Here is a 55946-nt window from a genome sequence, read left to right as displayed (position 1 = left end):
ATCCGCGCGGTACCGTGGCGCTGAATCAGAAACAGCGCGACCAGCACCACCAGCGACAACGGCACCACCCAGTGATCGATGCCATCAAACGCCAGACCCAGGCCTTCGATCGCCGACAGCACCGAAATCGCCGGGGTGATCATGCTGTCGCCGTAGAACAGCGCCGCGCCGATCAGCCCGCACACCACCAGCAGCGTGCGTAGGCGCTTGCGCCCTGCCGCTGCCCGCCTTGCCAGTGCCGTAAGGGCCATGATGCCGCCCTCGCCCTGGTTGTCGGCGCGCAGGACGAACATCATGTATTTGATCGAGACCACCCAGATCAGCGACCAGAAGATCAACGACAGAATGCCCAGCACGCCGTCGTGATTGACCGGCACACCGTATCCGCCGGAAAACACTTCCTTGAGGGTGTACAACGGGCTCGTGCCGATGTCGCCATAAACCACCCCGACTGCCGCGACCAGCATGCTCAGCGGTCTGCTTGCCGAACCCTCGGCGCCCGCCGCATGACTACTTGCCTGACCCATCCAACACTCCTGATCTCGATACCGGCTTCTTTGAAGGAAGCACTATGCTTTGGATTGCAGCATGCGCTGTTTTACCTGTTGTTACAGACCAATGATTGACTGCACGAAATCGGTAAAGCTCAACGGCGCGAAGCATAGCGCAGCACTCGTCGTATTTCCCCGTATAAAGCTGGTCAAGTGCGTTGCCCGCCGCTAGAATTGCGCACTTTTTGATCAGAGGCGCGCCCCAAGCGCCCATCCGTCGGCTTGCGCACCAAGCAAGCGACGTCACAAAACACCGAGGTTAGACATGTCCACCACTCCTGCGCCGGCCAATCCAAAGGTTGGCTTTGTATCTCTGGGTTGCCCGAAAGCACTGGTCGACTCCGAGCGCATCCTGACCCAGCTGCGCATGGAAGGCTATGACGTGGTGTCCACCTATCAGGACGCCGACGTCGTGGTGGTCAACACCTGCGGCTTCATCGATTCGGCCAAGGCTGAGTCGCTGGAAGTGATCGGCGAAGCGATCAAGGAAAACGGCAAGGTCATCGTCACCGGTTGCATGGGCGTGGAAGAAGGCAACATCCGCGACGTACACCCGAGCGTGCTCGCCGTGACCGGTCCGCAGCAGTACGAGCAAGTGGTCAACGCCGTGCACGAAGTGGTGCCGCCGCGTCAGGATCACAACCCGCTGATCGACCTGGTGCCGCCGCAAGGCATCAAGTTGACCCCGCGCCACTACGCGTACCTGAAGATTTCCGAAGGCTGCAACCACAGCTGCTCGTTCTGCATCATCCCGTCGATGCGCGGCAAACTGGTCAGCCGTCCGGTCGGTGATGTGCTCGACGAAGCCCAGCGCCTGGTCAAGTCCGGCGTCAAAGAGCTGTTGGTGATCTCGCAAGACACCAGCGCCTACGGCGTCGACGTGAAATATCGCACCGGTTTCTGGAACGGCGCGCCGGTGAAAACCCGCATGACCGAACTTTGCGAAGCCTTGAGCACCTTGGGCGTCTGGGTCCGCTTGCACTACGTTTATCCGTACCCGCACGTCGACGAGCTGATTCCACTGATGGCCGCCGGCAAGATCCTGCCGTACCTGGATATCCCGTTCCAGCACGCCAGCCCGAAAGTGCTGAAGTCGATGAAACGCCCGGCGTTCGAAGACAAGACCCTGGCGCGGATCAAGAACTGGCGCGAAATCTGCCCGGACCTGATCATCCGTTCGACTTTCATCGTCGGCTTCCCGGGCGAAACCGAAGAAGACTTCCAGTACCTGCTCAACTGGCTGACCGAAGCACAGCTCGACCGCGTCGGCTGCTTCCAGTACTCGCCGGTGGACGGCGCGCCAGCGAATGATCTGGATCTGGAAGTGGTACCGGACGACGTCAAGCAGGATCGTTGGGAGCGCTTCATGGCGCACCAGCAGGCGATCAGCTCGGCACGCCTGCAAATGCGCATCGGTCGTGAGATCGAAGTGCTGGTGGACGAGGTTGACGAACAAGGTGCGGTCGGCCGTTGCTTCTTCGACGCCCCGGAAATCGATGGCAACGTGTTTATCGATAACGGCAGCAACCTGAAGCCGGGCGACAAGGTCTGGTGCAAGGTGACTGATGCTGACGAATATGATCTGTGGGCTGAGCAGATCTAAGCACCGCAAAATACCTGTGGGAGCGAGCCTGCTCGCGAATGCCCTGGGTCAGTCGCTGTAAATATTGCCTGACACAATGCTTTCGCGAGCAGGCTCGCTCCCACAAGGTGCAGTGCACGATTCAAAAAGCCTCGCTCGATGCGGGGCTTTTTTGCGGCTATCGTTTAGCGGGGGACGGACTCCCTTGAACCGCACAAGAGGCACACGCACATGCGTCAGCATTCGGTCATCCACACACCGAAAATCAGCGATTACGAAGAACTGACCCGGGTCTGGGAGGCCTCGGTTCGCGCTACTCATCAGTTCCTGCCGGACAGCTACATCGAGCTGCTGCGCAATCTGGTGCTCACCCGCTATCTCGACGCGGTCATGCTGATCTGCACCAAGGACCGCCAGCAGCGCATTACCGGGTTTGCCGGTGTGGCGGCGGGCAAGATTGAAATGCTGTTCATCGATCCTGATCATCGTGGTCAAGGCTTGGGCAGGCAGTTGCTCCGCTATGCGATCGAACGGCTCAATGCCGACGAGCTCGACGTCAATGAGCAGAACCCGCAAGCCTTGGGTTTTTATGAAAAGCAGGGATTTGAAGTGATCGGCCGCTCCGAGGTCGATGGCATGGGCCAGCCGTATCCGCTGCTGCATATGCGACTGCGGCAGTCCCAGCAGCGCTCAAGCAACGGCTGACACACCATGAAACCCCTGTGGGAGCGAGCCTGCTCGCGAATGCGGTGTACCAGTCACTGCACACATCGACTGGCAGGACGCCTTCGCGAGCAGGCTCGCTCCCACATTGAATACAGCGCCTGCAAATGGAACCGGGCTTAACCGCTTCCACACAGGTACAATGCCCACCCCTTTTTTGTTACGGCCCTGTCATGACTGACCCGATTCGCCTCTCCAAACGCCTCATCGAACTGGTCGGTTGCTCCCGCCGGGAGGCCGAGCTGTTCATCGAGGGCGGCTGGGTCACCGTGGACGGCGAAGTCATCGATGAGCCGCAATTCAAGGTTGGCGAGCAAAAGGTCGAGCTCGACAAGGACGCCAAGGCTACCGCGCCGGAGCCGGTGACCATCCTGCTCAACGCGCCCGCCGGCATGGATGTCGACAGCGCCATGCAATCTCTCAGCGCCGAAACCCTCAGCGAAGAGCATCGCTACGGCAAACGTCCGTTGCGCGGGCATTTCGTGCGCCTGACCGCCAGCGCCGACCTGCAGCCCAAGGCCAGCGGCCTGTTGGTATTCACCCAGGACTGGAAAATCCTGCGCAAGCTCACCGCCGACGCGGCGAAGATCGAGCAGGAATACATCGTCGAAGTCGAAGGTGAGATGGCTGCCCACGGCCTCAACCGTCTGCAGCATGGCCTGACCCACAAGGGCAAGGAGCTGCCGCCGGTCAAGGCCAGTTGGCAGAACGAAAACCGTCTGCGCTTCGCCATGAAAAACCCGCAGCCGGGAATCATCGCGCAGTTCTGCGAAGCGGTTGGCCTGAAGGTCATCGGCATCCGTCGCATCCGCATCGGCGGCGTGTCGATCGGCAAGGTCCCGCTCGGCCAGTGGCGTTACCTGTCCGGCAAAGAGAAGTTCTAGAACTTCCACTGCCGCCACACATTTCGGCAGCGCCCGCGAGCGCTGCCCACAACGCATCAGGATTACCGACATGGTTCATAACGACGTACTGCGCAGCGTGCGCTACATGCTCGACATCAGCGACAAGAAAGTTGTCGAGATCATCAAACTCGGCGGCATGGACGTCACGCTCGCCGATGTCATCACCTGGCTCGACAAGAAAGAAGAAGACGAAGAAGGCTTCGTACGCTGCCCGGACGAAGTCATCGCGCACTTCCTCGACGGCCTGGTGATCTTCAAGCGTGGCAAGGACGAAAGCCGTCCGCCACAGCCGATCGAAGTGCCGGTGACCAACAACATCATCCTGAAAAAACTGCGTGTGGCCTTCGAACTGAAAGAAGACGACATGCACGCGATCCTCAAGGCTGCCGAGTTCCCGGTGTCCAAGCCTGAGCTGAGCGCGCTGTTCCGCAAGGTCGGCCACACCAACTATCGCCCGTGTGGCGATCAGTTGCTGCGTAACTTTCTCAAAGGGCTCACGCTGCGCGTTAGAGCGTAAAGCAGCTGCAAGCTGCAAGCTGCAAGTTAGCCCCTGCTTTAACTTGCCGCTTGTGGCTTGCAACTCGAAGCTGGCCGCATGGCCCCTCATTCCCTGCAAAAATAGTGGCTCCGCTTTTCGCGGCTGACGGCTAGGGTGTAATGATCCCTAATCTTCAGGACTCGCCATGCATCCCTACTTTTCCCTGCAAGGCCGCACCGCTCTGGTGACTGGCGGCACTCGTGGTATCGGCAAAATGATCGCCAAAGCCTTTGTCGAGGCTGGTGCCCGTGTCTATGTCTGCTCGCGCGATGCCGAAGCCTGCCATCAAACGGCTGAAGAACTCAGCGCTTTGGGCAAATGCCACGGCGTGGCGGCAAATCTGGCGACTGAAGAAGGCGTGCAGGAACTGGCCGCGCGCCTGGGCGAGCAGATCACTCATCTGGACATTCTGGTGAACAACGCCGGCACCACGTGGGGCGCGCCGCTGGAGAGCTATCCGGTCAAGGGCTGGGAAAAGGTCATGCAGCTCAACGTGACCTCAGTGTTCAGTTGCATCCAGCAGTTCTTGCCGCTGCTGCGAGAGGCCGGTTCAGCGGCGAATCCGGCACGGATCATCAATATTGGTTCGGTAGCGGGGATTTCTTCGTTTGGCGAGCAGGCGTATGCCTATGGGCCGAGCAAGGCCGCCCTGCATCAGTTGTCGCGCATTCTCGCGCGGGAACTGGTGAGCCAGCACATCAACGTCAACGTGATTGCGCCAGGGCGATTTCCGAGCAAGATGACCCAGCATATCGGTAATGATGAACAGGCATTGGCTGAGGATACCGCGCTGATTCCGATGAAGCGCTGGGGGCGTGAGGAAGAGATGGCGGCGCTGGCGATCAGCCTGGCGAGTACGGCGGGGGCTTATATGACCGGGAATATCATTCCTCTTGATGGTGGCTTCAGCCTGTAGGTCGGCGGTGCAGCCTTCGCGAGCAGGCTCGCTCCCACAGGGATTTCGTACACGACGCAGCTTCATTGTGGGAGCGAGCCTGCTCGCGAAGAGGCCAGCCCTGTCACCACCAGACTTGAAGCGAGCCGGGTTATCATGCCCGCCCTACCCCGCTTCGATCCAAGACCATGACTTACAGCGTCTCCCCCATCGGCTTCGTGCGCTCCTGCTTCAAGGAGAAGTTCGCCATCCCGCGCCAGCCGCAACTGGCCCCGGCCGCCCGTGGCGTACTGGAACTGGTCGCGCCGTTCGACCAAGGTGACGCCGTGCAGGGGCTAGAGCAGGTCAGTCATGTCTGGCTGTTGTTTCTGTTCCATCAGGCCCTCGAAGACAAGCCACGCCTGAAGGTGCGCCCGCCCCGGCTGGGCGGGAACAAGTCGATGGGCGTGTTCGCCACCCGCGCCACGCACCGGCCGAACGGCATCGGGCAATCGGTAGTCAAGCTGGACAGGTTCGAAGCCAATCGGCTGTTTATCTCCGGGATCGATCTGCTCGACGGCACGCCGGTGCTGGATATCAAACCCTACGTGCCGTACGCCGACATCATCCCCGGGGCAACCAATGACATCGCCAGCGCGGCGCCGCAGTTGATCGACGTGCAGTGGGCGGAGTCAGCCTTGAAACAAGCGCACACCCACGCTCAGCGCCTCGATGAGCCGTTGGTTGAACTGATTGAACAGTGCCTGGCGCAGGACCCGCGTCCGGCCTATCAAACACCGGCGCCGGAACGTGAATATGGCGCGCAGTTCTGGGATCTGGACGTGCGCTGGCATTACCCGACGCCCGAACAGATCCGCGTGCTGGAAGTCATCCCGGCCGAGGCATAAAGCCCACAAACGAAAAAGCCCGCGCGGCCTTCTCAGGCAACGCGGGCTTTTACTGTCACACCCAAAAACCAACTGTGGGAGCGAGCCTGCTCGCGAAGGCGTCGTGTCATGCAACATCAACGTTGATGACAGACCGCATTCGCGAGCAGGCTCGCTCCCACAGGTATCGCAGGTTATTTTTCGACGAACGCACGCTCGATCAGGTAATCACCCGGCTCGCGCATCCGCGCCGAGATCTTCAGGCCGAAGCTGTCGAGCACTTCGCTGGTCTCGTCGAGCATGCTCGGGCTGCCGCAGATCATCGCGCGGTCGTCCTGCGGGTTGATCGGTGGCAGGCCGATGTCGCTGAACAGCTTGCCGCTGCGCATCAGGTCAGTCAGACGACCCTGATTCTCGAATGGCTCGCGGGTCACCGTAGGGTAGTAGATCAGCTTGTCACGCAGCGCCTCGCCGAAGAACTCGTTCTGCGGCAGGTGCTCGGTGATGAACTCGCGGTAGGCGACTTCGTTGACGTAACGCACACCGTGAACCAGGATCACTTTTTCGAAGCGCTCGTAGGTTTCCGGGTCCTGAATGACGCTCATGAACGGCGCCAGACCAGTGCCTGTGCTCAGCAGGTACAAATGCTTGCCCGGGTTCAGGTCATCAAGAACCAGCGTGCCGGTAGGCTTCTTCGAGATGATGATCTCGTCGCCTTCCTTCAAGTGCTGCAACTGGGAGGTCAGTGGACCGTCCTGCACCTTGATGCTGAAGAACTCGAGATGCTCTTCCCAGTTCGGGCTGGCGATCGAGTAAGCGCGCATAAGCGGGCGGCCGTTGGGTTGTTGCAGGCCGATCATCACGAACTGACCGTTCTCGAAGCGCAGGCCCGGATCGCGGGTGCACTTGAAGCTGAACAGAGTGTCGTTCCAGTGATGAACACTGAGGACACGCTCGTGGTTCATGTTGCTCATGTACGTTTGACTCCTGGAGATTGGTCTGCGCGGCTCAATGAGGCTTAACGTGCGCAATTGCATCGCATTCTAATAGCGACGACAATATCTGTTAACTGGATTATTAAGATAAGGGTTATCGGTTATATCGATATGCGATTTACTCTCCGTCAACTGCAAGTCTTCGTCGCCGTCGCCCAGCAGGAAAGCGTATCCCGTGCTGCGGGTCTGCTCAACCTCTCGCAGTCGGCGGCCAGCACTTCGATCACCGAGCTCGAGCGTCAGTCCAGCTGCCAACTGTTCGACCGCGCCGGCAAACGCCTGAGCCTCAACGCCCTCGGCAAACAACTGTTGCCGCAAGCCGTGGCCCTGCTCGATCAGGCCAAGGAAATCGAAGATCTGCTCAATGGCAAATCCGGTTTCGGCTCTTTATCAGTGGGGGCGACGCTGACCATTGGCAACTATCTGGCCACCCTGCTGATCGGCAGCTTCATGCAGCGACACCCGGAAAGTCAGGTCAAGCTGCACGTGCAGAACACTGCCAATATCGTGCAGCAAGTCGCGCATTACGAAATTGATCTGGGTCTGATTGAAGGCGATTGCAGCCACCCCGACATCGAAGTGCAGAGTTGGGTCGAGGATGAGCTGGTGGTGTTCTGCGCGCCGCAGCATCCGTTGGCCAAACGCGGCAGCGCGACCATGGAAGAGCTGACCCACGAGGCGTGGATTCTGCGTGAACAGGGTTCCGGCACGCGCCTGACCTTCGACCAGGCCATGCGTCACCATCGCAGCGCGCTGAACATCCGTCTTGAGCTGGAACACACCGAAGCGATCAAGCGCGCAGTGGAATCAGGTTTGGGGATTGGCTGCATTTCGCGGTTGGCGCTGCGCGATGCCTTCCGCCGGGGCAGTCTGGTGCCGGTGGAGACGCCGGACCTGGATCTGGCGCGGCAGTTCTACTTCATCTGGCATAAACAGAAGTACCAGACTTCGGCCATGCGCGAATTCCTCGAGCTGTGCCGCGCCTTCACCGCCGGGGTGCAGCGCAGCGACGAGATCGTCTTGCCGACCATCGCTTAAAGCAGAATCACCGCCCAGACCAGTCCGATCATGCTCAACGCCACGAACTGCGCGGCGCTGCCCATGTCCTTGGCGTTCTTCGACAGCGGGTGCAATTCCAGCGAGATGCGGTCAATGGCCGCTTCCACCGCCGAATTCAGCAACTCGACAATCAGAGCCAGCAAACACACGGCAATCAACACCGCCTGCTCGACACGGCTGACATTGAGGAAGAATGTCAGCGGAATCAGCACCACGTTGAGCAGCACTAATTGGCGGAATGCCGCTTCGCCAGTGAAGGCCGCGCGCAGACCGTCGAGCGAGTAGCCGGACGCGTTGAGGATGCGTTTCAGGCCGGTTTGGCCCTTGAAAGGTGACATAAGAAAGAAACCAGCCAAAAAGGAGTGGGGAAGCTAGATCAACGAAAGTCAAAAAAGCGTGAAACTGCCAGCCATCACTGGCTCGGAATTGACTCAAGTTGTTGCAGCAGTAAAGCCGCTTGTGTGCGAGTGCGCACGTTCAATTTACGAAAGATCGCCGTGACATGGGCCTTGATGGTCGCTTCCGATACGCCCAACTCATAAGCGATCTGCTTGTTCAGCAGACCTTCGCAGACCATGGTCAACACACGGAACTGCTGCGGCGTCAGACTGGCAAGGCCATCACTGGCAGCTTTCGCCTCATCCGACACGCTCACCGCTTCGAAGGCTTGCGGCGGCCAGAACACGTCGCCATCGAGCACTTTGCGCACGGCTTCCTGGATCACGCTCAAGTCACTGGATTTGGGAATGAAGCCGCTGGCGCCGAACTCGCGGGATTTGACCATCACCGAGGCTTCTTCCTGGGCCGAAACCATCACCACCGGAATCTGCGGATACTGCCCGCGCAGCAGCACCAAGCCGGAAAAACCGTAGGCGCCGGGCATGTTCAGATCCAGCAGGACCAGATCCCAGTCAGCCTTTTCGGTCAGGCGAGCTTCCAGTTCGGCAATGCTCGCCACTTCCACCAGCCGCACATCCGGGCCAAGGCCCAGCGTCACTGCTTGATGCAGCGCGCTGCGAAACAGGGGGTGATCATCGGCAATCAGGATGTCGTATGTGGCCATTTTTCAAATGATCCTGTTTTTGATGGCAGACGCGGTGCATTCCGCTCTGACCAAAGCAACTCGAGACAGCGCTTGGAGGCGCGATCCACAGGGGCACGTTCAACGCCAATCAACAGCAAACACGGCGTTTCAAACCTTGGCCGCACCCTAATCGGCGCCAAGCATGCCCAGCGTAGCCGGGGTGGTCAAGCAAGATGGCCAGCGCTGTCGACAGTATGGGCCACTATTGGGCCAACTCCGGCTGCGGCTTTCGTATATAGGGCAACAGCTCGGCGTGAGCGGGGGTCGATTCGTTCATGTCCAGTTGCTGCTTGGCACCTAGGTAATGCTGGCTGAACACATCGAAATAGGCGTCCAGCGCCGAGGCGGCAACGCTGTCACCGGCCAGTTCCAGGCACAGTGCGGCGACTTCAGCGGTACACAAATGCTCGCTGCGAGTCGAACGGCGCAAGCGATAGCGCGAGAGTCTGTCGGGCAGCAGGCTGAGGATCGGCAAGCGGTCGAAATACGGACTCTTGCGAAAGATCTTGCGCGCCTCGGTCCACGTCGCATCGAGCAGAATGAACAGCGGGCGCTTGCTGCTATCGACTGTCACCGTGTTGGTCACCCGCGACGGCTCGACATACTCACCCGGAAACACCAGATACGGCTGCCACTGCGGATCGTTGAGCAGTGCGAGCATCTGCGAGTCGGGCTCGGTGCGTGACCAGATGAACGCATGGTTGTCGCGCACCACGTCGGCGATCAGCCAACCGGTGTTGCTTGGCTTGAACACTTCCTTGCCGGTCATGATCAGACACACGCCGGAACGGGTGTCGACGCTTGGCCGCCACGCGCACAGGCAATGACTGATGATCACTCGACAATCGCGGCAGCGTTCGGAGCGAAAGCCGCGCGCCTGAATCGGCTTGATGCCTTCGTCCTCACGCTGATCGCGCAGGCGGGCCACGGCGTTGGGGGCATGGTTCATCGCAGGCAACACCGGCAGACAGGGAAACTCGGCACAAAAGACACTCGGAAGGGCAATAATGGCCGGCAGTTTACCAGAGCGACGGCCACAAGCCTGTACCGTCCAGACCGGCTCCCCTATAATTCGCCGCCACTGAACGCACCGCCCCGTGACGGGTCGAACCACCAGTCACCGAATCAGGAGAGTTTCATGCTGCGCCTTATCGTTCCCACCGCTGCCATTCTGCTGGCGTCGTCCTTTACTGCTCAGGCTGCGTCCCTGAGTGAGCAGAATCTGAACCGAGAGCTGCGCAACGTCGCCGCCCAAAGCAGCGTCGGCACGCCACGGGCGATCAATGAAGACATTCTTGATCAGGGCTACACCGTCGAGGGCACGCAGTTGATCAACCATCTGAGCGTGCAGAAGAGCCACGCCGACAAGATGCGCGCCGATCCTAAGGCTGTGTATTTCCAGTTGGGCGCGTCGGTGTGCAACAACCCGTCGTACCGCAAGCTGATGGCCAAGGGCGCGATCATGCGTTATGACTTCACCGAAGTGAAAACCAACAAAGCGATCGGTTCGGCCAGCTATCAGGAATCCGACTGCCCGAAAGCCGCGCCTGCCAAGAAAAAGTAATCAGCGCGAAGCCTTGGCGCGCCGCTGTTCATCCTCGGCGCGCAGTTCCGCCACCAGAGCCTGCAGATAGCGCGAGCGACGTTCGCCGCCGGCCAATCGTCGGCAGCACTCCTCCTCGAGACTCAACTGATGGGTCTTGGCCGACTCTTGCAACATCCGATACAGCTGCGTATCGATCTCCAGAACCACTCTGACCATGCATCCCGCCTCCTTGCCACCCTCGAATCCTTGAAGTTTCCCGCCTTGCGCAAACGCAAGGTTGTCTTGCGACGTCTGTATTTGAGTAAATCAGAGTGATGGCCCTTTGCGATACGTTCAGACGAGCGGCGAGGCTTTGGCGCAAATCAGTAAGCGGTTGCCAGACAAAACGTTACAGCGCACTGTTCAAGTCAGCGCGAATGCGTGCGAGGGTCTAGATTGAGAGTATTCCCGATCATTCGTTAACGGCAGAAATGGAACTGCCGGCCCTGTGTGTTTTTGCAGTGCGGCCCTGGCGCTGGTCGTCAGGGCTACCCGCTCTGTACAGAAGGAGACGTTGAATGCCTTATCAACCGAACGACCTCTTGAGCCGTCATTTTCAGGAAAACGGCGACCTTATCAGCCAGCTCGAAGCCCTGCTCAACCGTGTTTCCACCGACAGCCCGAACATCCCTATCTACCGCGACATGATCCTGACCGTGCTGCGCATGGCCCAGGAGGATCACAACCGCTGGAATGCCAAGATCACCCTGCAAGCCCTGCGTGAACTGGAGCAGGCGTTCCGCGTGCTTGAGCAATTCAAGGGCCGGCGCAAAGTCACCGTGTTCGGCTCGGCGCGTACGCCAGTGGAACATCCGCTATACGCGATGGCCCGCGAACTCGGCGCAGCGCTGACGCGTGCAGAGATGATGGTCATCACCGGAGCCGGCGGCGGCATCATGGCCGCCGCCCACGAAGGAGCCGGCCGCGATCACAGCCTGGGCTTCAATATCACCCTGCCCTTCGAACAACATGCCAACCCCACGGTGGATGGTACTGACAAGCTGTTGCCCTTCCACTTTTTCTTCACTCGCAAACTGTTCTTCGTCAAAGAGGCTGACGCTCTTGTGCTGTGCCCGGGCGGTTTTGGCACCCTTGATGAAGCGCTGGAGGTGCTGACGCTGATTCAGACCGGCAAAAGCCCATTGGTGCCGGTGGTGTTGCTGGATGTTCCGGGCGGGACGTTCTGGCAAGGAGCGCTGGACTTTATCCGCAATCAGCTGGAAGAAAACCGCTATATTTTGCCGACCGATATGAAGCTGATGCGACTGGTCTACAGCGTTGAAGAAGCGGTGGATGAGATCAATCGGTTTTACAGCAACTTCCACTCCAGCCGCTGGCTCAAGCGCCAATTTGTGATCCGCATGAACCACAAGCTGAGCGACCAGGCACTGGCGCGGATGCAAGAGGAGTTCGCCGATCTGTGCCTGAGCGACGAGTTTCATCAACACGCCTACAGCGGTGAAGAACACGACGATGCACAGTTCAGCCATCTGGCACGGCTGGCGTTTGCCTTTAATGGCCGTACCCATGGTCGTCTGAGGGAGTTGGTCGACTTTATCAACCTGCCGGAAAACTGGGCCGATTCAAAACCACCCACTGCACAACGCTCACGCGAGCCTTCCAACGTGATTTGAAAGCAAAAAAAAGGCCCGCTATTTTCTAGAAAATAGCGGGCCTTTTTTGTTGAATCGGTCTAATCGTCCATCCCTCGACCGCTGAACAAGCGGTTGATCATCTCCATCGAGAACCCTCGATACGCCAGAAACCGGCCTTGCTTGGCCCGTTCTTTCGCATCAATCGGTAAATGTCCGGAGAATTTGCGTTGCCACGTATCCTGAAGCTGCGCCTGCCAATTGATACCGCTTTCGCGCAGGGCGATTTCGATATCGGTACGTTGCAAACCCCGCTGACTGAGTTCCTCACGAATTCGCAGAGGGCCATAGCCGGAACGGGCGCGGTAGGAAACAAAACTTTCAAGGTAGCGGGCTTCGGAAAGCAGCCCCTCTTCCGTCAAACGGTCGAGGGCTGTTTCGATCAGCTCCGCCTCGGCGCCACGCTGACGCAGCTTGCGCGTCAACTCGACTCGACCATGCTCGCGACGTGCGAGCAGGTCCATGGCGGTTCGCCGCACCGCGACGAGGGTATCCAGTACGGCGGTGGTCATCGCTGCAATCAGAGGTCAGCGTCGGCCAGGTCGTCTTCGGTCTCTTTGACCGCCGACGCCTTGGAGTCCGCGATCACGGCTGGCGACAGCAGCTTGTCACGCAGCTGCTTTTCGAGCTTCGTGGCGATTTCCGGGTTGTCCGCCAGGAACTTGGCCGAGTTGGCCTTGCCCTGACCGATCTTGGTGCCTTCATAGGCATACCAGGCGCCGGACTTCTCGACGAAACCGTGCAGCACACCCAGGTCGATCATCTCGCCGTTGAGGTAGATGCCTTTGCCGTAAAGAATCTGGAACTCGGCCTGACGGAACGGCGAAGCCACCTTGTTCTTCACAACCTTGACGCGGGTTTCGCTGCCGACTACTTCGTCGCCTTCCTTCACCGCGCCAGTACGACGGATGTCGAGACGAACCGAGGCGTAGAACTTCAGCGCGTTACCACCGGTAGTGGTTTCCGGGCTACCGAACATCACGCCGATCTTCATACGGATCTGGTTGATGAAGATGACCAGGCAGTTGGCGTTCTTGATGTTACCGGTGATTTTACGCAGCGCCTGAGACATCAGACGTGCTTGCAGGCCGACGTGCATGTCGCCCATTTCACCTTCGATTTCAGCTTTCGGTACCAGTGCCGCCACGGAGTCGACGATGATCACGTCAACGGCGTTGGAGCGCACCAGCATGTCGGTGATTTCCAGGGCCTGTTCGCCGGTGTCCGGCTGGGAAACCAGCAGGTCATCAACGTTGACACCCAGCTTGCCGGCGTACTCTGGATCGAGTGCGTGTTCGGCGTCGACGAATGCGCAGGTCGCGCCGGCTTTCTGCGCCTGGGCGATAACCGACAGTGTCAGTGTGGTTTTACCGGAGGATTCAGGACCGTAGATTTCAACGATACGGCCTTTTGGCAGACCGCCGATGCCGAGTGCGATGTCCAGACCCAGAGAGCCAGTAGAGATGGCCGGGATCGCCTGACGGTCCTGATCGCCCATACGCATTACGGCACCCTTGCCGAATTGACGTTCGATCTGACCCAGGGCCGCAGCCAAGGCTTTCTTCTTGTTGTCGTCCATTAAAGTCCTCACGTAATCAATAAGGCCTGACGGCCAACACCTGTATAAGTAGCCAGTATTATTCCACAGCGCTCGAAGATCGCCTACCCCTGATTTTCGATTTCTCGTGCCGCTAGTCGCACAAGCCCCTCTAGCGCGGCCTTCACCGTTTGTCGGCGGACTTCATCACGGTTGCCGGGGAAGTGCTGAACCTCACTGTAAACCTCATCGCCCACACCCCAGGCCAGCCACACTGTGCCCACCGGTTTGTTCGGCGTGCCGCCGTCGGGGCCAGCGACACCGCTGACCGCCACGGCAAAATGCGCCAGGCTCTTGTCCCGCGCGCCACGCGCCATGGCCTCGACCACTTCGCGACTGACCGCGCCAACCGTCTCGAACAGCTCGGCCGGAACATGCAGTTGCTGGGTCTTCTGCCGATTGGAATACGTCACGTACCCCGCCTCAAACCAGGCCGAACTGCCCGGAATCCGCGTGATCGCTTCGGCAATCCCGCCGCCGGTGCAAGACTCGGCGGTGGTGACGTGGGCATTGAGCACTTGTAGACGTCGGCCCAGTTCTGCGGCCAGTTGGGTGGTCTCTTTCACGGCGAGCTCCGGATCGTGTGGAATGCCTTCACCGTACACGAGCCGGACGCGCTTTCAATACACAGAATCATTCAAAATGTTCGGACGCCAGCGCTCTGACATAGGCCTGACACGCCTGCAAGGCAATCAGTCCGCGGTCGCCGGTGTCGGTGATGGCGATAATTCTTTGAGCATGCGCCGGGTCAAGTCGGGCGCGTACGGTTGCAGGATCCACGCCGCCGGTACCGGCGGTGGCTGGCACCGCACAACCGTGGGCAACGTCGCTGGCGTCGAGAAGGACTGACAACCGAACATCGGCAGTAGCAAGGCGATCGCGCAGGCGATCCTGATCACGTTGGGCATCGCTCAGCGCTCGATAATGGGTGTGTTCACTCGCGGAGAGCCGCTGCTCCAGTGCCAGGCGTTTATCCTGCTCGGCCTGTTGCGCAGTGGCGGCGACGAGGTTCTGTTGATTGACGGCTTCAGCGTTTAACCGTGACTGCTCCGCCAGTTGCCGCCCGTAACGCCACTCCTGAAACTGCCAGGCAGCCGCAAAAGCACCTGCGGCCAGCCATACAATGCCAATCACTCGCCAGGGGATTGGCATAGCACCGCCCTCGCCCGCGCCCAGATCTCCAGACGATCCTGTAAGCCGTTCAACCCGCCGTTGATACGGCGGGTGATGGTGTTGAACTGGTCCGCGTCGGCCAGTTCATTCAGGCTCTTCTGCGCCCAGAACCACGCCGCCGATTCGGCCGCCCATTGCGGTTGCTCGAGCAATTCGGGCAACGCCAAAAGGCGCTCATCGCCAAACAACCCGAGGCTGCATTGTCGATAGTTGGCGCGACCGGTGATTTGTATTAGCCCACGTCCTCGGTACTTTTGCCCGTCGCCATCCGCCTCCGGCGTATTGCCCAGTCGCAGCGCCAGGGTGCCGGTGTCGTATTTGCTCAGGTATTGGTTGTTGCCCAATTCGCGCACGTAACGCAATTGGCCCGACTCGTGACCGACCTGTGCCAGAAACGCCGCGATGCGCTTGGGCGTATCGATGCGCTGCCTGGCCATGGCGGCGTTGAGTGGCGAAACAAAAACGCCCGCTTGTGTGCGGGCGTTGGGCATGATGTCGATAAGGTGTTTTTCAGTTATTTGCATGATGCTTGATCCTCTCTGGATGTTGTCCCGATTGAATCACGGCTGGCGGCTGAAGCTTGCCAGCCATTTATTTGCCAGAGTTTTCCGCGAAAGTATTTGTGAGTGACGCTGGGTCAGGGCGTCGCTACCAACCAGCGCGGTGCCACCGGGCGATGCTCGCTGAAGGGAAAGGAAGACCCTTGCGGCCAATCGCGCAATTCACGTCGATAGGCTTGCAGTTCGGCATACTGTTCAGTGGTCAGCGTCGTGCCACCGCCATCCTCCAATTCATCGCGATCGCGTGCAACCATGCCATCGGTGGCTGCCAATTGCGCATTGCGCCATAGACGTTCAATGTCCTCGACTTCTGCTGCCGAGGGTGGCGGTGGATCAACCAGAATCGGGTAGCCATTGTCCGCACGCACCCCAATCATTTTCGCACTCACCGCCAGTTGCTGCAGCAGCGAGATCCAGTAACCCTGAGGAATTTCGATGACGTCGTCGGGGATGTCCGTCGAGTTGATGCCAGGTACGTAAACACCTCGGGTGGTGGCGCTGAATAAAACGTTGAAGGTGTTCATTCAATAGCCCTTTACGAAATAGTTGACGGTGCAGTTGGCAGCCAACTGCGCATTCGCATCGCGAATTTTCAAGGTGCAGCCCTGCTGGTTGGCGGCATTCAGCACGATCATTGCGGTGTCACCTCCCGCATGTGTGGCCACGAGCGAGAAATAGGCCCTCGGAAACGAGATTGGAAATGTCACGTAGACCAGTCCCGCAGCATTCGACAGACCTGAGCCCCATTGATCGATATTGCCGCTGGCGTGTTTTTGATAACCTTGGGCACTCGTCAATCCGGAAAAAAGCGAGGCATATTTCAGACTCGCCGTCCCGTGTACCGCCCAGGCTCCACTTTCCCTGACGATGGTGGCGCTCTCGCCACTGTTGATCACTATCGAATTCAACAAAACGCCTTGCGGGCTTATCTTGGCGGCGCCCGGGTGTGCAATCGTGACCGGAGCATTGCTGCGGCAGTGAAATGCAATGGCGGCGCCCATTGGAACCTTGTCGATGTCCGGCAGGGTCACGGTGTAAGGCGAGTTACCACCCAGACCTAACGACCAGCCCAGGTCAGCGAGAGTTAGTTGCGTAGTTGCAAGGATGTCACGCGCGCCCGCGTAGCTGCCAAGAGCCCGCTGAACATACTCGCAAGTCGCCGCCGAACGGCTGATATCGAAGGGTGCGGCGGTCCTAAAAAGCTGAGCGCTGCGCAGTGCGCCCAGCATTTGCGTGTTGGACGCTTCACTCGGCGTCAGCCCGCCGGCTTGAACGACACTCAGGATTTCCTGGGTGACACCATTGCCCCAACTCGCCGGAATCAGCGATCCCGGTCTGCCGTTCAGCGGGTCTTCATCAACAAAGCTGCCATCCACCAACCCTGCGCTGGGGACGCTTTTTGGGTAATCCATTACTGTTCTCCTGTTTTGATAGCGAGCCATGCGGGTGCCAGAGGGCGGGCATTCAACGCCGGGAAAAGCGCTGAGTCAGGCCAGTCGCGCAATGCCTGTCGGTACTCAAGTAGTTCCAGATACTGCGTGGGCTTGAGCGATGTGCCGCGTCCCAGATCCTGTTCATCGCGATGCCGCGAGACCAACCATTCGTTCGTGGCGAGAGAGGCTTGGCGCCAGACACGGGCGGCCATCGCAGGTTCCTCCTCTGCAACAATGGGAGCCTGAGCTATCACACGGCTCTGCTGTGCAGGCAATTCTCCGGCGACTGTCGGAAGCCCGCTGATCGGCGCACCGATCTCGACCTCTTGACCATCCAGCACGCGAACCATCGTATCGACGAAAGATGGAGCAAACAGTTGGCTGATCGCGTACTCACCGGTATCGATCCGTTCGACGACCACGCCGTTCTCGACCCGTGCATAAATGGCCATTATTCGTACTCCCAGATTTCACAGAAGGCGTTGCCGCCGGCGCCACTGAGTACGGCAGCCGAAGCGTTGGTCGAACAGGAGCCGCTGCCGCCGGAACCGCGTCCGCCGGTGATGCCAATCCCGTTGACCCCCACTCGGGTACCACCGCCGTCATACGGGCTGGCACCGCCCGCACCCGAGAGGACGCCCCAATTGGCGTTGTACATTGCGTATTCGCCGGGTGCGCCCCGAGCATTGGCAAGATTGCCGCCTGTGACTGCTTGCCCTCCTGCACCGCCCTGAACGAAACCAACTGTTGTGGCTGTTACGGCGACGGTAAGGACCTGCCCGCCTCCACCGCCCGCAGCGCTCATGTAGGTGCCGAACGAAGCACCTCCGCCGGCCAGCCCCATCACATTACTCGCAGCGCCACCGCCACCCAGCGTAACGGGCACGCCTGCAAGTATTTCCGGGGTCACGTCGTACAGGCTTTGAGCAAAGGCCCCAGAGCCTCCGCCACCACCAATACCCTGATAACCGGCGGCAACGGGCGAACACCCACCACCGCTCCCCCCCGCGCCGACCAGCCGCACATGGATCCTCTTGGCTTTGGGGTTTGGCTTGTAAAGCGTAATCCCGACTTTCTCGAACTGCCTGACCACCAGCAGCCGCCCCACCGCATCGGTGATGCCGTAACCGGCCAATGTGGTCGGGGTATTTTTCAGTTTGGTGAAATCGACCAGTGCACCGATCGCCGTCGCTAACTGATCGGTTTTCGCCTCATCCGGCGTAAGGCCGGCCGCCTTGATCGCGTTGAGAATCTCTTGTGTAACGCTGTTGCCCCACACCGCCGGAATCAACGAGCCCGGTGTCCCCGCCACCGGGTTTTCATCGACGAAGCGGCCATCGACCAGTCCGACGCTGGGGACGCTTTTTGGATAATCCATAAGATGTTCGCACCTTGAAATGACAAATGACCGGCATCGGCAAAACGTTCTTCGCCTACCTGTTCACGGTCTGTTGTCAGAAAATAAAAAGCCCACATCGAAGTGGGCTTGGGTGACGCAGAACTGAGTTTTTGATTTAGCTGGATGGACTGTTGACCAGTTCGCGAATGGCGACCAATGCTTCGTCAACAGCACTGCGCGCCAGATCCATGGTGCCCTTGGCTGCCTGGGCGCGAATCTGCGCTTTGGCCTTCAGTCGCAACGTACGCAGCGCCAACAGATGGTCGGTCAGTTGCTCGGCCTTGCTCAGAATCTGCTCCGCAGCCTGTTTGGCCGTGCGGCCTTTCGCGACCCACGCGGCGACTGAGAGTGGCACCTCCTTTTTCGGGTAACCGGCGTCGCTGAAAGCCTGAGCGTCTGCGGCGGCCTGTGCGTACTCCATGGCCTTGAGTGGATCGCCGGCCAGTGCGTTGCGAGCGTTGTCTGCGGCGGCGTCAACCTTGGCGCAGAGATGCCCGGCTTCCTCCAGATCGAGCGCAATCTGCTTATCCGGATTGAACACCCAGTTCTCTCCGTCCCATTCATGCGTTACCGATGGTTGCGGCCGGCGCAACTCACCGTTGAACTGATGAAGTTCCTGAATAACGATCATCGAATAAGCTCCCATTGCAACTGGACATTCACGGCGTCCCCGAAGTTGATTGCGATGCCGACGCTGTAGTCGGTCAGCGGATGACTCTTGATGCCCATGCTCAGCAGCAGTTCATCGCTGTCGGCATTGGCCTGTGCCAAGTTGTGTTCGGCCTGATAGGACTGCCATAGCGAACGTAGATTGGTATGGTCGAAACTGGCGGTCAGGGTGGACACCGTGACGTCGTTGACTATGTTGTTGGTGAACACCACACAAGGTTGCGCGGTGGTCGGATTCCAGCCGCCCGCATTGTTGGAAACGCCCGTTGAGACCGGCGACAGATAGCTGTAGTTGCCCCCTGCCCACCCTGTCGACGGAAACGCGACGGTGGTAACAGCGGAAGAAGAAGGCGTCGGGTTACCAGCAACCAGACGCGCGGCGCGTGCATGGGGATCCAAGGGCAGGAATACCGCTCCAGTACCGTTGACGGTCTGCGTCCAGGTCAAGCGCGCACGGTTGTAGATCGCACGCACTAACGGCACGGAGCCCGGCGCGCCCGTGACTATCCAGGCCAGACACATATCCAGCACCGAGGACTGAAATCCACCGCCGGAAGCACCGTTTAGCGTCCCCTTCAGTGACTCGGGAGTCACGTCGTAGATCGTTCCGCGCTGCATATACAACGTCAGCGCACCACCCACCACTTGAGCCCGCAGAAAGTAACCCGAACTCGGCAACAGGTCGGCGCTGCTCCAGGCCTGTGTAGAGAACGTACGCGAGCGTCCCAACTGACCCGCCACGACTTCCTGCCCAATGCTGGCGTAAACACCTGCCGGCACCGACACCCGGCCGCCGCTTGCAGAGGAGGCAACTGGCGTGATGGGCATACGGGCATCCGTCGTGGCAATGGTCGGCAGCGACAGGGCCGCCAGCGGCAACGCCGAATCCAGATTCCAGCCCTTGGCCGAAACGCTTTGAATCGCCTGCAACAACTGATCATATTTCTTCTCGTCCGGCGTCAGATCCGCCGCCTTGATCACGTTGAGAATTTCCTGCGTAACTCCGTTACCCCAATCCGCCGGAATCAACGATCCCGGCGTCCCCGTCATGGGGTTCTCATCCACAAATTTGCCATTCACCAGCCCGGCGCTGGGCACGCTATTCGGATAGTCCATCTGCTCATCCCTCCCTAGTCATAATTGATGTGCACCTTGGTATGCGCCGGCGCGCTGCGGTGGATCAGGCATTCCAGCGCCGAGCCCGGGTTGACGCCGAAGCGCTCGCCCCAGTAGCTCGCGCCGTAACGCCGGCCGAGCAGCAGGCGGCCGCCGGTGTTGAGCGTCCACATGAACTGCGCTTCCCAGGTGCCCCAATGCGCCGAGCCGAAACGTGCACGGCCCATGCGCGGGGCTTCGTGTTCGGTGATGCTGGCGTTGGGGTAGCCCTGGCTTTTGGCGATGTCGAGGTAGTAGCCGATAGCCTGGCTGCCGACCGCGAGCAGGCGGCGGCGTACGGCGAGGCGGCGATCGTCGAACAGCGGCGTGGTGCCCAGGCACGGGTCGGGAAGTTGCATGACGCGTTCCCAGTCGGGCACCAATTCGCTGACGCCGGCCGGGTCCATTTCGTTGAGCAGATCGGCAGCCCGGGCGTCGAGGCGGGCCAGTTCGACGGCGACGCCTTGCAACACTTCTTCGAGTTCCGGCACGCGTTCCGGATCCCATGCCGGGCCACTCGGCAGCAAAGCGCGCAGTTGCGCCTGGTATTGCGCGGCGGTTCTTATGCCCCCCATATGCAGCCTCCGAAGGTCAGCAGTTCGCTCTGCCCGGCCGGCACGTCGGCTGCCGGTGCGCTGAGGCTGTGATCGTATTCGCCGCCGGCGCTGCTGATCGCTTCGCGGATATGGCTGATCAGCAGCGGCACACCCAGATCTGCCTCGCGGTTATGCAGATCACGCAGTTGCGCTTCGACGGCGGCGCGAACCGCAGTGGTGTCCGGTTCGACGCGCTTGAAGCGATACACCACCGGCACTTGAACCGGCCGCTGCACATGCACTTCTGCGGTCACCGGACGCAGCGGTTCGATGTACTCCTGAACCTCCGCCAACTGCTCATCGTTCGGCACCGGTTGCGGGTCTTCATCACGCATGATGAACACCGTCACCGTGCCCGGCCCGAGCAGGCCGCCCCGGCACCACGCCCGCGTCACACCCGGCACTTCCAGTGCCCAGGTTTCGTAGTCGCTGGCCGCGCCACCGTGGGGAATCACGCGGTAGGATCGAATGACCCGCGAGCGCAGCGACTCGAGGCTTTCGCGGGCCACGCCACCGCTGAGGCCCGGCGCCAGCACCACGAAGCTGTTGCCGACAATCCCGGCAATCGGTTGCACCGGGGTCAGTGTCAGACCGGCGTCGGCGTTGCCCAGACTGCCGGCCTCCAGCGCCGCAATCGTGGTGGTGTTGCTGCCATTGACCGTGGTGCGCGCGGTGGTGACTTTGTAGGTCCGGCCATCGTTCGATTGCAGCAGCGTGTCAACGTCGAGCACGGCGCCAGGTGTTGCAGTAAAACTGATGCTGCCGGTAGCCACCTGTGCGGCTTTGCGCGGCTGGTTGAGGCGCAGTGCGGCGATGCGTTCCAGGGTTGACTCGTCAGCCTTGTCCGGCAGGATCTGCTCGGCAATCCAGTCGAGATAACCGTACAGGCCATAAGCGGCGCCGCCGAGGGTACGGGCCAACACTTGCGCATCGGACTGGCGCAGCGAATCGCCGGCCAGGTCGCTTTGGGTGCGTTTGATCAGCACCGGCAGCGAAGGGGTTTCAAACGGCATAGATCACCTGCCAACTGTTATCGGGGTTGATATCCAGACGCTCGCCGTCAGCCAGAGTCAGGACCGTGCGCAGGTTCAGGCGCTGGGCGTCGAGGCGTTCGCTGATGATGTCGATCGCGCTGCAGTGGCCGTCGTCGAGCAGCCACTGCAGGGCTTCGCGGGCATAGAACTCTGCGTCCATCTGCGTTTGCCGGCTCAGCTTGACCCGGCGCAACAGCCACAGGCGCGAGCCGATGCGATCGTCGGCAACCGTGGGAAAACTGTCGCCCCACCAGCCGAAGCGCTCTTCGTCATCGAGGGAGTCGTCATCGGCGGCGCGACGCCAGGTGAACAGGCTGATCAGGACGGCGCGGGTCAGTGCAGCGTGGAGGTTCTGGCTGATGAACATCATTGGCCTCCTGCCGGCGCGCCGGTCTGACCGTTGCCGGCCTGCACGCCAACATGCACGTGTTTGATCTGGCTGATGCCGCCGGCCAGTTGATCACCGGTGGAGACGATCTTGCCGGTCTGGTTTATCACCGGCGTGTCGAAGTTCACCGCGCTGCTGGCGCGGATGTTCAGCGTGGCGGTTTCGATGTCGATGATCCGCCCGCGCTTGAAGTGAATCCTGTCGCCCTCGTCGGTGTAGATCGCCACTTCACCGGCAGCGAGTGCTTGCAGGCGATAGCGGCGGTCGGCGATGACCAGGGCGATGGCGTGGGAGCGGTCGCCGCCGATGAAGGTGACGACCCCTTCAGCGCCAGCCAACGGATGGCTGGTGAAACCGTAGGGTTCGAAGTGTTCGAGGTCGTCGTTGACTTCACCGGCGGTGAGGCGCATTTGCAGCGATTGCAGTTTCGAAGCCGAATTGGCGAGCACGACAGTGCCGCGCGCCAGCAGGCGTGTCAGTAGGCTCATGGGGTGTCCTTGAAAAGAGTCGCCCGAATGGGATCAGTGTGGGAGCGAGCCTGCTCGCGAACGCGGCGGGTCAGGCGCTGTGATGTTGAGGCTGGCGACGCTTTCGCGAGCAGGCTCGCTCCCACAGGGTTCGGGGTCAGGCTCAGGTTTTTTTCGGGGGAGTCGGATCAGGATCGAAGGTATGCGGCGGGGCCACTTGCAGCGTGGTCACCGAACCCTGCGCCGACAACGAATAGGTGACCTTGGAGATCAGCATGTCGCCATCGAAATCCAGCACCGGATCCTTGACCTTGACCAGTGTGTTATGGCGCCACAAATCACCGTTGCTCTGCCGCCAGCCCTGCACCTGATAGGTGGTGGTCTGTGCGCGGCCCATGCGGGTCGCGCTTTCCCACTGGGCACGCTGCTGCGCCAACTCAAAGGTCAGTTGCGTGCCTTCGTTGATCACCGTGGTGCGCCGCCGTTTGAAGCTCAGATCCGCCGCCGTCGACTCGACTTCGCTGACCGCCGCGCCGCTTTTTGCATCCGAGCCTTTTTGCTGGCCGATCACCCGGTACTCGGAGAACACCTGGCTGAAATCCATCGGCGCACTGGCCGACAGAATGTTCTTGCCCAGCTCCAGCGCATCGCTAGCGCGCCCGCCGCTGCCGGGTTTGGCCAACACCAACTGACCCAGCTCGTTGTCGGTGGAAAACACCCGCAGCAGCGACAGCAATCGGTCGATCGACTGGAATACCGTTTCACCCGGCACGATGGTGTGTTTGGTCAGGCGTGTGGTGTCGCTGATTTCGTTGACCACCCACAGCCCATATTCGCTAGCCAAATCCCGGACGATGCTGAGCAAGGGTTGTTGCTGCCATTGACTGGGCAGGTTGCGGGCGGCGCAATCGACCAGATCCTGGGTCTTCGAACTGCCTTCGATGGTCAGGCTGATCTGCCGCCCGTCATAGCGGACAGGTGCCTTGAACACGTAGCCGGTGAGCACCAGGTCCTTGCCGATTTTTACTTCGCAGGGGTCGCCGGGTTTGATCCTTTGATCCACGGTCTGACCGGGCCACTGCCAGGTAATGTCGAGCTTGAAAGTGCGGAACTGACGCTCCAGATCGGCAGTGATTTCGACGCTTTTCCAGCCGCCGTATTCCATGTCGTTGACCGTCAGCGTGACGTGGTTATCCAATTCGTTCATGGCATTACTCCCGCGAAACTTTGACATCGTTGGGCGAGAAACCGAGATGGGTGATCGCGTTGCGCTGAGTCACTTCTTCGACCCGCGTGGCATCGCCAAACTGCTTGTAGGCTACGACCACTGCCGGAAAACTTTCCTGAAACGATTTGCTGACTTGCCGCACGCCCGAGGACGCCACCGCTTTGAGATGAGCCACCAGCGCTTCCTTTACATCGTTGATGGCCTGGAAGTGAGCAGGTCCAGCTTTCGCCAGCATTGGATCAATGGCGGTAGTCACCGCCGTGCGCAGCGCTTGCATGTCATCGCTGACGGGGACTTCCTGACGGCTGACCGGCGACGTCGACTGTTGAGCCACTGAGGGTGTCGACGCCAGTTTTACCGGCGTGGTCGCCACCGGCATCGACGCGACCCACTGCGCGACTTTGACCAGCATCGTGTCCTGCACCAGATCGGCCATGGCTTGCGCTGCGGCATTGGTATCCTTGCCGGTGGTGATCTTCGGCGCATCGGCCTTGCGAATCGCTTCGAGTTGCTGCGACACGTCGGCAATCACGCCACGGTAGCCTTCCTTGGCGAACGCTTTCAGCTCCTTAATATCGCCGAGCAAACCCTTGAATTCCGCCGCCACTTCCTTGGGCAGTTCTTTCACGGCTTTGACCAGTTCAGTGATCTGCCGGTACTGCTCGATCAGCGGTTTGAGCTGTTCCTTGATCACTTCATAGACACCGGTAAGGCTGTTGCGCAGGTTGGTGATGCCGATCCGCGCGGCCTTGATCAGCGTCATCGCCTGTTCGAAACGCGCCACCGCCGAACCCAGCAGCCCGTCGGCCTTGGCCAGCAGCACTTTCTGCGTACTGACCGTGGCTGTCGGAAACGGCAGGGGTTGGTCGGGATAGAACTTCAAGGCGAACGTCACCAACCCACCGTCCTGGCGGGTGTGGGTCATGTCGCATTCGCCGACCTTGACCTGCAGGCGTCCGAGCCACGGATGCACCAGCTCGCCACGGCCCTGCTCCAGCGCCTTGAGCAGCTTGTCGCGCTGCTCCAGGCAATCAGGGCCGATGATGAACGCGGTCAGATCGTGGGTTTTGGCCTGCTGGCCGAGGTCCTCGAAAAACGGCAGGTCGCGTTGCGGGTATTCATGCAACTGCCCTTTGCGCCCGACCGGGGTCTTCGCCTGGTCGATCCAGAAACCGACACCACGAAAGGATGCCGGCAACAAACGGTCACGCCAGTTCATTGGGAACCTCCCATCGACAGCGAGCGATAGCCGATGCGCGAAGACACGGCCAGGCCCGGTTGATTGGTTTGCGGTTGCTCGGTGCGCAGGCCCGCCGGTGCATTTTCGAAGCGCACGGTCAGGCCGCCTTCAAGTTGCGTACGGTTGTTCGCGGCGCTTTGCTGGATCAGCGCGCTGGAGGTTTGTGGCAACGAACCGCTTTGCAGTGTGCCGTTGCCAGCAGGCGCCGGACTGGCAGCGAAGAACGCCGGCGCCAGTTCGCCTTTGCCTTCGGCATTGGTCTGGCGTTGTGCTTCAGTGAGAGTTTCAACCTTGCCGGTGACCTTGGCGATCAGTCCGGCGAAGCCCCCCTCGAACAACTCCTTGATTGGCGCAATGACGGTTTGCAGCTTTTGCCACAACTCGCCGAACCACTCAGTGATCGGCCCCCAACTCTCGATGATCTGATCCAGAGGCTTCCACTCGAACAGGCCGTGCAAAAAATCCACAACCGGCGCGGATAGCGCCAACACAACGTCCCAGATCGCCGAAAAGACTTCACCGACTGGCTGCCAATACTGGGCAATCTGCTCCAGCGGCGACCACTCGAACAGGCTGGTGAAAAAACCTCTGACCTGCTGCACAGACGTTTGCAGCGCCATCCAGATCGGTTCGAAGAACCCGACAATCCCACCCCAGGCGCTGGTGAGCATTTCCATCGGGAAAAAATCAAACAGCGTGCGCAGGATATCCCGAGTGCTGTGTACGGCCGATTGCAGCGTTGTGAACATCGGTTCGAAGAACGTCACGACACCACCCCACGCATCGGTAATCATCTGCATCGGCGAGAAATCGAACAGGTTTCTGAGAAACGCCGTCACCGGCACACTCAGGGTCTTGAGCAACTCCCAGATCGCCGAGAACAGACCGGTCAGCGGTCCCCAGTTTTCGATGATCATGCCGGCCGGCGACCACGCGAAAACCGATTTGAAGAAGTCGATCACTGGCGCCGTCACGGCCATGACCTTGTCCCAGATAGACGAGAAAAATCCCGTGACCGGTTGCCACATTGCAGCCAGTACCGCGAGCGGTCGCCAGTCGAGTACCGAGCGCAGCGCCGTCATCGCACCCGCCCCGGCGTTTTTCACGCCTTCCCACATCCCTGTGAAGAACGCGCTGATCGGTGTCCAGTTGGCCACGATCAAAGCGGCGGCCACGGCAATGCCCATGGCGATCAGCATGATCGGGTTGGTCTTGAGCACCATGCTCATGACGTCCATCACCTGCGTCATACCGGTGACGGCGGATTGCATGGCGGAGAAGGCAATCGCCCCCGCCGCCAGGCCTTCGACCAGTTTCGGGTTGTCGGCGAGCAGGCTGCCGACCTGCGTCAGCATCGGTTCCAGCCCGACCACCAAGGCCCCCACCGCCGGCACCAGCGCGGCGTCCACCGCCGCCGAAACCTTCTGCATCGACGCACTGAACACGTTCATGTTCTGCGTCGCTGCTGTCGGCGCGGCGGGCAGATCGACGGTTTTCGCCGTGTCGCTGACTTCGCTCAATTTGCCCTGGAACGCTGCGGCCGATTTGATGCCGTCTACAAACGGCGTGATCACGCTGCCGCCGTTGAACAGACCACTGATGTCCAGTTTGCCGAGGCCGGTCTGCTCGAGATTGTTTTTGAAACTCTCAACCTTCACGCGCAGGGCGCCCAGTTTGGGCGAGAGTTCATCGATGCCGGTGATCAGCACCGGTTTCGGGGTTTTCTTCTCTTCGTCTGCCATCACTGCACCTGCTGCATCGCATTGATCCGTTGCGCGTGCTCCAGCGATTCGCGGAGCACATCCAGTGGCCTGGCCATCATCTGTTCGGGGTCAACCTTCCAGAACCAGGCCAGGTCATAGGCGACGGCGATCAGGTCGGTGATGGCGCCGACGCCGCACTCATGAAAAAACTCGCAACGGCCCAGCTCAGTGCATTGAGGTCCGCCAGATCCAACTGGTTGACCGACGACGGCGGGATGCCGGCGCACACGGCGATGTATTTGGCCGCCACATCCATGTCGAGGCTGACTTCTTCGCTCTTGTCGATCCTGTACGGCAGCGCCTTGATCGCTCGCACTTCCTGCACCGTCGGGCGGCGCAGAACGAGTTCGGTCAGTGGCTCGCCGTGGGCTTCGATTGCGACTTGAAGCTTCACGGCGCCGCTCATTGCCAGGTCCCCTTGATGCCTTCGAATTTCAGTTCGATGGTAGCGTCGTCGCCCTTGGAGACTGGCTCCTCGACCAGATAGGCGCCGGCCAGCACGTAGACTTTGCCGTTGCTGAATTCGCAGGTGACGGTGATATCGGTGCCTTCGATCAGCTTCTTCAGCGGGAAGTCAGCGGTGTGCAGCGCTGTCACTTTGAACGACGGTGCGATGTCGGTTTCCTTGTAGAAACCGGGCACGACGGTTTCACGTTTGACGGCCATCAGCGGGGCTTCGCAGCCGCCATTGATGGTCAGTTGTGCGCCGTCGACCTTGACGTAGCAGGTGCCTGCAATCAGTTGACCCATGGTGTTTCTCCCTTCAAATAAAAAGCCCACGCGAGGTGGGCTGAATGCTTAACGCCGACTGCGCGGATCAGGCCGCGTCGTCGTACTGCAGACGGAACTGGTTGAGCAGTGCGAACACGCGCAGGCCGTTGATGTAATCCGGCGGGAACAACACGTTCACGCGGCTCGGGTCCTGCACGTCGCGCTCGACGATCAGGTGTTCGGCGAACAGTTCGGCGTTTTCCACATGGCCTTCGAGTTCGAGCTTGGCGTACTGCGCGATCAGCTCACCGCGAATGGTCGCCGGGGTGACGATCGGTTGGCCGGCGCCAAAACGAGTGCCGTCGGACGCCAGTTTGTGGCGGCCGTATTTGCTGGTGATCACGCTCTGCAGACGACGCACGATGAACGCCGACTGGTGCATGGTTTCGCTGTCCAGATAGGAGTTGTCGGCCTGGCCGTAGGCGTTCTTCTGGTAGGTGGTGATCGAACGCTGGATGCGCACGTAACCGCCCTCGTAATAAGCGGTGGCGATGCCGTAGTTGAGCAGCGATTGACGCTCGGTCAGGGTAAAGCGCTCGCTCGCCGGCGCCGGGTCAACACCCGGCAGGCTGCCGCTTTGCGTCGGACGGCTGGCGTCGGCGGAGATGAACACCGCCGTGCGTGCAGCCAGCGCCGCCGCTTGTACCCAGAACGGTTGCGGTACGCCCGGCTCCAGCGCCTGAATGGTCATGTGCTGATCATTACGCGCCTGGCCTGCGGCGACCAGCGTACCGACGGTGCCGCGTTTGGCGCTGTAGACGTGACCGAACAGTTGCTTGGCCCACGACCAGCGCCCGGTGCTGTCATCCATGACCGCTTGCCAGGTGTTGAGGGTGGCCAGATCGGACCACGGCAAGGCGATGAATTCGAACGGCTCATCGCCCAGTGCTGCGACGGCAGCGATCTGATCCGGCACACCGACGCCGCCGGTCATGGCGGTGATTGCGCTGGTCAGGCCAGCCGGGGTTTCTTCGCCGTTGCTCTTGCCCAGGCGATTGAATTGCAGGCTGATGTCGTTGCCGCTGTCGCCGGTCCATTTGGCGTTCAGGGTGACCACACCTTCAGCAGCGCTAGCGCTGACCGGCAGGTCGGCAGTGGCGTTGATTTTCTGCGCCAGAGCAGTGGCCGCTTGAGCGGCGGTGGCGCCGTTGACCACGGTGGCTTGCACACGGACGCCGCCGACATAAAGGTTGAGCAGGCCCGCCTGGGTCGCAGTGCCGGTCAGAGTCAGCACACCCTTGGCGATTGCGCCTTCGCTGTTGTGCAGCGGCAGGCACCAGATCTCGCCGATCGGGTCGGCCTTGCGGAAGGTCTCGTACATCGAGGCGAGCATCGAGCCTTGCCCGCCAATGCTTTTCGCCAGCGCTACGCTGGAGACCAGCACCAGTTTGCCGACTTCGGTCGGGGCAATATTGTCGTTGACCTGAGCGACGATCAAACGGCGCATGGCCGATGTCGCGCTGTTGGCGGCCGAGTTGTCCATTTCGGCATAGAACAGCGGCACACGAATGTCCGCCGGGATGTTGCTGAATCCGATCGCCATTATTTGGCTCCCTGTGGTTTAGCCGCTTTCGCGGTTTTGAGTGTGATATCGCCGTCAGCCAGACGCCGGCGCCACCAGGCGCTGTCCAGCACTTCACGGCCTGCAGCCGGCAACAGGTCGCCCGCCTCCGGGTCAGGTACGACACGGCCAGCGGCCGGCACTACGGTGATGCGGTTGCTCATGGGGTTACGTCTCCAGAGAAAGTCATTTCCACCCGTCCATCCGGGCCCGGGCGTTGCAGGTTGGGGTCAGCCGGATCGATCGCATCGACCCGCACCGTCATCCCGGTAAAGGACGACAAAGCGTCCAGTTCGCGCTCGTGCCAACTTTCCGCCGGCTGACCGGGCAGATTGCGGCCGAACTGGAACTCGGCATAGAAACGCAGCCGATAGAACACGCGGCTGCTGTTGATCGACGCGAGTTCACCGCCGTCGTAGACGATGGCGTTGTAGTCGGCATCGGGCTTGAACCCCACCAGCGCACGCCACAGTTCGGCGCGCAGGTCGTGCAACAGATCCAGCGCTTTTGTAGGGTCGGTAGCGTCAAGCACGAGGACGATTTCGAAGCGCTCGCGGATCGGTTGGGTGATGAGGTTCTGTGCGCTGCCAGGACTGGCCAGATCAGCCAGCGGCAGTACGTGAGCCGAGGGTGTCGGTAGATCGGAGTTGCCTTGCAGCAACGCCAGATCGACACCCACCGAAATGTGATTGGCAAGCCCAGGGCATTGCCCACGCAATTGCGTGAGGATCGGGGTGATCTTCATGGGGGTGTTCCGGATAAGAGAAATTACAGAGGTCGCCGCAGTCCCTGTGGGAGCGAGCCTGCTCGCGAAAGCGGTCGATCAGTCACATCGATGCTGAAGCTGACGTCCCTTTCGCGAGCAGGCTCGCTCGCTCGCATAGGGCTATGCGCGGAGAATTAAGGCTGGTCACGCGGCGGCACTTCGCAGACACCAATACGCTTGGCCGCCCAGCGTTCGTAAAGGCCGATGGCGACATCAGCGCCAGCCATGGCTGTCAGGCAGCCAAACGCGCCAGCGGCCCAGATCGACATGCCGGCGGCATACAGCAGCATGATCGCCGACACGCCGCAGATCATGCAGGCACCGGAGCGCAGGGCCAGGCGTCGTACCAGTGACCAGCCGCGGGCGCCCTCCTTGTCGGCGCGCCACATTTCGCCGGAAACCCCGCCGACGACGGCGAGGAGGATGACCAGCCAGATCGGCATGTCAGCCAACGCTTGTTGCTCGTTTGTCATGTCACGCCTCCATGGGTGATTGATGAGTGATGGGTGGGTTCAAACGATTTCTCTTGAGGCAGGCATTCCAAAAAGCCCGGCGCTTGTACACCGGGCTTTTCAGTAATGCGCTCCTTCGCCTTCCTTCCAATCCTGAGTTCGAGAAGGAAGCTGACTTTTCGGCGCTACTGGCGCGGTACGAGTCCATTCAGATTGTTTTTCCGACCGCGGTCCCTGCCCGCCGGATAACTGCTTCTGGTGCTTTACGCTGCACACCCGGGTCAGTTGCCAACCCTCTGAACCGTTGAGGCCGGTTCATCGCTGCCTGTTCTTGTGGAACTAAAGAGCTTGTCTTGCCAGCCGCTTTGTCGAGCGGCTTGGTGGCAAGAATATGCATGGATGCATATACAGTCAATGCGTAAATGCATTTATTTATGCATTAAATTTGCGTATGCGCATGAAACCCAAGCGGGCCAAGGGGTGGGGAGACTTCTGCAGGCAAAAAAAAACCTGCCGAGGGGCAGGTTTCAGTTGAATCGAAAGGGGCTAGCGGGCGTACATGCCCCACCAGAAGACGTGACCGAGGATGACGATCTGCTCTTCCTGGATTTCCTGGAAGCTGTAGTCCTCATCCGGATGCTCGTCGCGATTGAAGCTGCGCAGACGGATGCCGGTGGGCAGCCGATAGAGTTGTTTCACGCGCAATTGGCCATTGTGATTGATCGCATACAGGTCGCCATCAATGATGTCGCCGATGCCGCACTTGCCAGCATTGACGCCGACGGTGGCGCCATCACGCAGGACCGGCAACATGCTGTTGCCGCGCACCGTCACGCATTTGGCCTGGTCGAACTGCACACCGTTGTGGCGCAGGCTGCGCTTGCCGAAGCGCAGGCTGGAGCGCTCGCTCTCTTCGATGACGAATCTTCCTGATCCAGCAGCCAATTCAACCTCACGTAGAAAGGGCACCGACACCTCGTCGTCATCGACAGGCGTGTCGTCGTCCCACAGGCTTATGTCCTTGAGTTCCGCATGCACGTCAGCGCGCGTGCCGCCGGTCGTTGGCGCGACATCCGCGCGCCCGCGCAACTGATCGGTGCTGACGTTGAAATATTCAGCGATCTTCGAGATGTGTTTATCCGAAGGATCGACAATCTTCCCACTGAGAATCCGCGAGAGCGTTGATTGAGGCACGCCCGTGCGACGGTGGAGCTCCGTGGGGGAGATCCCGTGCTGGTCGAGCAGTGCTCTTAAGACGGAGGAAACGTTGCGTTTTTGCATAACGCGCATAGTGCTTGAAGTTTTTCCTGAAGACAAATGCTGATTTGCATAAATCGTGCATAGATCAACTTTTCACTGCAAGTAAACGCTCACCCGACCGCAGTGCCTGCGTCGGGCAGACTGCCCATGGTAACCTTGCGCCCATCGCGGAAAAGCCCGGCCACTGCCCGCGCTTTGCCCTACATCTTTTAACGAGTTGCCCGACAATCCGATGAATAAAGCCGTCTCCGACCTGTCCTCCCACACTCCGATGATGCAGCAATACTGGCGCCTGAAGAATCAGCACCCGGATCAGCTGATGTTCTATCGCATGGGCGATTTCTACGAGATCTTCTACGAAGATGCGAAGAAAGCCGCCAAGTTGCTGGATATCACCCTGACCGCGCGCGGACAGTCGGCGGGGCAGGCGATTCCGATGTGTGGGATTCCTTACCACGCGGCGGAAGGGTATCTGGCGAAACTGGTCAAGCTCGGCGAGTCGGTGGTGATCTGTGAACAGGTCGGCGATCCGGCCACCAGCAAAGGCCCGGTCGAGCGCCAAGTGGTGCGGATCATCACGCCCGGGACGGTCAGCGACGAAGCGTTACTCGATGAGCGCCGCGATAACCTGATTGCAGCCGTATTGGGCGACGAGCGTCTGTTCGGTCTGGCGGTGCTGGACATCACCAGCGGCAACTTCACCGTGCTCGAGATCAAAGGTTGGGAAAACCTCTTGGCGGAACTGGAGCGGGTCAATCCGGTGGAGCTGCTGATTCCGGATGACTGGCCGAAAGACCTGCCGGCGGAAAAACGCCGTGGCGTACGTCGTCGTGCGCCGTGGGACTTTGAGCGTGACTCGGCGTTGAAAAGTCTCTGCCAGCAGTTTTCCACCCAAGACCTGAAAGGGTTCGGCTGCGAAAACCTGACCCTGGCCATCGGCGCTGCCGGTTGCCTGCTGGCCTACGCCAAGGAAACCCAACGCACCGCTTTGCCCCACTTGCGTAGCCTGCGTCACGAACGTCTCGATGACACCGTGGTGCTCGACGGCGCCAGCCGACGAAATCTCGAGCTGGATACCAACCTGGCCGGCGGCCGCGACAACACCCTGCAATCGGTGGTCGATCGTTGCCAGACCGCCATGGGCAGTCGTTTACTGACCCGCTGGTTGAACCGGCCGCTGCGCGATCTGACGGTGCTGCTCGCCCGTCAGACTTCGATCCGCTGCCTGCTCGACGGCTACCGCTTCGAAAAGCTGCAACCGCAGCTCAAGGAAATCGGCGACATCGAGCGGATCCTGGCACGAATCGGTCTACGCAATGCGCGGCCGCGCGACTTGGCGCGTCTGCGTGATGCCCTCGGCGCGCTGCCTGAGCTGAAAGCGGCAATGACCGATCTGGAAGCGCCGCACCTGCAGCATCTGGCGGCCACCACCAGCACCTATCCGGAACTGGCGGCGCTGCTGGCAAAAGCCATTATCGACAACCCGCCGGCGGTGATCCGTGACGGCGGCGTGTTGAAAACCGGTTACGACAGCGAACTCGACGAACTGCAATCGCTGAGCGAAAACGCCGGCCAGTTCCTCATCGATCTCGAAGCCCGAGAGAAAGCGCGCACCGGTCTGGCCAATCTGAAAGTCGGTTACAACCGTATCCACGGCTACTTCATCGAGCTGCCGAGCAAGCAGGCTGAATCGGCGCCGGCCGACTACATCCGCCGGCAGACGCTCAAGGGCGCCGAGCGTTTCATCACGCCCGAGCTGAAAGAATTCGAAGATAAGGCGCTGTCGGCCAAAAGTCGCGCGCTCGCCCGGGAAAAAATGCTGTACGAAGCGCTGCTCGAAGACTTGATCAGTCAATTACCGCCATTGCAGGACACCGCCGGCGCATTGGCCGAACTGGATGTGCTGAGCAACCTCGCCGAGCGTGCGCTGAACCTCGACCTTAACTGCCCGCGCTTCGTCAGCGAGCCGTGCATGCGCATCACCCAGGGGCGTCACCCGGTGGTAGAGCAAGTACTCACCACACCGTTCGTGGCCAACGATCTGAGTCTGGACGACAACACGCGCATGCTGGTGATCACCGGCCCGAACATGGGCGGTAAATCCACCTACATGCGGCAAACCGCTTTGATCGTGCTGCTGGCGCATATCGGCAGTTTCGTGCCGGCCGCAAGTTGCGAGTTGTCGCTGGTCGATCGGATCTTCACTCGCATCGGTTCCAGCGATGATCTGGCCGGTGGTCGCTCGACCTTCATGGTCGAGATGAGCGAAACCGCCAACATCCTGCATAACGCTACCGAGCGCAGTCTGGTGCTGATGGACGAAGTCGGGCGCGGCACCAGCACCTTTGACGGTCTGTCGCTGGCGTGGGCGGCGGCCGAGCGCTTGGCTCATCTGCGCGCCTACACCTTGTTCGCCACGCACTATTTTGAACTGACCGTGTTGCCGGAAGCCGAACCTCTTGTAGCTAACGTTCACCTGAACGCTACCGAGCACAACGAACGCATCGTGTTCCTGCACCACGTTCTGCCCGGGCCGGCCAGCCAGAGCTACGGCTTGGCAGTGGCGCAACTGGCGGGTGTGCCGAGCGAGGTGATCCTGCGTGCGCGTGAGCATCTGAGTCGCCTGGAAGACACCGCCCTGCCCCACGAAGCGCCGAAACCGGCAGCCAAAGGCAAACCGTCGCCACCGCAGCAAAGCGATATGTTCGCCTCGCTGCCACATCCGGTGCTCGATGAATTGGCCAAGGTCGATCTGGACGATATGACGCCACGCCGTGCGCTCGAAATGCTCTATGCACTGAAGAACCGGATATAAGCACTGAAGAAGCGGATATAACGCAATTCGCTTCAAGCTGTTAGAATCTCGCGCGGTTCGGGATGCTGCTGGCTCATAGCCTGGTCAGCAGGTATCGCTCCCGAACCTGGCGACCCCAACCGTGAAGGGGCAACGCTGCCGCCGCCTGAGGAGAAAATTAGAAATGACCTTCGTCGTCACCGACAACTGCATCAAGTGCAAGTACACCGACTGCGTAGAAGTCTGTCCGGTGGACTGCTTTTACGAAGGCCCGAACTTCCTGGTGATTCACCCGGACGAGTGCATCGACTGCGCGCTGTGTGAACCAGAATGCCCGGCTGTGGCGATCTTCTCGGAAGACGAGATCCCAAGCGGCATGGAAAACTTCATCGAGCTCAATGCCGAGTTGGCGGATATCTGGCCGAACATCACCGAGCGCAAGGATCCTCTCCCGGATTCTGCCGAGTGGGATGGCAAGCCGAACAAGATCGAACAACTCGAACGCTGATCTACCCCCGCGCTCGACTGAAAAGGCCCCTTGCGGGCCTTTTTGCTTTTGCAGGTTCTACTTTTCTGCAGACGAAAAAAGGGGCGGTATGACCCGCCCACATTTTTTCCCTATTCCCTGTATTCCTTTTCATCGTCCTGATGAATCGCCTCCTGCGATGTCCGTTCCCCTCTTCCGTGAAGGGCGTGTCTGTCCGTCGACACAGCCCTGATATTAGAGAGTTTCCGCAGCGGAGCAATCAGGCTCAGGTGAATGACTACGCTGACATAAATACATAACAATTGAAAAATCATCATCTAAATCAGAAAGTTACCGATTGACGGCGATTGCAATCGCCTTCTGCCGAAGTGTAAAAATAGCGAACACTTACGACACAGTAAGCAAAGGCTTACAGCGCGAGACTACAAACTCAGAAAATGCTGACCGCTCGTCTGGCACCTCGCTTGCCAGACCCGATGCACGAGACAGGCATAAACAAAAAGCCCCGGCTGATTGAATCAGCCGGGGCTTTTTGCGGGCGGTCGATCAGGCGCTTATTGGAACAGCGACTCGCTCGACAGGCCATTCTTCTCCAGGATCTCGCGAAGGCGCTTGAGGCCTTCCACCTGGATCTGCCGAACCCGCTCGCGGGTCAGACCGATCTCCAGGCCGACATCTTCCAGCGTACTGCTTTCGTGACCGCGCAGGCCGAAGCGGCGGATAACTACCTCGCGCTGCTTATCGGTCAGTTCCGACAGCCATTGATCGATGCTCTGCGACAGGTCATCGTCCTGCAGCAGTTCGCACGGATCGGTCGGACGATCATCAGTGAGGGTGTCCAGCAGGGTTTTATCCGAATCCGGACCCAGCGAGACGTCGACCGAAGAAACCCGTTCGTTGAGGCCGAGCATGCGCTTGACCTCGCCCACCGGTTTCTCCAGCAGGTTGGCGATTTCTTCGGGTGAAGGTTCGTGGTCGAGTTTTTGCGTCAGTTCCCGTGCGGCCCGCAGGTACACGTTGAGCTCCTTGACCACGTGTATCGGCAACCGGATGGTCCGGGTCTGATTCATGATCGCGCGTTCGATGGTCTGACGGATCCACCAGGTGGCGTAGGTCGAGAAGCGGAAACCGCGCTCGGGATCGAACTTTTCCACCGCACGGATCAAGCCGAGGTTGCCCTCTTCGATCAGATCCAGCAGCGACAGCCCCCGATTGACGTAACGCCGGGCGATCTTGACCACCAGCCGCAGGTTACTTTCGATCATGCGCTTGCGCCCGGCAGGATCGCCACTTTGCGACAAGCGCGCAAAATGAACTTCTTCTTCCGGGGAGAGCAGAGGGGAAAAGCCGATTTCGTTGAGATACAGCTGCGTGGCATCAAGTGCCCGAGTGTAGTCGATGTATTTATGTTGTTTGAGTGTGGCGGAGTGTCTGGATTTGGAACGAACGGAAGGTGGAGCAGCCCCTTCATCGCTCAACATCGAATCCGAATCGATGCCGGTCTCCATAAGGAGAACCTCATCGTCGATGTCAAACTCCGGCACTTCTTTACTGAGAGCCATTGTTATAGTCCTTTGGTGAGTTCGACCCCAAGCTCAAGCGACGCCTTTATCCTTGGCAACGCTGGAGCCTGTCCCCTCTACGCGACGGAACAGGCTGGCTTACAAATCAACGTCTTGGCAGGAACTGCAGCGGATCCACAGGTTTACCTTGGCGGCGAATCTCAAAATGCAGTTTCACCCGGTCTGTACCCGTTGACCCCATTTCGGCAATTGTCTGTCCGACCTTGACCTGCTGCCCCTCCCGAACCAACAGCCTGCGGTTATGTCCGTAAGCACTGACGTAGGTTTCGCTGTGTTTGATGATGACCAATTCGCCGTAGCCCCTTAAGCCACTCCCGGCGTATACGACCGTCCCATCAGACGCAGCTAAAACAGGCTGTCCCAAATCTCCGGCGATATCAATTCCTTTATTCAAACTACCGTTTGAAGAGAATTTTCCAATCAGAACGCCATTAGATGGCCATCCCCAGCCGGTCGGGGCCGGGCCTGCCGGAGGCAGTGGAGCGGGTGCAGGTTTGCTCGCGACGGACGGTACAACCCCTTTGGAACCGGTGGTTGTAGTGGTAGTAGTGCCATTCGCCTGGCGCCGGATTACTGTGGTTTTACTCGACGAAGAAGGTGAAGAACTGGAGTTGCTCACCACCGCTGTCGGCGTTGAACCGCTGCGCCCGTCGAAGCGAATTGTCTGACCCGGATGGATCGTATACGGCGTAGGAATATTGTTCCGGGCGGCGAGGGTTTTGTAGTCCCAGCCGTAACGAAAGGCGATCGAAAACAAGGTATCGCCGGGACGGACTACATATTGCCCGGTAGTAACGGTCGGACGTTGCGCGACCGAATTATTGCGATCGACAACCCGTACGTTGCTCGATTTGGTGCTGGAGCAACCGACCAGCAAGGTGCTCAAGACAAGGCCAGTCACCAGGCGCTGAAAGCTCGTGTTACCCATACGCTGCGCAATGACTGTGAGACTCACCCGCCGCTCCCTTTGTGGTGGCTGAAAATTCTGAATGCCGCGTTGCGGCATGAGGTGTCGCAAAGTATAACGGGCCGAACCGGCTTTACCTTTAATGAAGCGAAATCACCGGGCGCACACGTTTGCCTATGGCAAGTACGCTGCGTTTAAAACCTGGCTGCCGGTGTAAGACCGGCGCCGTTGAAAGGAATTCAGCGCCTGTGTACAAATGCTCAAGCCAGTGGCCCGTTGAGCAAAGGCACGAAACGTACAGCGCCCAAAACGTGTCGGGAAAAGCCATGTTCTTCGCGCACGATCAGCATCAGTTGCTGTACTTCACCGGAGCCGACCGGAATCACCATGCGTCCACCTGGAGCCAGTTGATCAAGCAACGCTTGCGGCACGTCGGTCGCCACGGCGGTAACGATGATGCCGTTGTACGGCGCCAGCGCCGGCCAGCCTTCCCAGCCATCGCCCCAGCGAAACACCACGTTGCGCAGGTTCAACTCGACCAGACGCTCCTTGGCGCGATCCTGCAGCACCTTGATACGTTCGACCGAAAACACCCGCTCAACCAGTTGCGACAAGACTGCCGTCTGGTAACCGGAGCCAGTGCCGATCTCCAGCACTTTATCCAGCGGACCCGCTTCCAGCAGCAGCTCGCTCATGCGCGCCACCATGTAAGGCTGGGAGATGGTCTGGTTGTTGCCGATCGGCAGCGCGGTGTCTTCATAAGCGCGATGCGCCAGCGCCTCATCGACAAACAGATGACGCGGGGTGCGGCGGATCACTTCCAGCACTTTGGCGTTCGTCACGCCTTCTTCATACAGACGCTGGATCAGTCGCTCACGTGTACGTTGGGAGGTCATGCCAATTCCGCTACGCAGGCGGTCGTCATGTTCACGCATCAGCTCAGCCCTCCCAGCCAGCCATCGAGACTTCTGAAGGCATCATTGAAGGTGCGATCGAGCTGCAACGGCGTGATGGACACATAGCCCTGCATCACGGCATGAAAATCGGTGCCCGGGCCGCCATCTTCAGCGTCGCCGGCAGCAGCAATCCAGTAACCGGCCTTGCCGCGCGGATCGACCACTTTCATCGGCGCCGCCGCGCGGGCGCGATGGCCAAGGCGGGTCAACTGAATGCCACGGATGTGATCGATGGGCAGATTGGGGATGTTCACGTTGAGTACCGTGCGCGGTGGCAGATCGAGCCCGGCGTGGGCCTCGACCAGTTTGCGCGCAAAGTAGGCCGCTGTCGGCAGGTTGTCCACCTGACGCGAGACCAGGGAAAAGGCAAACGATGGGCGCTCGAGAAATCGTCCTTCAAGGGCTGCCGCTACGGTCCCGGAATACAGCACGTCGTCACCGAGGTTGGCGCCCAGGTTGATTCCCGAAACCACCATGTCCGCTTCGCGCTCAAGCAAGCCGTTAAGGCCCAGGTGAATGCAATCGGTCGGTGTGCCGTTGAGGCTGATAAAGCCGTTGGCCAGGTATTGCGGGTGCAGCGGACGGTCGAGCGTCAGCGAACTGCTGGCGCCGCTTTTGTCCTGCTCCGGGGCGATAACCACGCATTCGGTGTAATCCGCCAGCGCAGCATAAAGCGCGGCAAGACCGGGCGCGGTTACCCCATCGTCGTTAGAAATCAGAATACGCATGGGCTGTCCGTCTGCCCCACCGGCACCAGATCAACGAGCTCGCGCACCAATACGGTGGCGAAGCATCCGGCCGGGAGGACGAATTCCAGTTGCAGAATGTCAGGTTGGGGATAATGCCACGTCAACCCGCCAATGGGCAGCCGCAGGATGCGACGTTCATGGCTCATGCCGGCGTGGATCAACCAGTCGCGCAGCTCCGCTTCGCGGGCGGCGATCTCCTGCTCCAGTTCATGGACAGCACCAGCAGCCGGCGAGTCACCTTCGCCCCACTGCGGACCGGTCGGGTGCAGGTCGAGAATTGCCAGACGCGGGTCGCTGCATTCGGCTTCACCGGCAGGAAAAAAACTGCGACTGTCAGTAAACGCCAGCAAATCGCCAACCCGCGCGGTGTTCCAGGAGCCATCAGCGACACGCGCCGCCAGCACCTGGTTGAACAGAAAGCTGCGCGCCGTCGACAGCAAGCGCGAACGCACATTGCGCTGTTCGGGCAAAGCCTTTCGCGCCGCCCACCCTCGCGCATCGACGACGTTGCCGCCGTCATGGCCGAAGCGCTGGGCGCCGAAATAATTGGGAATGCCCTGCTTGGCGATCAGTTGCAGGCGCTGTTCAATCGCGTCCTTGTCGCCATTGAATTGCGTCAGGCGCAACGTGAAACCGTTGGCCGAATGCGCACCGCGTTGCAGTTTGCGTTTATGACGCGTGGTCTTGAGGATCTTCAGCGTGTCGTTTTCAGCCGCCGACAGATCCGGATCGGCCTTGCCCGGCAACTGCACGCTGAACCACTGTCGGGTCAGGGCCTGACGGTCTTTCAGGCCGGCATAGCTGACGGTGCGCAACGGCACGCCCGCCGCTTTGGCGATACGCCGCGCCGCTTCCTCGGTATTGAGGCCGCGCTTTTCCACCCAGATCCACAGATGTTCGCCGTCACCGCTGAACGGAATATCCAGCACTTCATCGACCTGAAAATCTTCGGCAATGGCTTTCAGTACCGCTGTGCCGAGCGCTTCGCCATAGGCCCGCGGGCCGAGCAATTGCAGTTCATTCATGCGCGCAGCAACAAGGCAACGGAGTGCACGGCGATGCCTTCTTCGCGACCGACAAAGCCAAGCTTTTCGGTGGTGGTAGCTTTGACGTTCACTTGATCCAACTCAACTTGAAGATCCGCCGCGATCAGCGCGCGCATCGATTCGATATGCGGCGCCATTTTTGGCGCCTGGGCAACGATGGTGTTGTCGACGTTGCCGACTTTCCAGCCCTTGGCGTGGATCAGACTGACCACATGACGCAGCAGGACACGGCTGTCGGCGCCCTTGAATTGCGGGTCGGTGTCCGGGAAATGTTTGCCGATATCACCCAGCGCCGCAGCGCCGAGCAAGGCATCGCTCAAGGCGTGCAGCAGGACGTCACCGTCGGAATGAGCGAGCAGCCCGAAGCTGTGTGCAATCTGCACGCCGCCCAGAGTAATGAAATCGCCTTCAGCGAAACGGTGCACATCGTAGCCGTGGCCAATACGCATAAAAAAACGCCCCGATTTTTGTCAGGGCGTGATTCTACCTGCATTAACCGCGCAGAGCGCGCGCGTGATGCTGCAAGTGGTCGTCAATGAAGCTTGCGATGAAGAAATAGCTATGGTCGTAGCCCGGTTGCAGGCGCAGCTCCAGCGGATGCCCCGCTTGTTTTGCTGCGTGTTGCAGGGCTTCGGGCTTGAGCTGGGTGGCCAGGAAATCATCGCGATCACCTTGATCGACCAGCAACGGCAACTTCTCGGTCGCATCGGCGATCAGCACACAGGCGTCCCACTCTTTCCATTTCGAGCGGTCTTCGCCCAAATAGTTGGAAAAGGCCTTCTGCCCCCACGGGCAATCGATCGGATGGGTGATCGGCGAAAAGGCCGACACCGATCTATACCGCCCAGGATTGCGCAAGGCACAGACCAAAGCACCGTGGCCGCCCATCGAGTGGCCGCTGATGCTGCGCTTGTCGGACGCGGGGAAATGCGCTTCAACCAGTGCAGGCAATTCCTTCACGACATAGTCATGCATCTGATAATGATGCGCCCATGGCTCCTGGGTGGCGTTCAGATAAAACCCCGCGCCGAGACCAAAGTCCCAAGCCTTGCCCGCATCGTCCGGGACATCCGGGCCACGCGGACTGGTATCCGGTGCGACGATGATCAGACCGAGCTCCGCAGCCATGCGCATCGCACCGGCCTTCTGCATGAAATTCTCATCGGTGCAGGTCAGCCCCGACAACCAGTACAGCACCGGCAGCTTGCCGCCCTGCTCTGCCTGCGGCGGCAGGTACACGGCAAAGACCATGTCGCAATTCAGCACTTCGGAACGATGGCGGTAGCGCTTGTGCCAGCCACCGAAACTCTTCTGGCAGGAAATGTTTTCCAGATTCATAGCACTTCAGCCGCAAGCTGCGAGCTTCAAGCTGCAAGAGGGCGTTGCGCCTGCTTGCAGCTTGTGGCTTGTAGCTTGCCGCTGCTCCTTAGAAATGAATGACTGTGCGGATGCTCTTGCCTTCGTGCATCAGGTCGAACGCCTTGTTGATATCTTCCAGGCCCATGGTGTGGGTGATGAAGGTATCCAGCGGGATCTCGCCGCTCTGGGCCATGTCGACGTAGCTCGGCAATTCAGTACGGCCACGCACGCCGCCGAACGCCGAACCGCGCCAGACGCGACCGGTGACCAACTGGAATGGGCGGGTGGCGATTTCCTGCCCGGCACCGGCAACGCCGATGATGACCGACTCGCCCCAGCCTTTGTGGCAGCACTCAAGCGCGGCGCGCATCAGTTGCACATTGCCGATGCACTCGAAGGAGAAGTCGACGCCGCCATCGGTCATGTCGACGATCACTTCCTGAATCGGACGATCGTAGTCTTTCGGGTTCACGCAATCAGTGGCACCGAGTTGTTTGGCGATTTCGAACTTGGCCGGGTTGATGTCGATGGCGATGATGCGCGCAGCCTTGGCTTTCACCGCGCCGATCACCGCCGACAAGCCGATACCACCGAGACCGAAGATGGCCACGGTGTCACCTGGCTTGACCTTGGCAGTGTTGAGCACGGCGCCGATGCCGGTGGTCACGCCGCAACCGAGCAGGCAGACCTTTTCCAGCGGCGCGTCTTTGGAGATCTTCGCTACGGAAATTTCCGGCAGTACGGTGTACTCCGAAAACGTCGATGTGCCCATGTAGTGGAAAATCGTTTCGCCCTTGTAGGAAAAGCGCGAAGTGCCATCCGGCATCAGGCCTTTGCCTTGGGTGGCACGAATGGCTTGGCAGAGGTTGGTCTTGCCCGACTTGCAGAATTTGCACTGGCCACATTCCGGGGTGTACAGCGGAATGACGTGATCACCGACGGCAACCGAGGTCACGCCCTCACCGATCGCTTCAACGATGGCGCCGCCTTCGTGACCAAGGATCGACGGGAAGATGCCTTCCGGGTCAGCACCGGACAACGTGTAGGCATCGGTGTGGCACACCCCGGAAGCGACGACGCGCAGCAACACTTCACCAGCCTTGGGCATGGCGACATCGACTTCTACGATTTCCAGCGGCTTCTTGGCCTCGAAGGCAACGGCGGCGCGCGACTTGATCATGCTGACTCTCCAGTGAATCCAGTGAATAAAAAAGCAGACAGACAGTGTAGTTCAGCGCGCTCTGAGGAATAATCCGGGCGAAAGCAAAACATTATTGCCATACAGGGATAATCCAAGTGTCGGAAAACCGCTGGGAAGGCATCGACGAGTTCGTTGCCGTCGCCGAATGCAACCAATTCACCGCCGCTGCCGAGCGTCTTGGAGTTTCTTCCTCGCACATCAGTCGACAAATCGTACGGCTCGAAGAGCGTTTGCAGACGCGCCTGCTCTACCGCAGCACCCGGCGAGTTACGTTGACCGAAGCCGGGCAGACTTTCCTGCAACATTGCCAGCGCCTGCAGGACGGTCGCGAAGAAGCCTTGCGCGCGGTAGGCGATCTGACCAGCGAACCGAAAGGCATGCTGCGCATGACCTGCGCGGTGGCCTATGGCGAACGCTTTATCGTGCCGCTGGTGACTCGCTTCATGGGGCTTTACCCGCAGCTGCGTATCGATATCGAGCTGAGCAATCGCCAACTGGACCTGGTGCATGAAGGGCTGGATCTGGCGATTCGCTTGGGACGGCTACAGGATTCACGCTTGGTTGCGACACGCCTGGCGCCACGGAGAATGTACCTGTGCGCATCGCCGTCCTACCTGGAACGGTACGGGCGCCCACACAGTCTGTCGGAATTGAGTCGGCACAATTGCCTGATCGGCAGTTCGGATATCTGGCAACTGGAACAGAACGGACGGGAGTTTTCCCAGCGGGTGCAAGGTAACTGGCGTTGCAACAGTGGGCAGGCGGTGCTGGATGCGGCGCTTCAGGGTGTCGGTCTGTGTCAGTTGCCTGACTATTACGTGCTCGAGCATTTGCACAGTGGCGCGCTGATTTCCTTGCTCGAGGCGCATCAGCCGCCGAATACGGCGGTGTGGGCGCTGTATCCGCAGCAGCGGCATTTGTCGCCGAAGGTGCGCAAGTTGGTGGATTATTTGAAGGTGGGGCTGGCTGAAAGGCCGGAGTACAAGCTTTGAGTTATTGGTTGCCTGTGCGACCGCTTTCGCGAGCAGGCTCGCTCCCACAATTGACCGAGTTCGACAGCTGAATGTATTCCCACTGTGGGAGCGAGCCTGCTCGCGAAGGCAATGGCACAGCGACCACAAACCTCAGCGGCGATTCGCCCACCGCTGGCGCAACCACTCCAGATCTTCCGGCCGGGTCACCTTGAGGTTATCCGCCCGCCCTTCGATCAGACGCGGTGCCAGACCGGCCCATTCCATCGCCGAAGCTTCATCTGTTATCACGGCATCCGCAACCAGGCTGTCGGCCAACGCCCGATGCAACGCACCGAGGCGGAACATCTGCGGTGTATATGCCTGCCAGATCACGCTGCGATCCACCGTTTCAACCACACGACCGTTTTTATCAACGCGTTTGAGCGTGTCGCGAGCGGGCACCGCCAACAGACCACCGACCGGGTCTTCCGCGAGTTCGGCAAGCAACTTGTCGAGATCATCGCGACTCAGATTCGGTCGCGCAGCATCGTGCACCAACACCCAATCGTCATCGTCGGCACCTTGCGCATGCAGGTGCAGCAAGGCATTGAGCACCGAAGCGGAACGCTCCGCCCCGCCATCAACCCGCTGAATGCGCGAATCGTTGACGCACGCCAGATTCGGCCAATAGGGATCATCGACAGCAAGACTGACCACCAGGCCCTTGAGGCTCGGGTGATCGAGGAAACAGCCGAGGCTGTGTTCGAGAATTGTGCGCCCGCCCAGTTGCAGGTATTGCTTGGGACGGTCCGCGGCCATTCGGGCACCGACGCCCGCGGCAGGAATCACGGCCCAGAAGGCCGGCAGGGAATTGATCATTGGGCCAACTGGTAAAGGGTTTCGCCGTCCTTGACCATGCCCAGTTCGTGACGAGCCCGCTCTTCAACGGTCTCCATGCCTTTCTTCAGCTCGCTGACTTCAGCGTCCATCACCCGGTTGCGCTCCAGCAGGCCTTCGTTTTCGGCATGTTGGTCGGCGATCTGCTGTTTCAGCTCGGCGACCTGCGCCAGACTGCCATTGCCCACCCACAGGCGGTACTGCAGACCGGCCAGCAGCAAGAGCAAAACAAGAAACAACCAGTAAGGACTGCGCATCGAATATCAGGTATCCAGTGAAAAAAGACAGCCACGCATAATGTTGCAGCATCTGATAGCACGAAGCCTGGAAAGATCCAGGCTTGTGCTTAAGGCATCAGATTAGTGGCAAATCCATCGCTGTCACGACTTTTCCGACACAATCCGGTGTCCTTTGATCAGGTTGCGCTTAACCGCGGAACTCGGCGCGGCCGTTGTACTTGGCCTTGCCGTTCAACTGCTCTTCGATACGCAGCAGTTGGTTGTACTTGGAAACGCGGTCGGAGCGGCACAGCGAACCGGTCTTGATCTGGCCAGCCGAGGTGCCCACGGCCAGATCGGCAATGGTCGAATCTTCGGTTTCGCCGGAGCGGTGCGAGATCACTGCGGTGTAGCCGGCAGCCTTGGCCATCTGGATGGCTTCCAGGGTTTCGGTCAGGGTGCCGATCTGGTTGAACTTGATCAGGATCGAGTTGGCGATCTTTTTATCGATGCCTTCTTTCAGGATCTTGGTGTTGGTTACGAACAGGTCGTCGCCCACCAGCTGGGTCTTCTCGCCGATCTTGTCGGTGAGGATTTTCCAGCCGGCCCAGTCGGACTCGTCCAGACCGTCTTCGATGGAGATGATCGGATAACGCTCGGTCAGGCCTTTGAGGTAGTCGGCGAAACCTTCAGCAGTGAACACCTGGCCTTCACCGGACAGGTTGTACTTGCCGTCTTCGTAGAACTCGCTCGCGGCGCAGTCCAGCGCCAGGGTCACGTCGGTGCCCAGCTTGTAACCGGCATTGGCCACAGCTTCGGAGATCACTTTCAGCGCGTCTTCGTTGGACGCCAGGTTCGGTGCGAAACCGCCTTCGTCACCAACGGCAGTGCTCAGGCCACGGGCCTTCAGCACGGCTTTCAAGTGATGGAAAATCTCGGTGCCCATGCGCAGACCTTCCGAGAAAGACTTGGCGCCAACTGGCTGGACCATGAATTCCTGGATGTCGACGTTGTTATCGGCGTGCTCGCCACCGTTGATGATGTTCATCATCGGTACCGGCATCGAGTACACACCCGGGGTGCCGTTGAGGTTGGCGATGTGTGCGTACAGCGGCAGGTCCTGATCCTGCGCAGCCGCCTTGGCCGCAGCCAGGGACACGGCGAGGATGGCGTTGGCGCCCAGGGTCGCTTTGTTTTCGGTACCGTCGAGCTTGATCATCGCCTGGTCCAGCGCTTTCTGGTCGCTCGGGTCAGTGCCCAGCAGCAGATCGCGGATCGGACCGTTGATGTTGGCTACCGCCTTGAGCACGCCCTTGCCCAGGTAACGGCTCTTGTCGCCATCACGCAGCTCGAGTGCTTCACGCGAGCCAGTGGATGCACCGGACGGCGCGCAGGCGCTGCCGATGATGCCGTTGTCGAGAAGCACGTCCGCTTCCACGGTGGGATTGCCACGGGAGTCGAGAACTTCACGACCTTTGATGTCGACGATTTTTGCCATTGTTGTAAACACTCCAAAGTTGACGAAAACGACGCAGCTAGAGGAAATCTTTATCGTCGGCAAGCGAGGTACAGCGGGCAGACTTGCAGACGACAGCGCTCAAGCCCGAGGGCCTGAGCGACAAATCGTGCGGTACTTTACCGGAGAATCGAGTGTTACGCGGTTTCTACCGTCGGAAAACTCTTCACCAGTTCATCCAGAGCTTTGAGCTGGGCCAGGAATGGCTCCAGTTTGTCCAGACGCAAGGCGCAAGGACCGTCGCATTTGGCGTTGTCCGGATCCGGGTGCGCTTCGAGGAACAGACCCGCCAGCGACTGGCTCATTCCAGCCTTGGCCAGATCCAGAACCTGGGCACGACGACCACCGGCGGAGTCGGCACGACCGCCCGGCATTTGCAGCGCGTGGGTCACGTCGAAGAATACAGGGTACTCGAACTGCTTCATGATGCCGAAGCCGAGCATGTCGACCACGAGGTTGTTGTAGCCGAAGCTCGAACCGCGCTCGCAGAGGATCAACTGATCGTTACCCGCTTCGACGCACTTGTTCAGGATGTGTTTCATTTCCTGAGGCGCGAGGAACTGGGCTTTTTTGATGTTGATCACGGCATTGGTCTTGGCCATCGCGACGACCAGATCGGTCTGACGCGACAGGAAGGCCGGCAACTGAATGATGTCGCAGATTTCGGCGACGACCGCAGCCTGATCCGGCTCGTGGACGTCGGTGATGATCGGCACGCCAAAGGCTTGCTTGATGTCCTGGAAGATGCGCATGCCCTCTTCCAGGCCAGGACCGCGATACGAAGTCACAGAAGACCGGTTGGCCTTGTCGAAGCTGGCCTTGAACACGTATGGGATACCGAGTTTTTCGGTGACCTTCACGTACTCTTCGCAAACCTGCATGGCCATGTCACGGCTTTCCAGCACGTTCATGCCGCCGAACAGCACCATGGGTTTGTCGTTGGCAATCTCGATGTCGCCGACGCGGATGATCTTCTGTGCCATCGGGTTACGCCTTCTTCTGGTGTTGAGCCAACGCGGCTTTGACGAAACCGCTGAACAGCGGATGACCGTCGCGTGGGGTCGAGGTGAACTCAGGGTGGAACTGGCAAGCGACGAACCATGGATGATCCGGCGCTTCTACCACTTCGACCAGCGCAGCATCGGCGGAACGACCGGAGATTTTCAGGCCGGCTTCGATGATCTGCGGCAGCAGGTTGTTGTTCACTTCGTAACGGTGACGGTGACGCTCGACGATCACATCCTTGCCGTAGCAATCGTGCACTTTGGAGCCCGGCTCGAGCAGGCAATCCTGCGCGCCGAGGCGCATGGTGCCGCCCAGATCGGACGCTTCGGTACGCACTTCGACAGCGCCGGTGGCGTCTTCCCACTCGGTGATCAGACCGACAACCGGATGGCCGCTGGCACGATCGAACTCGGTGGAGTTGGCATCTTTCCAGCCCAGCACGTTACGGGCGAACTCGATGACCGCTACTTGCATGCCCAGGCAGATACCGAGGTACGGAACCTTGTTTTCGCGAGCGTACTGAACGGCAGTGATCTTGCCTTCCACGCCGCGCAGACCGAAGCCGCCCGGCACCAGAATCGCGTCGACACCTTCGAGCAGCGCAGTGCCCTGGTTCTCGATGTCTTCGGAATCGATGTAGCGCAGGTTGACCTTGGTGCGGTTGCTGATGCCGGCATGGCTCATCGCTTCGATCAGCGACTTGTAGGCGTCGAGCAGTTCCATGTACTTGCCGACCATGGCGATGGTCACTTCGTGTTCCGGGTTCAGCTTGGCATCGACCACTGCGTCCCACTCGGACAGGTCGGCGCTGCCGCACTGCAGACCGAAACGCTCAACGACGAAATCGTCCAGGCCCTGCGAATGCAGGATGCCCGGGATCTTGTAGATGGTATCGGCGTCTTCCAGGGCGATCACCGCACGCTCTTCAACGTTGGTGAATTGCGCGATCTTGCGACGCGAGGACACGTCGATCGGGTGATCGGAACGGCACACCAGCACGTCTGGCTGCAGACCGATCGAACGCAGTTCCTTGACGGAGTGCTGGGTCGGCTTGGTCTTGGTTTCGCCAGCGGTGGCGATGTACGGCACCAGCGTCAGGTGCATCAGCATCGCGCGCTTGGCGCCGACTTCGAAACGCAACTGGCGGATGGCTTCGAGGAATGGTTGCGACTCGATGTCACCGACGGTGCCACCGATCTCGACCATCGCCACGTCTGCGTCACCGGCACCCTTGATGATGCGGCGCTTGATTTCGTCGGTGATGTGCGGGATCACCTGGATGGTTGCACCCAGATAGTCGCCACGGCGCTCTTTGCGCAGCACGTGCTCGTAGACACGGCCGGTGGTGAAGTTGTTGTTCTGGGTCATGGTCGTGCGGATGAACCGCTCGTAGTGCCCCAGATCCAGGTCGGTCTCGGCGCCGTCGTGGGTGACGAACACTTCACCGTGCTGGAACGGACTCATGGTGCCTGGATCGACGTTGATGTACGGATCCAGCTTCAGCATGGTGACCTTAAGCCCCCGCGCCTCCAGGATAGCCGCCAATGAAGCCGAGGCAATGCCTTTCCCCAATGAAGAAACAACACCGCCCGTGACGAATATGTAGCGCGTCATGAAAAACCCTAGAAGTCTGCGTTAAAGCGGAACGAGCCGCCGGGGAAAGCGAAGGAAGGCCGAAGCCCCCGATCACCTGCATTAATCACAGTGCACCTTTCGAAAAAACCGCCGCGTTGTGACAGACCGGCAGATGAAACACCGGTACGTTGCTCGCTACACATTTTTTGGAATCGCCCAGCAAAGACTGCTTGGTAATCGGCAACTCCTGCAATTCAGGCGAATCCACAGAAGTTGTATCAAGAAGGGAGCGTAGTCTACCGGAATGCTCCTTTCAGCTCAAACCTTGATCTTCGTCTGTTGGCTGCCAGTGCAATGTCCAGCCTTCGTCCATCTGACCAGCAAGACCCGACAGGTTCGCCACGGCGAGCAATTCTTCGCCACGAAACAGCAGCGGCAATCTGCCACGCACGAAGGCCGGTACCGCGCGCTCGTTGAGCAGACGCTTGAGATCACGGCTGCCGCGCTCGGCCAGTTGCATGACCTCACCGCCCTGCCGGTAGGCAATACGCAAAGGCCCGGATGGAGCATGTCCGTGGAGCATGACGCGTCCGTTATCCGGCAAGCGTAGCGCTGAAGTCGGGGTCTGCCAGTCGAAGCCGCTCACTGGCGTGCGCAACCAATTGCCGCTCAGCCACCAGACGCGACCGACGCTGCGGTGCAGCTCTCCGTCGGCCAGACGCCAGATCGGAGAAGCGTCGGCGCCGGCATTGCACAGCGTTGTCCAACCCGACCAATGGTCAGCATCTGGCAGCCGGGTCAACGGTTCGAGCCAGTGGCTGAGGGCATTTCGCTGGCGTGCGTCAGACAATGCCCTCAATGATGTCAACTCCAGGGATGGCACACCCAGCCAAGCGAATTCATGGACCGTTTCGGCTTGTGCGAGATCGATCTGCGCCAGCTCATCGAGCAAGCCCTGCGCCTCACGCAGATGCCCAGCCGTGCGCGCCATGCTCGCCTGCGCTTGCGGCCAGCGCTCGGTGAGAACCGGCATGACTTGATGGCGCAGATAGTTGCGCGAAAACTGCCGGTCCTGGTTCGACGGGTCCTCAATCCAGCGCAACTGATGCGCCTGTGCATAACTTTCCAGCTCGGCGCGGCTGACGTCGAGCAACGGTCGAACCAGCGTGCCCTGCCCCACTGGGCGCCGCTGCGGCATTGCGCCGAGTCCGCGTACACCGGCACCGCGCAACAGCCGAAACAGCAGCGTTTCCGCTTGATCGTCGCGGTGCTGAGCGGTCAGCAGCACGTCAGTGGCCTGTGTCAGTGAACTGAACACCGCATAACGCGCATCCCGCGCCGCCCGCTCAATGCTCGCCCCCGACTGCACCGTCACATGCTCCACGCGCAACGGAACATCCAGCGCATCGCAAACAGCCTGGCAATGTTGCGGCCACGCATCGGCCGCAGCCTGGAGGCCATGATGGATGTGGATGGCGCTTAGCGCTGGGAGGGATTGGCTTTTCGCCAGAGTGGCGAGCAGATGCAAGAGGACGGTGGAATCGAGACCGCCGGAGAAAGCGATGCGCCAGTGAGCGGCGTGGCGCCAGGGCTCAAGGTTCAGCAGAAGCCGTGAAGGCAAATCCATCGAACGCTGACTCATATCCGCCTCTATGCCCCAATCAAATGTGGGAGCGGGCTTGCTCGCGAAGGCGTCTCAACATTCAACACATTCGTCGACTGTGATACCGCTTTCGCGAGCAAGCCCGCTCCCACATGGGTATTGCGCTCGACTTAGAGACCGTAGCTCATCAGGCGATCATAACGGCGCTTGAGCAGCGCTTCGTTATCGAACTTCTTCAGCATCGCCAACTGCGAGCTCAGCTCGGCACGGATCGAAGCGGCGGCAGCAGCCGGATCACGGTGTGCGCCGCCCAGTGGCTCGCTGATCACCTTGTCGACGATGCCCAAGCCTTTCAGGCGCTCGGCAGTGATGCCCATCGCCTCAGCAGCATCCGGCGCTTTCTCGGCAGTTTTCCACAGAATCGATGCGCAACCTTCCGGCGAGATCACCGCGTAGGTCGAATACTGCAGCATGTTCAGTTGATCGCAAACGCCGATGGCCAGTGCACCACCGGAACCACCTTCACCGATAACGGTGGCGATGATTGGAGTCTTCAGGCGCGACATCACGCGCAGGTTCCAGGCAATCGCTTCGCTCTGGTTGCGCTCTTCAGCGTCGATGCCAGGGTAGGCACCCGGGGTGTCGATGAAGGTCAGGATCGGCATCTTGAAGCGCTCGGCCATCTCCATCAGACGGCAGGCCTTGCGGTAGCCTTCCGGACGCGGCATGCCGAAGTTGCGGCGGACTTTCTCGCGCACTTCACGGCCCTTCTGGTGACCGATGATCATCACCGGCTGATCTTCCAGACGGGCGATACCACCAACGATGGCAGCGTCGTCGGAGAAGTGACGGTCGCCGTGCAATTCGTCGAACTCAGTGAAGATGTGCTCGATGTAATCGAGGGTGTAAGGACGTTTCGGGTGACGCGCCAGGCGTGCGATCTGCCAGCTGGTCAGCTTGCCGAAAATGTCTTCGGTCAGCGTCTTGCTCTTGTCCTGCAGGCGGGAGATCTCATCGCCGATATTCAGCGAATTGTCATTACCGACCAAGCGCAACTCTTCGATCTTGGCTTGCAGGTCGGCGATCGGCTGTTCGAAATCTAGAAAATTCGGGTTCATAGGCGTCCGTCTTGGGTCGTGTCCCAAATGAGCTTGGGCCGGCCGGTTGTCTATTCGCGCCCTACCTTAAGGGAGAGGCGCGCTGAGGTCGAGATTAAAAATTCAGGTTGCGGGCAAGCGCAATGATGGCACCTGCCGGTCAACGGTATTGGAGGAAGACGTTGTCTCGCCCGAACTGGTCACGCAGGGCTTGAATCAACGTATCCGCCGGGTCGATCCGCCAGGTCTCGCCGAACTGCAGCAAGGTCTTCGCGTCGGGGCTGGTGTACTCCATGGTCACCGGGCATGCGCCGCGATGACGCTTGAGCAGTTCGCCCAACCAGCGTAGCTGATCGCCTTTCAAATCCTGGGTGTGCAGCTTCAGGCGCAGACTCTCGGCAAGATTGGTCCGCGCATCCTCCATGCTCATCACCCGCTTGACCCGCAGGCGCAGGCCGCCGGAGAAGTCGTCGTTGCTGACCTCGCCTTCGACCACCACCATCGCGTCGGTCTGCAGCAGCGACTGCGCCGAATGAAACGCATCGGCAAACAGCGACGCCTCGATCCGCCCGGAGCGGTCGTCGAGGGTGATGAAGCCCATCTTGTCGCCCTTCTTGTTCTTCATCACCCGCAGGGCAATGATCATCCCCGCCACGGTCTGCGTGTCGCGCGCCGGTTTCAGGTCGATGATGCGCTGGCGGGCGAAGCGGCGGATCTCGCCTTCGTATTCGTCGATCGGGTGACCGGTCAGGTACAGGCCCAGGGTGTCTTTTTCACCCTTGAGGCGTTCCTTGAGGGTCAGTTCCTTGGCCTTGCGATGGGACGCATAAACGTCGGCATCTTCTTCGACGAACAAGCCGCCAAACAGATCGGCGTGGCCGCTGTCGTGGGTACGCGCGGTCTGCTCGGCAGCCTTGATCGCTTCTTCCATCGCCGCCAGCAGTACCGCGCGGTTACGGTCGATGTTGGCTTGATAGGCCTTTTGCTCGTCGTGGAAATACGGGCCGAGACGATCCAGCGCGCCGCTGCGGATCAGGCCGTCGAGGGTGCGCTTGTTGATGCGCTTGAGATCGACCCGTGCGCAGAAATCGAACAGATCCTTGAACGGGCCGGCCTGACGCGCTTCGGTAATCGCTTCCACCGGACCTTCACCGACACCCTTGATCGCGCCGAGGCCGTAAACGATGCGGCCGTCGTCGTTCACCGTGAACTTGAACTCGGAAGTGTTAACGTCCGGCGCGTCGAGGCGCAGCTTCATCGTCCGCACTTCTTCGATCAAGGTCACGACCTTGTCGGTGTTGTGCATATCGGCCGAGAGTACCGCGGCCATGAACGGCGCTGGGTAATGGGCTTTCAGCCAAGCGGTCTGGTACGACACCAGACCGTAAGCGGCGGAGTGGGATTTGTTGAAGCCGTAACCGGCGAATTTTTCCACCAGGTCGAAAATGTTACCGGCAAGATCGGCGTCGATGCCGTTGGTCGCGCAACCCTCAATGAAACCGCCGCGCTGCTTGGCCATTTCTTCAGGCTTTTTCTTACCCATCGCCCGACGCAGCATGTCCGCACCGCCGAGGGTGTAACCGGCCATGACCTGGGCAATCTGCATCACCTGTTCCTGATACAGGATGATGCCGTAAGTCGGTGCCAGTACCGGCTTGAGGCCGTCGTACTGGTAGTCGGAGTGCGGATAGGCCAGTTCGGCGCGACCGTGCTTACGGTTGATGAAGTCGTCCACCATGCCCGATTGCAGCGGCCCCGGACGGAACAGTGCCACCAGTGCGATCAAGTCTTCCAGGCAGTCGGGCTTGAGCTTTTTGATCAGCTCCTTCATGCCCCGGGATTCAAGCTGGAACACCGCCGTGGTTTCTGCTTTTTGCAGCAGTTGGTAGGTCGGTTTGTCGTCCAGCGGAATAAAGGCGATATCGAGCGGCGGCTCGTTGACCTTGGCGCGGTCGCGATTGATGGTTTTCAGCGCCCAGTCAATGATCGTCAGCGTACGCAGACCGAGGAAGTCGAACTTCACCAGACCGGCGGCCTCAACGTCGTCCTTGTCGAACTGGGTTACCAGACCGTCGCCGGCCTCGTCGCAATAGATCGGCGAGAAGTCGGTCAGCTTGGTCGGTGCGATCACCACACCACCGGCGTGTTTGCCGACGTTACGCACCACGCCCTCGAGCTTGCGCGCCATCTCCCAGATTTCCGCCGCTTCTTCATCGACCTTGATGAAGTCACGCAGGATCTCTTCCTGCTCGTAGGCTTTTTCCAGGGTCATGCCGACTTCGAACGGAATCATCTTCGACAGACGATCCGCCAGGCCGTAGGACTTGCCCTGCACTCGCGCCACGTCACGGACCACAGCCTTGGCGGCCATGGAGCCGAAGGTGATGATCTGGCTTACCGCATTGCGGCCGTATTTCTCGGCCACATAGTCGATCACGCGGTCACGACCGTCCATGCAAAAGTCGACGTCGAAGTCGGGCATCGAGACCCGTTCCGGGTTGAGGAAACGTTCGAACAGCAGGTCATATTCCAGCGGGTCGAGGTCGGTGATCTTCTGTACGTAAGCCACCAGCGAACCGGCGCCCGATCCACGGCCCGGCCCCACCGGTACGCCGTTGTTCTTGGCCCACTGGATAAAGTCCATCACGATCAGGAAGTAACCGGGAAAGCCCATCTGGATGATGATATCCAGCTCGAAATTCAAGCGGTCGACATAGACCTGGCGCTTGGCTTCGTAGTCTTCGGTGGTGTCCTTGGGCAGCAGCACCGACAGGCGCTCTTCGAGACCTTCGAAAGAGACCTTGCGGAAATATTCGTCGATGGTCATGCCATCGGGAATCGGGAAGTTGGGCAGGAAGTGCGTGCCCAGCTTCACTTCGATGTTGCAGCGCTTGGCGATCTCGACGGTGTTTTCGATAGCGTCGGGAATATCGCTGAACAGCTCGAGCATTTCCTCGGCGCTTTTCAGGTATTGCTGATCGCTGTAATTCTTGGACCGACGCGGGTCGTCGAGGGCGCGGCCTTCACCGATGCACACACGGGTTTCGTGCGCGGCGAAGTCTTCCTGCTTGATGAAGCGCACATCGTTGGTCGCCACCAGCGGTGCGCCAAGCTTGTCGGCCAGCGCCACGGCGCCGTGCAGTTGTTCTTCGTCGTTGGGGCGGTTGGTGCGCTGGATCTCCAGATAGAAGCGATCCGGGAACACCGCCATCCACTCACGCGCCAGCGCTTCGGCTTCCGCCGGATTGCCGCCGATCATGGCCATGCCGATCTCGCCTTCTTTGGCGGCGGACAGCATGATCAGGCCTTCGTTGGCCTCCGCCACCCACTCGCGCTCGACGATGACCATGCCGTTGCGCTGGCCTTCAATGAAGCCCCGCGAGATCAGTTCGGTGAGATTGCGATACCCCTGAGCGTTCATCACCAGCAGGCTGAGGCGGCTCAGCGGTGCGTCCGGGTCCTTGTTCGCCAGCCACAGGTCGGCACCGCAGATCGGCTTGATCCCGGCCCCCATGGCGTTTTTGTAGAACTTGACCAGGGAACACATGTTGTTCTGGTCGGTGACCGCGACCGCCGGCATGTTCATGGCAGTCAGCGCTTTGACCAGCGGCTTGATCCGCACCAGCCCGTCGACCAGGGAGTATTCAGTGTGCAGGCGTAGATGAACGAATGAAGCCGGCATAGTGATCCTGTCCAGTTACATAGAGACAACGAGGCCCGGATTGTACCGGGCCTCGAATAAAACATCAGCCTTGCGCCTAAACCTGCGTCAGGCTTTCCCGCGCCTCGTAAGCCAGGCGCACCGGGGCGAACGAGCGGCGGTGAATCGGCGTCGGGCCGAGCCGCGCCAGTGCTTCCAGATGAACGGGCGTCGGGTAGCCTTTATGGCCGCCGATGCCGTAACCCGGGTAGATCAATTCGAATGCCGCCATCTCGCGGTCACGGCTGACCTTGGCCAGAATCGACGCCGCCGCGATGGCCGGTACCTTGCCGTCGCCCTGAATCACCGCCTCGGCGCGCATCGGCAAATGCGGGCAGCGGTTGCCGTCGATC

General features: G+C 59.9%; 60 protein-coding genes (2 of these 60 cut by a window edge). 12 read left to right on the top strand and 48 right to left on the bottom strand.

The features are described from left to right. Positions 1–467: the 5' portion of a potassium transporter Kup gene (locus AB4N53_RS25605; RefSeq protein ID WP_372339860.1), read on the bottom strand. 1375 nt of this gene lie to the left of the window's left edge; only the first 467 of its 1842 coding nucleotides appear in the window; the start codon lies at positions 465–467; its stop codon lies off the left edge, out of view. A 349-nt stretch (positions 468–816) separates the two neighbouring features. On the opposite strand from AB4N53_RS25605, the gene rimO reads away from it, so the two are divergent. The 6 genes from rimO (at position 817) to tsaA (ending at position 6081) form a co-directional block, all read left to right on the top strand. Continuing rightward, positions 817–2154, top strand: a complete 1338-nt coding sequence (gene rimO / locus AB4N53_RS25600) for a 30S ribosomal protein S12 methylthiotransferase RimO (RefSeq protein ID WP_024011887.1) — start codon at positions 817–819, stop codon at positions 2152–2154. A gap of 210 nt (positions 2155–2364) precedes the next feature. Further along, positions 2365–2838 (top strand): GNAT family N-acetyltransferase, encoded by a 474-nt coding sequence (locus AB4N53_RS25595; RefSeq protein ID WP_460124587.1) that lies wholly within the window; start codon positions 2365–2367, stop codon positions 2836–2838. A 191-nt stretch (positions 2839–3029) separates the two neighbouring features. Further along, on the top strand, positions 3030–3740 hold the full coding sequence (locus tag AB4N53_RS25590) for an rRNA pseudouridine synthase (protein ID WP_460124584.1): 711 nt from the start codon (positions 3030–3032) through the stop codon (positions 3738–3740). A 70-nt stretch (positions 3741–3810) separates the two neighbouring features. Further along, positions 3811–4278, top strand: coding sequence for a YehS family protein (locus AB4N53_RS25585; protein WP_016771408.1), 468 nt, complete (start codon positions 3811–3813; stop codon positions 4276–4278). Between the two features lie 166 nt (positions 4279–4444). Next, positions 4445–5215 (top strand): SDR family oxidoreductase, encoded by a 771-nt coding sequence (locus tag AB4N53_RS25580; RefSeq protein ID WP_460124580.1) that lies wholly within the window; start codon positions 4445–4447, stop codon positions 5213–5215. A 167-nt stretch (positions 5216–5382) separates the two neighbouring features. Then, complete coding sequence (gene tsaA, locus AB4N53_RS25575) at positions 5383–6081, top strand: tRNA (N6-threonylcarbamoyladenosine(37)-N6)-methyltransferase TrmO (RefSeq protein WP_460124577.1); 699 nt, start codon at positions 5383–5385, stop codon at positions 6079–6081. 173 nt (positions 6082–6254) lie between these two features. On the opposite strand, the gene fpr is transcribed toward tsaA, so the two are convergent. Then, on the bottom strand, positions 6255–7034 hold the full coding sequence (fpr, locus tag AB4N53_RS25570) for a ferredoxin-NADP reductase (RefSeq protein ID WP_007908723.1): 780 nt from the start codon (positions 7032–7034) through the stop codon (positions 6255–6257). Between the two features lie 132 nt (positions 7035–7166). On the opposite strand from fpr, the gene AB4N53_RS25565 reads away from it, so the two are divergent. Further along, positions 7167–8093 carry a LysR family transcriptional regulator gene (locus AB4N53_RS25565; protein WP_024011881.1) on the top strand — a complete coding sequence of 309 codons (927 nt, stop codon included), beginning with the start codon at positions 7167–7169 and terminating at the stop codon, positions 8091–8093. Here the strand turns inward: AB4N53_RS25565 and AB4N53_RS25560 are convergent. From AB4N53_RS25560 to AB4N53_RS25550, 3 genes are all read right to left on the bottom strand, one after another. Then, positions 8090–8452: a diacylglycerol kinase gene (locus AB4N53_RS25560; protein ID WP_016771411.1), complete on the bottom strand. Its 363-nt coding sequence runs from the start codon at positions 8450–8452 to the stop codon at positions 8090–8092. The genes AB4N53_RS25565 and AB4N53_RS25560 overlap by 4 nt on opposite strands. A gap of 74 nt (positions 8453–8526) precedes the next feature. Next, a complete protein-coding gene (erdR, locus tag AB4N53_RS25555) occupies positions 8527–9177 on the bottom strand; it encodes a response regulator transcription factor ErdR (protein WP_460124574.1) in 651 nt (216 codons plus the stop codon). A gap of 223 nt (positions 9178–9400) precedes the next feature. Then, a complete protein-coding gene (locus tag AB4N53_RS25550; RefSeq protein WP_460124571.1) occupies positions 9401–10147 on the bottom strand; it encodes a tRNA-uridine aminocarboxypropyltransferase in 747 nt (248 codons plus the stop codon). Positions 10148–10336: 189 nt separating this feature from the next. Here AB4N53_RS25550 and AB4N53_RS25545 point away from each other — a divergent pair, with 189 nt between their 5' ends. Further along, a complete protein-coding gene (locus tag AB4N53_RS25545; protein WP_007908738.1) occupies positions 10337–10762 on the top strand; it encodes a PA3611 family quorum-sensing-regulated virulence factor in 426 nt (141 codons plus the stop codon). On the opposite strand, the gene AB4N53_RS25540 is transcribed toward AB4N53_RS25545, so the two are convergent. After that, positions 10763–10960 carry a hypothetical protein gene (locus AB4N53_RS25540; protein ID WP_460124568.1) on the bottom strand — a complete coding sequence of 66 codons (198 nt, stop codon included), beginning with the start codon at positions 10958–10960 and terminating at the stop codon, positions 10763–10765. A 341-nt stretch (positions 10961–11301) separates the two neighbouring features. Here AB4N53_RS25540 and AB4N53_RS25535 point away from each other — a divergent pair, with 341 nt between their 5' ends. Further along, a complete protein-coding gene (locus tag AB4N53_RS25535; RefSeq protein WP_460124565.1) occupies positions 11302–12417 on the top strand; it encodes an LOG family protein in 1116 nt (371 codons plus the stop codon). 59 nt (positions 12418–12476) lie between these two features. Here AB4N53_RS25535 and recX read toward each other — a convergent pair whose 3' ends face one another. The 25 genes from recX to AB4N53_RS25410 all read right to left on the bottom strand — a co-directional run bounded on the left by recX (position 12477) and on the right by AB4N53_RS25410 (position 31977). Further along, the gene (gene recX, locus AB4N53_RS25530; RefSeq protein WP_024011877.1) at positions 12477–12947 is read right to left on the bottom strand and encodes a recombination regulator RecX; all 471 of its coding nucleotides are present in this window, start codon (positions 12945–12947) and stop codon (positions 12477–12479) included. Between the two features lie 8 nt (positions 12948–12955). Then, positions 12956–14014, bottom strand: coding sequence for a recombinase RecA (gene recA / locus AB4N53_RS25525; protein ID WP_460124562.1), 1059 nt, complete (start codon positions 14012–14014; stop codon positions 12956–12958). An 83-nt stretch (positions 14015–14097) separates the two neighbouring features. After that, positions 14098–14598 (bottom strand): CinA family protein, encoded by a 501-nt coding sequence (locus AB4N53_RS25520; protein WP_460124559.1) that lies wholly within the window; start codon positions 14596–14598, stop codon positions 14098–14100. Between the two features lie 67 nt (positions 14599–14665). Then, positions 14666–15184 carry a lysis protein gene (locus tag AB4N53_RS25515; RefSeq protein WP_460124556.1) on the bottom strand — a complete coding sequence of 173 codons (519 nt, stop codon included), beginning with the start codon at positions 15182–15184 and terminating at the stop codon, positions 14666–14668. Then, the gene (locus AB4N53_RS25510; protein WP_460124553.1) at positions 15163–15729 is read right to left on the bottom strand and encodes a glycoside hydrolase family 19 protein; all 567 of its coding nucleotides are present in this window, start codon (positions 15727–15729) and stop codon (positions 15163–15165) included. Before AB4N53_RS25510 ends, AB4N53_RS25515 begins: the two co-directional genes overlap by 22 nt. Before the next feature lie 113 nt (positions 15730–15842). After that, the gene (locus tag AB4N53_RS25505) at positions 15843–16289 is read right to left on the bottom strand and encodes a phage tail assembly chaperone (RefSeq protein WP_460124550.1); all 447 of its coding nucleotides are present in this window, start codon (positions 16287–16289) and stop codon (positions 15843–15845) included. Continuing rightward, positions 16290–17177: a gp53-like domain-containing protein gene (locus AB4N53_RS25500; RefSeq protein WP_460124547.1), complete on the bottom strand. Its 888-nt coding sequence runs from the start codon at positions 17175–17177 to the stop codon at positions 16290–16292. Next, positions 17177–17650, bottom strand: coding sequence for a tail fiber assembly protein (locus AB4N53_RS25495; protein WP_460124544.1), 474 nt, complete (start codon positions 17648–17650; stop codon positions 17177–17179). Before AB4N53_RS25495 ends, AB4N53_RS25500 begins: the two co-directional genes overlap by 1 nt. After that, positions 17650–18576 (bottom strand): glycine-rich domain-containing protein, encoded by a 927-nt coding sequence (locus AB4N53_RS25490; RefSeq protein WP_460124541.1) that lies wholly within the window; start codon positions 18574–18576, stop codon positions 17650–17652. Before AB4N53_RS25490 ends, AB4N53_RS25495 begins: the two co-directional genes overlap by 1 nt. A 136-nt stretch (positions 18577–18712) precedes the next feature. Continuing rightward, on the bottom strand, positions 18713–19228 hold the full coding sequence (locus AB4N53_RS25485; protein WP_460124538.1) for a phage tail protein: 516 nt from the start codon (positions 19226–19228) through the stop codon (positions 18713–18715). After that, positions 19225–20382, bottom strand: coding sequence for a phage tail protein (locus tag AB4N53_RS25480; protein ID WP_460124535.1), 1158 nt, complete (start codon positions 20380–20382; stop codon positions 19225–19227). The genes AB4N53_RS25485 and AB4N53_RS25480 overlap by 4 nt, the downstream gene beginning before the upstream one ends. 14 nt (positions 20383–20396) lie before the next feature. Then, complete coding sequence (locus tag AB4N53_RS25475; protein WP_460124532.1) at positions 20397–20996, bottom strand: YmfQ family protein; 600 nt, start codon at positions 20994–20996, stop codon at positions 20397–20399. Further along, positions 20984–22030, bottom strand: coding sequence for a baseplate J/gp47 family protein (locus tag AB4N53_RS25470; protein ID WP_460124529.1), 1047 nt, complete (start codon positions 22028–22030; stop codon positions 20984–20986). The genes AB4N53_RS25475 and AB4N53_RS25470 overlap by 13 nt, the downstream gene beginning before the upstream one ends. Then, complete coding sequence (locus AB4N53_RS25465; RefSeq protein WP_460124526.1) at positions 22020–22418, bottom strand: phage GP46 family protein; 399 nt, start codon at positions 22416–22418, stop codon at positions 22020–22022. Before AB4N53_RS25465 ends, AB4N53_RS25470 begins: the two co-directional genes overlap by 11 nt. Continuing rightward, a complete protein-coding gene (locus AB4N53_RS25460) occupies positions 22418–22927 on the bottom strand; it encodes a phage baseplate assembly protein V (RefSeq protein ID WP_039762553.1) in 510 nt (169 codons plus the stop codon). The genes AB4N53_RS25465 and AB4N53_RS25460 overlap by 1 nt, the downstream gene beginning before the upstream one ends. 142 nt (positions 22928–23069) lie before the next feature. Next, positions 23070–24113 (bottom strand): phage baseplate assembly protein, encoded by a 1044-nt coding sequence (locus tag AB4N53_RS25455; protein ID WP_460124523.1) that lies wholly within the window; start codon positions 24111–24113, stop codon positions 23070–23072. Between the two features lie 4 nt (positions 24114–24117). Next, the gene (locus AB4N53_RS25450; protein ID WP_460124520.1) at positions 24118–25353 is read right to left on the bottom strand and encodes a DNA circularization protein; all 1236 of its coding nucleotides are present in this window, start codon (positions 25351–25353) and stop codon (positions 24118–24120) included. Next, positions 25350–27116 carry a phage tail tape measure protein gene (locus AB4N53_RS25445; RefSeq protein WP_460124517.1) on the bottom strand — a complete coding sequence of 589 codons (1767 nt, stop codon included), beginning with the start codon at positions 27114–27116 and terminating at the stop codon, positions 25350–25352. Before AB4N53_RS25445 ends, AB4N53_RS25450 begins: the two co-directional genes overlap by 4 nt. Before the next feature lie 130 nt (positions 27117–27246). Beyond that, a complete protein-coding gene (locus AB4N53_RS25440) occupies positions 27247–27543 on the bottom strand; it encodes a phage tail assembly protein (RefSeq protein ID WP_122691730.1) in 297 nt (98 codons plus the stop codon). Continuing rightward, positions 27540–27887, bottom strand: coding sequence for a phage tail tube protein (locus AB4N53_RS25435; protein ID WP_007908779.1), 348 nt, complete (start codon positions 27885–27887; stop codon positions 27540–27542). The genes AB4N53_RS25440 and AB4N53_RS25435 overlap by 4 nt, the downstream gene beginning before the upstream one ends. Positions 27888–27954: 67 nt before the next feature. Next, positions 27955–29451: a phage tail sheath subtilisin-like domain-containing protein gene (locus tag AB4N53_RS25430; RefSeq protein WP_460124513.1), complete on the bottom strand. Its 1497-nt coding sequence runs from the start codon at positions 29449–29451 to the stop codon at positions 27955–27957. Continuing rightward, complete coding sequence (locus AB4N53_RS25425) at positions 29451–29633, bottom strand: DUF2635 domain-containing protein (RefSeq protein WP_024011856.1); 183 nt, start codon at positions 29631–29633, stop codon at positions 29451–29453. The genes AB4N53_RS25430 and AB4N53_RS25425 overlap by 1 nt, the downstream gene beginning before the upstream one ends. Continuing rightward, on the bottom strand, positions 29630–30214 hold the full coding sequence (locus tag AB4N53_RS25420) for a phage tail terminator protein (protein WP_460124510.1): 585 nt from the start codon (positions 30212–30214) through the stop codon (positions 29630–29632). The genes AB4N53_RS25425 and AB4N53_RS25420 overlap by 4 nt, the downstream gene beginning before the upstream one ends. Before the next feature lie 155 nt (positions 30215–30369). Continuing rightward, complete coding sequence (locus tag AB4N53_RS25415; RefSeq protein ID WP_024011844.1) at positions 30370–30708, bottom strand: phage holin family protein; 339 nt, start codon at positions 30706–30708, stop codon at positions 30370–30372. A 525-nt stretch (positions 30709–31233) separates the two neighbouring features. Further along, the gene (locus tag AB4N53_RS25410; protein ID WP_110600122.1) at positions 31234–31977 is read right to left on the bottom strand and encodes a LexA family transcriptional regulator; all 744 of its coding nucleotides are present in this window, start codon (positions 31975–31977) and stop codon (positions 31234–31236) included. 202 nt (positions 31978–32179) lie between these two features. On the opposite strand from AB4N53_RS25410, the gene mutS reads away from it, so the two are divergent. Together mutS and fdxA are read left to right on the top strand one after the other, a co-directional pair. After that, a complete protein-coding gene (gene mutS, locus AB4N53_RS25405; protein ID WP_460124506.1) occupies positions 32180–34762 on the top strand; it encodes a DNA mismatch repair protein MutS in 2583 nt (860 codons plus the stop codon). Positions 34763–34925: 163 nt separating this feature from the next. After that, the gene (gene fdxA, locus AB4N53_RS25400) at positions 34926–35249 is read left to right on the top strand and encodes a ferredoxin FdxA (protein WP_101157903.1); all 324 of its coding nucleotides are present in this window, start codon (positions 34926–34928) and stop codon (positions 35247–35249) included. 533 nt (positions 35250–35782) lie between these two features. On the opposite strand, the gene rpoS is transcribed toward fdxA, so the two are convergent. The 8 genes from rpoS to AB4N53_RS25360 all read right to left on the bottom strand — a co-directional run bounded on the left by rpoS (position 35783) and on the right by AB4N53_RS25360 (position 43008). Beyond that, positions 35783–36790, bottom strand: a complete 1008-nt coding sequence (gene rpoS / locus AB4N53_RS25395) for an RNA polymerase sigma factor RpoS (protein WP_460124501.1) — start codon at positions 36788–36790, stop codon at positions 35783–35785. A 106-nt stretch (positions 36791–36896) separates the two neighbouring features. Continuing rightward, a complete protein-coding gene (locus AB4N53_RS25390; protein ID WP_016771452.1) occupies positions 36897–37766 on the bottom strand; it encodes a peptidoglycan DD-metalloendopeptidase family protein in 870 nt (289 codons plus the stop codon). Positions 37767–37978: 212 nt separating this feature from the next. Beyond that, the gene (locus tag AB4N53_RS25385; RefSeq protein WP_460124498.1) at positions 37979–38614 is read right to left on the bottom strand and encodes a protein-L-isoaspartate(D-aspartate) O-methyltransferase; all 636 of its coding nucleotides are present in this window, start codon (positions 38612–38614) and stop codon (positions 37979–37981) included. Positions 38615–38652: 38 nt separating this feature from the next. Beyond that, on the bottom strand, positions 38653–39402 hold the full coding sequence (gene surE, locus AB4N53_RS25380) for a 5'/3'-nucleotidase SurE (RefSeq protein ID WP_024011837.1): 750 nt from the start codon (positions 39400–39402) through the stop codon (positions 38653–38655). Then, a complete protein-coding gene (gene truD, locus AB4N53_RS25375; RefSeq protein ID WP_460124495.1) occupies positions 39390–40448 on the bottom strand; it encodes a tRNA pseudouridine(13) synthase TruD in 1059 nt (352 codons plus the stop codon). The genes surE and truD overlap by 13 nt, the downstream gene beginning before the upstream one ends. Continuing rightward, positions 40445–40918: a 2-C-methyl-D-erythritol 2,4-cyclodiphosphate synthase gene (gene ispF, locus AB4N53_RS25370; RefSeq protein ID WP_016771456.1), complete on the bottom strand. Its 474-nt coding sequence runs from the start codon at positions 40916–40918 to the stop codon at positions 40445–40447. Before ispF ends, truD begins: the two co-directional genes overlap by 4 nt. 43 nt (positions 40919–40961) lie before the next feature. Then, on the bottom strand, positions 40962–41807 hold the full coding sequence (fghA, locus tag AB4N53_RS25365) for an S-formylglutathione hydrolase (RefSeq protein ID WP_460124491.1): 846 nt from the start codon (positions 41805–41807) through the stop codon (positions 40962–40964). 88 nt (positions 41808–41895) lie between these two features. Then, positions 41896–43008, bottom strand: coding sequence for an S-(hydroxymethyl)glutathione dehydrogenase/class III alcohol dehydrogenase (locus tag AB4N53_RS25360; protein ID WP_110600129.1), 1113 nt, complete (start codon positions 43006–43008; stop codon positions 41896–41898). A 116-nt stretch (positions 43009–43124) separates the two neighbouring features. Here AB4N53_RS25360 and AB4N53_RS25355 point away from each other — a divergent pair, with 116 nt between their 5' ends. Beyond that, on the top strand, positions 43125–44021 hold the full coding sequence (locus AB4N53_RS25355) for a LysR family transcriptional regulator (RefSeq protein WP_056783227.1): 897 nt from the start codon (positions 43125–43127) through the stop codon (positions 44019–44021). 132 nt (positions 44022–44153) lie between these two features. Here AB4N53_RS25355 and ispD read toward each other — a convergent pair whose 3' ends face one another. The 9 genes from ispD to rnhB all read right to left on the bottom strand — a co-directional run. After that, complete coding sequence (gene ispD / locus AB4N53_RS25350) at positions 44154–44861, bottom strand: 2-C-methyl-D-erythritol 4-phosphate cytidylyltransferase (protein WP_460124486.1); 708 nt, start codon at positions 44859–44861, stop codon at positions 44154–44156. Further along, positions 44858–45136, bottom strand: coding sequence for a cell division protein FtsB (gene ftsB, locus AB4N53_RS25345; protein WP_007964293.1), 279 nt, complete (start codon positions 45134–45136; stop codon positions 44858–44860). The genes ispD and ftsB overlap by 4 nt, the downstream gene beginning before the upstream one ends. Positions 45137–45305: 169 nt before the next feature. Next, a complete protein-coding gene (gene eno, locus AB4N53_RS25340) occupies positions 45306–46595 on the bottom strand; it encodes a phosphopyruvate hydratase (protein WP_041478121.1) in 1290 nt (429 codons plus the stop codon). Between the two features lie 155 nt (positions 46596–46750). Next, positions 46751–47596 carry a 3-deoxy-8-phosphooctulonate synthase gene (gene kdsA, locus AB4N53_RS25335; RefSeq protein WP_460124482.1) on the bottom strand — a complete coding sequence of 282 codons (846 nt, stop codon included), beginning with the start codon at positions 47594–47596 and terminating at the stop codon, positions 46751–46753. 4 nt (positions 47597–47600) lie between these two features. Beyond that, on the bottom strand, positions 47601–49232 hold the full coding sequence (locus tag AB4N53_RS25330; protein WP_016771462.1) for a CTP synthase: 1632 nt from the start codon (positions 49230–49232) through the stop codon (positions 47601–47603). Between the two features lie 274 nt (positions 49233–49506). Further along, entirely contained in the window at positions 49507–50835 is a 1329-nt protein-coding gene (tilS, locus tag AB4N53_RS25325) for a tRNA lysidine(34) synthetase TilS (RefSeq protein ID WP_460124479.1), read from the bottom strand. A gap of 131 nt (positions 50836–50966) precedes the next feature. After that, positions 50967–51914 (bottom strand): acetyl-CoA carboxylase carboxyltransferase subunit alpha, encoded by a 948-nt coding sequence (locus AB4N53_RS25320; protein ID WP_108225216.1) that lies wholly within the window; start codon positions 51912–51914, stop codon positions 50967–50969. Between the two features lie 139 nt (positions 51915–52053). Further along, positions 52054–55575 (bottom strand): DNA polymerase III subunit alpha, encoded by a 3522-nt coding sequence (gene dnaE, locus AB4N53_RS25315; protein WP_460124476.1) that lies wholly within the window; start codon positions 55573–55575, stop codon positions 52054–52056. A gap of 76 nt (positions 55576–55651) precedes the next feature. Beyond that, positions 55652–55946, bottom strand: partial view of a ribonuclease HII gene (gene rnhB / locus AB4N53_RS25310; protein ID WP_016771466.1) — the end only. The gene runs 332 nt beyond the window's last position; only the last 295 of its 627 coding nucleotides appear in the window; its start codon lies beyond the right edge, outside the window; it ends in the stop codon at positions 55652–55654.

The sequence above is a fragment of the Pseudomonas sp. H3_E04 genome, from assembly GCF_054668915.1.
Note: the sequence above shows the minus strand (reverse complement) of the source record. Positions and strands in the feature narration are given on the sequence as shown.

Bases quoted from the DNA above. Each gene is read 5' to 3' on its own strand.
- AB4N53_RS25470 (WP_460124529.1), bottom strand. From the start codon at position 22,030: ATGCCGTTTGAAACCCCTTCGCTGCCGGTGCTGATCAAACGCACCCAA.
- tsaA (WP_460124577.1), top strand. From the start codon at position 5,383: ATGACTTACAGCGTCTCCCCCATCGGCTTCGTGCGCTCCTGCTTCAAG.
- AB4N53_RS25425 (WP_024011856.1), bottom strand. From the start codon at position 29,633: ATGAGCAACCGCATCACCGTAGTGCCGGCCGCTGGCCGTGTCGTACCT.
- truD (WP_460124495.1), bottom strand. From the start codon at position 40,448: ATGAATGAACTGCAATTGCTCGGCCCGCGGGCCTATGGCGAAGCGCTC.
- AB4N53_RS25580 (WP_460124580.1), top strand. From the start codon at position 4,445: ATGCATCCCTACTTTTCCCTGCAAGGCCGCACCGCTCTGGTGACTGGC.
- AB4N53_RS25510 (WP_460124553.1), bottom strand. From the start codon at position 15,729: ATGCAAATAACTGAAAAACACCTTATCGACATCATGCCCAACGCCCGC.
- AB4N53_RS25495 (WP_460124544.1), bottom strand. From the start codon at position 17,650: ATGGCCATTTATGCACGGGTCGAGAACGGCGTGGTCGTCGAACGGATC.
- AB4N53_RS25465 (WP_460124526.1), bottom strand. From the start codon at position 22,418: ATGTTCATCAGCCAGAACCTCCACGCTGCACTGACCCGCGCCGTCCTG.
- AB4N53_RS25430 (WP_460124513.1), bottom strand. From the start codon at position 29,451: ATGGCGATCGGATTCAGCAACATCCCGGCGGACATTCGTGTGCCGCTG.
- AB4N53_RS25585 (WP_016771408.1), top strand. From the start codon at position 3,811: ATGGTTCATAACGACGTACTGCGCAGCGTGCGCTACATGCTCGACATC.
- AB4N53_RS25330 (WP_016771462.1), bottom strand. From the start codon at position 49,232: ATGACGCGCTACATATTCGTCACGGGCGGTGTTGTTTCTTCATTGGGG.
- AB4N53_RS25490 (WP_460124541.1), bottom strand. From the start codon at position 18,576: ATGGATTATCCAAAAAGCGTCCCCAGCGTCGGACTGGTCGATGGCCGC.
- AB4N53_RS25320 (WP_108225216.1), bottom strand. From the start codon at position 51,914: ATGAACCCGAATTTTCTAGATTTCGAACAGCCGATCGCCGACCTGCAA.
- AB4N53_RS25450 (WP_460124520.1), bottom strand. From the start codon at position 25,353: ATGAACTGGCGTGACCGTTTGTTGCCGGCATCCTTTCGTGGTGTCGGT.
- AB4N53_RS25545 (WP_007908738.1), top strand. From the start codon at position 10,337: ATGCTGCGCCTTATCGTTCCCACCGCTGCCATTCTGCTGGCGTCGTCC.
- AB4N53_RS25515 (WP_460124556.1), bottom strand. From the start codon at position 15,184: ATGCCAATCCCCTGGCGAGTGATTGGCATTGTATGGCTGGCCGCAGGT.
- surE (WP_024011837.1), bottom strand. From the start codon at position 39,402: ATGCGTATTCTGATTTCTAACGACGATGGGGTAACCGCGCCCGGTCTT.
- recA (WP_460124562.1), bottom strand. From the start codon at position 14,014: ATGGACGACAACAAGAAGAAAGCCTTGGCTGCGGCCCTGGGTCAGATC.
- recX (WP_024011877.1), bottom strand. From the start codon at position 12,947: ATGACCACCGCCGTACTGGATACCCTCGTCGCGGTGCGGCGAACCGCC.
- AB4N53_RS25480 (WP_460124535.1), bottom strand. From the start codon at position 20,382: ATGGACTATCCGAATAGCGTGCCCAGCGCCGGGCTGGTGAATGGCAAA.
- rimO (WP_024011887.1), top strand. From the start codon at position 817: ATGTCCACCACTCCTGCGCCGGCCAATCCAAAGGTTGGCTTTGTATCT.
- tilS (WP_460124479.1), bottom strand. From the start codon at position 50,835: ATGAGTCAGCGTTCGATGGATTTGCCTTCACGGCTTCTGCTGAACCTT.
- AB4N53_RS25500 (WP_460124547.1), bottom strand. From the start codon at position 17,177: ATGGATTACCCAAAAAGCGTCCCCAGCGCAGGGTTGGTGGATGGCAGC.
- AB4N53_RS25550 (WP_460124571.1), bottom strand. From the start codon at position 10,147: ATGAACCATGCCCCCAACGCCGTGGCCCGCCTGCGCGATCAGCGTGAG.
- AB4N53_RS25540 (WP_460124568.1), bottom strand. From the start codon at position 10,960: ATGGTCAGAGTGGTTCTGGAGATCGATACGCAGCTGTATCGGATGTTG.
- erdR (WP_460124574.1), bottom strand. From the start codon at position 9,177: ATGGCCACATACGACATCCTGATTGCCGATGATCACCCCCTGTTTCGC.
- fghA (WP_460124491.1), bottom strand. From the start codon at position 41,807: ATGAATCTGGAAAACATTTCCTGCCAGAAGAGTTTCGGTGGCTGGCAC.
- AB4N53_RS25485 (WP_460124538.1), bottom strand. From the start codon at position 19,228: ATGATCGTTATTCAGGAACTTCATCAGTTCAACGGTGAGTTGCGCCGG.
- AB4N53_RS25505 (WP_460124550.1), bottom strand. From the start codon at position 16,289: ATGAACACCTTCAACGTTTTATTCAGCGCCACCACCCGAGGTGTTTAC.
- AB4N53_RS25410 (WP_110600122.1), bottom strand. From the start codon at position 31,977: ATGCGCGTTATGCAAAAACGCAACGTTTCCTCCGTCTTAAGAGCACTG.
- AB4N53_RS25440 (WP_122691730.1), bottom strand. From the start codon at position 27,543: ATGAGCGGCGCCGTGAAGCTTCAAGTCGCAATCGAAGCCCACGGCGAG.
- fdxA (WP_101157903.1), top strand. From the start codon at position 34,926: ATGACCTTCGTCGTCACCGACAACTGCATCAAGTGCAAGTACACCGAC.
- AB4N53_RS25385 (WP_460124498.1), bottom strand. From the start codon at position 38,614: ATGACCTCCCAACGTACACGTGAGCGACTGATCCAGCGTCTGTATGAA.
- AB4N53_RS25445 (WP_460124517.1), bottom strand. From the start codon at position 27,116: ATGGCAGACGAAGAGAAGAAAACCCCGAAACCGGTGCTGATCACCGGC.
- ispF (WP_016771456.1), bottom strand. From the start codon at position 40,918: ATGCGTATTGGCCACGGCTACGATGTGCACCGTTTCGCTGAAGGCGAT.
- eno (WP_041478121.1), bottom strand. From the start codon at position 46,595: ATGGCAAAAATCGTCGACATCAAAGGTCGTGAAGTTCTCGACTCCCGT.
- ftsB (WP_007964293.1), bottom strand. From the start codon at position 45,136: ATGCGCAGTCCTTACTGGTTGTTTCTTGTTTTGCTCTTGCTGCTGGCC.
- fpr (WP_007908723.1), bottom strand. From the start codon at position 7,034: ATGAGCAACATGAACCACGAGCGTGTCCTCAGTGTTCATCACTGGAAC.
- AB4N53_RS25560 (WP_016771411.1), bottom strand. From the start codon at position 8,452: ATGTCACCTTTCAAGGGCCAAACCGGCCTGAAACGCATCCTCAACGCG.
- AB4N53_RS25420 (WP_460124510.1), bottom strand. From the start codon at position 30,214: ATGAAGATCACCCCGATCCTCACGCAATTGCGTGGGCAATGCCCTGGG.
- ispD (WP_460124486.1), bottom strand. From the start codon at position 44,861: ATGATCAATTCCCTGCCGGCCTTCTGGGCCGTGATTCCTGCCGCGGGC.
- AB4N53_RS25455 (WP_460124523.1), bottom strand. From the start codon at position 24,113: ATGAACGAATTGGATAACCACGTCACGCTGACGGTCAACGACATGGAA.
- dnaE (WP_460124476.1), bottom strand. From the start codon at position 55,575: ATGCCGGCTTCATTCGTTCATCTACGCCTGCACACTGAATACTCCCTG.
- AB4N53_RS25565 (WP_024011881.1), top strand. From the start codon at position 7,167: ATGCGATTTACTCTCCGTCAACTGCAAGTCTTCGTCGCCGTCGCCCAG.
- rpoS (WP_460124501.1), bottom strand. From the start codon at position 36,790: ATGGCTCTCAGTAAAGAAGTGCCGGAGTTTGACATCGACGATGAGGTT.
- AB4N53_RS25595 (WP_460124587.1), top strand. From the start codon at position 2,365: ATGCGTCAGCATTCGGTCATCCACACACCGAAAATCAGCGATTACGAA.
- kdsA (WP_460124482.1), bottom strand. From the start codon at position 47,596: ATGGCACAGAAGATCATCCGCGTCGGCGACATCGAGATTGCCAACGAC.
- AB4N53_RS25590 (WP_460124584.1), top strand. From the start codon at position 3,030: ATGACTGACCCGATTCGCCTCTCCAAACGCCTCATCGAACTGGTCGGT.
- AB4N53_RS25435 (WP_007908779.1), bottom strand. From the start codon at position 27,887: ATGGGTCAACTGATTGCAGGCACCTGCTACGTCAAGGTCGACGGCGCA.
- AB4N53_RS25360 (WP_110600129.1), bottom strand. From the start codon at position 43,008: ATGATCAAGTCGCGCGCCGCCGTTGCCTTCGAGGCCAAGAAGCCGCTG.
- AB4N53_RS25475 (WP_460124532.1), bottom strand. From the start codon at position 20,996: ATGGGGGGCATAAGAACCGCCGCGCAATACCAGGCGCAACTGCGCGCT.
- AB4N53_RS25460 (WP_039762553.1), bottom strand. From the start codon at position 22,927: ATGAGCCTACTGACACGCCTGCTGGCGCGCGGCACTGTCGTGCTCGCC.
- AB4N53_RS25535 (WP_460124565.1), top strand. From the start codon at position 11,302: ATGCCTTATCAACCGAACGACCTCTTGAGCCGTCATTTTCAGGAAAAC.
- mutS (WP_460124506.1), top strand. From the start codon at position 32,180: ATGAATAAAGCCGTCTCCGACCTGTCCTCCCACACTCCGATGATGCAG.
- AB4N53_RS25415 (WP_024011844.1), bottom strand. From the start codon at position 30,708: ATGACAAACGAGCAACAAGCGTTGGCTGACATGCCGATCTGGCTGGTC.